Source organism: Pseudomonas sp. PA1(2017) (assembly GCF_001945375.1).
Taxonomy (GTDB): domain Bacteria; phylum Pseudomonadota; class Gammaproteobacteria; order Pseudomonadales; family Pseudomonadaceae; genus Aquipseudomonas.
Genome location: NZ_MSXU01000013.1, coordinates 111,100 through 168,266 on the forward strand (window position 1 = coordinate 111,100; position 57,167 = coordinate 168,266).

Here is a 57,167-nt window from a genome sequence, read left to right on the forward strand (position 1 = left end):
GCGCATACAAGACTTTGAACAGACTCTGAGACCAGGGCAAACAAAAAGGGCGCCGCTGGCGCCCTTCTTTCATTTATCCGAGCGCTGCTGCTCGCGCTGGGTGCGTTGCCACAAGGCCTCGGCACCTTCGAACGCGGTGCCGTCCTCCTCGCTCAACGCCTCGGGATCGAAACGCTGCACGCAGCCCTGGCCGATCACCCGGGGAGCCGTGGCCGTACCTGGTGCATCCGGTTCGTCGTCAGCCATGGCGATCAGCCCCGTGGGCGGCCTTGCTCATGCTGGGCGAATTCCTTCACCGCCAGCAGCACGTCGTGGCGGCTGATCTGACCGACCAGCTTGCCCCCTTCGACCACCGGGAAACGCCGGCGACGGCCTTTGAGAAAGCGCTCCGCCACTTCGATGATGTCCGCCTCGGGCGAGGTGGTTTCCACGTTGGTGGTCATGTACGAAGCGATGGTGCCGCCAGTGGCTTCGTAATAGGCGCCCTGCAGGATGCCCCGCAGACAGTCGCCCTCCGACAGCAGGCCAACCAGGCGCCCCTGGCCATCGACCACCGGCGCTCCGGAAATGCGATGCTCGAGCAATCGATTGATTGCAGTGAACAGATCGGTATCGGCATGAAAGGTCACCAGGTGACGAGTCATGTAATCACGCACTTTTACGGACTTGAGCATGAACGCGAACTCCTTGTTCGAGCATCGGGCCAGACGGCTCAGTCGAATACCACCGTCTTGTTGTTGTGCACCAGCACTCGGTCTTCCAAGTGATAGCGCAGACCACGGGAAAGCACCATCTTTTCCACGTCCTTGCCGAGACGCACCATCTCCTCGATGGACTCGCGGTGGCTGACGCGGACCACGTCCTGCTCGATGATCGGGCCGGCATCAAGCTCTTCGGTCACGTAGTGAGAGGTCGCGCCAATCAGCTTGACGCCGCGCAGCGAGGCTTGGTGGTAAGGCTTGGCGCCGACGAACGACGGCAGGAAGCTGTGGTGGATGTTGATCACGCGCTGCGCATAGTCCTGACACAATTTGGGCGGCAGAATCTGCATGTAGCGCGCCAGCACGATGACATCCGCCTGGTGCTCTTCGACCAGTCGCGCGACCTCGTCGAACGCCGGCTGCTTGTTCTGCGGATCCACCGGCACATGGATGAACGGAATGCCATGCCACTCGACCATGCTGCGCAGGTCATCGTGGTTGGAGATCACGCAGGGAATGTCGCAGTCGAGCTCGTTGCTGTGCCAACGGTGCAGCAGATCGGCCAGGCAGTGGGATTCGCGACTGGCCATCAGCACCACGCGTTTCTTTTGCGCCGAGTCGGTGATGCGCCACTCCATGGAGAATTCCCGGGCGATCGGCGAGAACGCCTGGTTGAAACCGTCCAGGTCGAAAGGCAACGAATCGGCACGAATTTCATGGCGCATGAAAAACCAGCCGCTCTGCGTGTCCGAATGATGGCTCGCTTCGGTGATCCAGCCGTTGTAGGTCGCCAGGAAGTTACTGACCTTGGCCACGATGCCGGTACGATCAGGGCAGGCGATTACCAGCCGAAAAGTGCGCATGAACAACTCCAGAGAATTAGCGAAGGCGCGCATTTTAGCCAGACTAACGAAAAACTGCAGTATCTCGTGCAGGCCTCCGCCCGCCACGCCATGGCCCCAGCCAGGCCCTGAAAAACAACTGGCTTAATTGACACAGCGGCCCGTGCTGTAACCGGTTAAATGGCCTTGTTTTTAAGTGGCAATTAAATCTGATGAATTGTTGCTGCCTCTGCAACTTCTGTTGTTCTAATGCGTCTGTTTACTACAAAGCGGTTTACTTAAAACCAGCCGCTGTCTACTATAAGCAACACTTGGTCACACCTCCCTTGCATTGTATTAAAGGTACGCACATGTCTCTGATCACCGAATACCGCAGCCTCGAAGAAAACATCAAAGAACTGCAAGAACGCCTGAAAAGCCTGTCGCAAGACGACAAGCTGAAAAAGGAACTGGAATTCGAAGGCAAACTGCGCACGCTGATGGGTGAATATCAGAAGTCGCTGCGCGACATTATCGCCCTGCTCGATCCTGAAGCCAAAGTTGGCAAGGCACCGCGCACTGCAGGTAAAGCAGCGGCAACCGGCAGCAAGCGTGCTCGCAAAGTTAAGCAGTACAAGAACCCGAACACCGGTGAAGTGATCGAAACCAAAGGCGGCAACCACAAGACCCTGAAAGAGTGGAAAGCCAAGTGGGGCGCCGACGTCGTCGAAGGCTGGGCTACCCTGCTGGGCTGATGCCAGACCGGGGCGGTGAGTCCATGAAGAACGCCAGCATTGCTGGCGTTTTTTATGGGCGTTTATTCAAGTCGATTCAATAGCGAGACTTCGCTGCCCCGCCACGAGACCAACACGTGGCGCTCGCTCTTATATCCCTTCGTTTTGTAATCCATATCGCTGACGCAACTGCTGCGCGTGCTCGATCCAGGCTTGCAATATCAGGCGCTGGCTATCTGTGGCCTGGTTCAAATAAGCCGCCATGTCCGCCTCGAAGCTCGCCAAGGTATTGGGCGCACCCAATTCGCTTTGGGTAAGACGCTGACGGCAGAAGGCGTGCCAGCGCTGTTGCTCTTCACTGTCGAGCGTCGTCGGGAAGTTGCGAGCCCGGTAACGAAACAGCAACTCGGGCAAACGCGCATCATCGAACGGCCAGGACTGAGCCATCAATTGCATCGGGTCACAATTGCGTACCTGCTCGCACAGTCGACGGTCACGGTCACCAATAAAGCCGTCGTATAACTGCTGCTCGGGATCGACGGTCGCTGCGAAACTTTCTTCTGCATAAACCTGCGGCAATTTGTCTCGCCATTGTTCCTGGCTGTCTGCCAGGCGCTGCGCTCGCGTCAGGAACTCGGCCTTGTCCAATTGCAGGCGCTGACAATCCTCCTCACGCAACACTCCGAGCGGCGCGACCACCGGGCAACGGTTGATATGGATGAGCTTGAGCGGCACCGGCAGCTCGTCGCCCAACTCATCGCGCCGGGTGTACAGGCGACGGCGCAAGGTGTCGGCATCCTCATTCAGCAAGGGCGCAGCATCGAGGTGCAGATCGCAAACGATCAGGGCATTACGGTTGCGCGGATGCCAAGCCAGCGGCAGCACGATCGCCAGGTAATGACGAGCCCCCGAAAAACGCCCGGACACATGCACCAGGGGTTGCAGCAGGCGGACCTGGTCGAGCACCTGTTGCTTGCTGCGCAACCCGTACAGGTAGTCGTAGAGTTTGGGCTGGCGCTCCCGGATCAGACGCGCCAGGGCGATGGTCGCGCGCACATCGGACAGCGCATCGTGGGCCTGGCCGTGGTCGATGCCATTGGCGGCGGTGAGCCGCTCGAGCTTGAGGCTGACGCCGTGTTCATCCTGCGGCCATTCGATGCCTTCGGGGCGCAGCGCATAAGCGGTGCGCACCATATCGATCAGGTCCCAACGGCTGTTGCCGCCCTGCCACTCGCGGGCATAGGGGTCGAAGAAGTTGCGGTACAGGCTATAGCGCGTCACCTCATCATCGAAACGCAGGCTGTTGTAGCCCACGCCACAGGTACCGGGCCTCACCAACTCGGCGTGCACGCGGGTCATGAACTCGGCTTCACCCAGGCCTTCGCGCGCCAGACGATCCGGGCCGATGCCGGTGATCATGCAGGCCGCCGGGTGCGGCAGGATGTCGTCGCTGGGCTGGCAGTACAGGTTGATCGGCGCGTCGATCTCGTTGAGCTGCTCATCGGTGCGGATACCGGCGACTTGCAGCGGCCGGTCACGGCGCGGGTCGATACCGGTGGTTTCGTAGTCGTACCAGAACAGGCTGGAAGGCACGGCGGACTCCTGTGGGGCACCTCTGAAAACGCAGCGATGGCAACGCAGATAGTTCTAGAGATGCCCTATTGCGAATGAGCGTCGCAGTCTAGGTGGGTTGCTGAGCGATCACAAACCACGACGGTGTCGCAAAAACTTGATGGCCGTCACGGGCTTCGCCATAGGCTGGCAAACGAGCCCTTGTTCGGGATTTGCTCCGCCATTAATATCAGGAAACAATCTTATTACCGCTCGCCAAGGATGAATCATGAGTGACGTCACTTCCAATCCCTATGCCGTTCCCACCAGCCAGTTGCAGGATGTACCCACTGGCGATCAGGCACCGAGTGTCGAACAGGCCCTGAGCCGCGGTTACGACTTCACCATTGGCGGCCTGCTCAGCGAAGCCTGGCAACTCACCAATGGCACCAAAGGCATCATCATCGGCGGTTTCCTGATCTTCTACGTGGCGATCCTGGTGGCCTCGTTCGTGGTCGGCGCCGTACTGGGCATCTTCAGCCTGTTCAGCGATAGCCTGGTACTGATCATCATCGGCCAGTTGCTGACCACCATCATCGCTTCCGCGGTGAGCTACCCGTTCTTCGCCGGCCTGAACATGGTCGGCATTCGCCGCGCCGCTGGCCAGCCGTTCAGCTTCAACGAAATTTTCAGCCACTTCGGTAGCCTGGTGCCACTGCTGATCGCCGCCGTACTGATGATGGTGCTGATCTATCTCGGCATGATCCTGCTGCTGATCCCCGGCATCTACCTGGCCGTGGCCTACATGTTGGCGATTCCGCTGATCGTCGAGCGCGGTCTGTCGCCCTGGCAGGCCATGGAAGCCTCGCGCAAGGCCATCACTCAGCACTGGTTCAAGGTCTTCGGCCTGTTCCTGCTGCTTGGTCTGATCGTCATCGTCAGCGCCATCCCGCTGGGCATCGGCCTGATCTGGAGCATCCCGCTGTTCGTGATGGCCATGGGTGTGCTGTACCGCACCATTTTCGGCGTTCTGCCCGTCGCTCGCTAATACAGCACCTGCAGCCTGGGCCGCGTTCGCGCGGCCTGGTTGCTTCCCGCCCCGCTGCTGGCTAGCATCGGGCTTTGCTCCGTACGACGTGACGATGCCGCCTTCCTCTTCTTCCACCGTTCCTCGATCTCAGCAGACGGTGCTGGACACGCGCTATCAGGTGGAAACCCCGGAAGGGATCGACCTCGCGCTGCGTCCCGCCGGCCTGGTGCCCCGCGCATTGGCCTTCACCATCGACCTGCTGATCCGCGGCGCCATCCTCGCCATCGTCTACCTGACGCTGGGCCTGTTCGGCCAGCTGGGCATGGGCCTGGCGACCATTGCGCTATTCCTGGTGACCTGGTGGTACATGGTGCTGTTCGAGGTGCTCAACCAGGGCCGCTCGCCGGGCAAGCAGCTGCTTGGCCTGCGCGTGGTGCATGACGACGGTACGCCGATCGGCTGGCCGGCATCGCTGACTCGCAACCTGCTGCGCTTCGTCGACCTGCTGCCGTTCGCCTACACCCTGGGCATCATCAGTTGCCTGAGCAGCCGCGGCTTCAAGCGTCTCGGCGACATCGCCGCCGGCACCTTGGTGGTCTATCGCGAGCACCCCATCGAACGGCCCAACCTGCCCGAGGCCGAGGCCCTGGCGGCGCCCTTCGTGCTGGATTTCGCCGAGCAGCGCGCCGTATTGGCCTTCGCCGAGCGTGGCGAAGGGCTGTCGACCGCACGCCGCGCCGAGCTGGCGGGCATTCTCGCCGAACCGCTGCAAGTCGACGCCAGCCAGGCGGAAGGCCGCATCAACGGCATTGCCCGCGGCTTGTTGGGCCCTACATGAAACAGAGCGTTTTCGAAAACCGTCATCAGCCCCAGTGGCAGGCCTTCGCCGAGCAGCTTACGCGCCTCGAGGCCGGTGGCCGTGACGCGGAAAAGAGCCGCACCTTCGCCGCCGAGTACCGCCGCCTCTGCCAGCATCTGGCGCTGGCCCGGGCGCGGGGTTACAGCAACCACCTGATCGAGGAATTGCAGCACCTGGCCCTGCGCGGCCACCAGCAGTTCTATCGGCATCGCAGCGCCATCGGCCCGCAGCTGATCGGCTTCGTGCTAGCCGGCTTCCCGCGTCTGGTGCGCGAAGAGTGGCGCCTGGTGAGCATCGCCAGCCTACTGTTCTTCGGCAGCCTGGCGCTGATGGGCAGCCTCGTCTACCTGTTTCCCGACCTGGTCTACAGCGTCATGGATCCGGCCCGCGTCAGCGAGATGGAGAGCATGTACGACCCCGACACCACGCGCCTGGGCCGCTTTGGCGAGCGTGACTCGGGCGATGACTGGATGATGTTCGGCTTCTACATCATGAACAACATCGGTATCGCCTTCCAGACCTTCGCCAGCGGCCTGCTGTTCGGCGTCGGCAGCCTGTTCTTCCTGCTGTTCAACGGGCTGATGATCGGCGCGGTGGCCGGCTATCTGACGCAACTCGGTTACAGCGAAACCTTCTGGTCGTTCGTGATCGGCCACGGCGCCTTCGAGCTGACCGCCATCGCCCTGGCGGGCGCATCGGGCCTCAAGCTCGGCTGGGCGCTGCTGGCCCCCGGTCGCCTGCCGCGCGGCGAGGCGCTGCGCCTGGCGGCGATCCGCGCCGTGCGACTGCTCGGCGGCGCCACGCTGTTCCTGCTGGTCGCCGCCTTCATCGAGGCCTACTGGTCGTCCATGACCTTCTCGACGCCCACGGTGAAGTACTGGGTCGGCGCGGGCCTCTGGGCCTTGGTGCTGGCTTACCTGGGCCTGGCAGGCCGGAGGCACCATGCGCCTGACTGATGCCAGCGTGGCGATCCGCCCGCGCACGCCCTGGGAAGCCATCGACCTCGGCGTATTGATGGCCCGCCAGAACCGCCGCCTGCTGATGGCCAGTTGGGCCGCAGTGACCCTGCCGCTCTTCGCGGTGCTCTGCGCGCTGCTCTGGCAGTACCCATCCTGGGTGATGTTCGTGTTCTGGTGGCTGAAGCCGGCCTACGAGCGGCTACCGCTGTACATCCTGTCGCGCTCGCTGTTCGGCGAAGCGCCGACGCTCAAGCAAGCGCTGAAGGCCTTTCCCGGCCTGCTCAAGCCGCAACTGCTGGCCAGCCTGACCTGGCGCCGCCTGAGCCCGACGCGCAGTTTCGATTTGCCGGTGCTGCAGCTCGAAGGCCTGAAAGGCAAGGCACGCACCCAGCGCCTCAACGTGCTGGCGCAACGCGATGCCGGCGCTGCCACCTGGCTGACCGTGGTCGGCATGCACCTGGAAACCGCCCTGTGGATCGGCCTCGGCAGCCTGGTCTACTTGCTCATTCCGACCCAGGTCTCAACCGAGTGGGACTGGCAAAGCCTGATCAATGGCGACACCAGCGACTGGCTGTGGCTGGAGCACTTATCCAATCTCGGTTATGCGTTGCTGCTGATTCTCTGGGGGCCGATCTACGTGGCCGGTGGCTTCAGCCTCTATCTCAACCGCCGTACCGCCTTGGAAGGCTGGGACATCGAACTGACCTTCCGGCGCCTGCGCCAGCGCCTGACCGGCGTGGCCTACGCCGTGCTGCTGGGCGTCGGCGTGCTGGTGCTGCAAGCCCCGACGCCAGCGTTCGCCGAACCGCTCGCCAGTTGCCCACTGCCCAGCGAAGACCCCAACGGCCCGGAAGCGGCGCGCATGCTTGCCCAGCCGCTGACCAGCCAGGCCTCGCGGGAAGCGGCGCTGCAAATTCTCGACGCGCCGCCGTTCGAGAACCGCGAAACCGTGACCCGCTGGCGCTTCGGTGAAGAAACCAAGAAAGACGAGCCCGAGCCGCCCGAGAACCTGCAGAAACTGCTCGACCTGATCGAGAACTGGGGCGCCCTGAAAGGTCTCGCGCTGTTCTTCGAAGCGGCCCTGTGGGCCCTGGTGATCGGCGTCATCGCCCTGGTGCTGTGGCGCTACCGCGAATGGCTCGGCACCTTCGTCAGCCGCGGGCGCTTCAAGCTTGCGCGCAAGAGCGAATCCCCCGATCAGCTGTTCGGCCTGGACGTGGTGCCGGAAAGCCTGCCGGACGACGTGGCCAGCAGCGCCGAACGACTCTGGTCACAAGACCCGCGCGCGGCCCTGGGCCTGCTCTACCGCGCACTGCTCAGCCGCCTGATCCACGATCACAAACTGCCGCTGAAAAGTTCCCATACCGAAGCCGAGGTGCTGCCGCTGGTCGATGGCCTCGACGACCCCGAGCTGAGCAACTTCAGCCAGACCCTCACGCGCCACTGGCAGAATCTCGCCTACGGCCATCGCCTGCCGCCGGCCGAGCTGTGCCCGGTGCTGTGCAATGACTGGCGGCGTCTGGTGGAACAAGGGGGCCGCCCATGAGCCGCGCCTTGCGTTTCAGCCTCGTCGCCGTGCTGGTGAGCGCCCTTGGCCTGCTCGGCAACTACCTGCTGCAGCGCGCCGAATCCTACGAGGAAGTGCTCACCCACGGCCCGTCGCCCGAAGCACGCGCCAATCCCTACTTGGCCGCCGAAGAGTTCCTGCGCAAGCAGGGGCTTGAGGTGACCCGCGCCGACAACCTGGCCGGCCTCGACAACCTGCCCAGTCGCGGCCACACCCTGCTGCTGCTCGCCAACCGCAGCAACCTGACGCCGCGACAGAACGAGCGTTTGCTGGAATGGACCGCCCGCGGCGGTCACCTGCTGTTCATCGCCGAACGCATGTGGGACGAGGAACAGGGCAAGAGTGGCGACGGGCTGCTCGACAAACTGAACGTGCAGCAGTACCCGGTCGAGCAGCTCGACGAGGAAGACGCCGAGCAGGAAGGCGACGGTGCTGCCGACGAACAGCCAAGCGAGCCGGCCAGCGAAGAGGATCAGCAAGAGCCGACGGACGCCTACCCGAACCTGACCAAGCTGTACCTGGAAAATGAGCAGGCACCGGCCTATGTCGGCTTCGATACCGACTTCCACCTCTATGACGCCGACAACCTGGCCCATGTCTGGGCCAACAGCGGCGAGGCCACGCACCTGCTGCAGATCTACCACGGCGACGGGCTGATCAGCATCGTCACCGATGCCTGGATCTGGCAGAACGCCAAGCTGGGCGATTACGACAACGCCTGGCTGCTCTGGTACCTCAGCCAGGACAGCGCCGTGACCCTGGTCTACAACGCCGACCGCGATGATCTGCTGACCCTGCTGCAACGCCACTTCAGCCCCGCGCTGCTGGCCCTCGGCCTGCTGCTGGTGCTGACGCTTTGGCACGTTGGTCAGCGCCGCGGGCCGCTGTTGCAGCCGCACCCGGCCAGCCGCCGGCAGCTGCAGGAGCACCTGCGCGCCGCCGCCGACTTCCTGTTGCGCCAGGGTGGCCAGCAACGCCTGCTGGGCAACCTGCAACAGGACATCCTGCGCCGCGCCCGCCGTCGCCACCCCGGTTTCGAGCGCCTTGCCGTGGCCGACCAGTGGCAGATACTCGGCCGCCTCAGCCGCCAGCCATCGACCATCATCAGCCAGGCCATGCGCCCACTGGGCCAGAAACGCCTTTCCGCCAGCGACTTCACCCGCCAGGTCGCCCACCTGCAAACACTCAGGAATGCCCTATGAGCGAAAATACGCCCGACCAGCCGAGCAGTCCGATCAGCGAGTCCGCCGCAGCGCCAGCCGCTGCCACGACCGCCAGCAACATCGCCCAGCAGCGCCAGCGTGCCAGCCAACTGGCCCAGGGCCTGCGCCAGGAACTGCAGAAGGCGGTGATCGGCCAGACCGCGGTGATCGACGACGTGCTCACCGCGCTCATCGCCGGCGGCCACGTGCTGCTCGAAGGCGTGCCCGGCCTCGGCAAGACCCTGCTGGTACGTGCCCTGGCCCGCTGCTTCGGCGGCGAGTTCGCCCGCATCCAGTTCACCCCCGACCTGATGCCCAGCGACATCACCGGCCACGCGGTGTACGACCTGCAGAGCGAGCAGTTCAAGCTGCGCAAGGGGCCGATCTTCACCAACCTGCTGCTCGCCGACGAGATCAACCGCGCGCCGGCCAAGACCCAGGCCGCGCTGCTCGAAGTCATGCAGGAGCGCCAGGTGACGCTGGAAGGCCGTCCACTGGCGGTGCCGCTGCCGTTCATGGTGCTGGCCACCCAGAACCCGATCGAGCAGGAAGGCACCTACCCGCTGCCTGAAGCCGAGCTCGATCGCTTCATGCTCAAGTTGCACATGGATTACCCCGAGCAGGACGAAGAGCTGAACATGGTGCGCCAGGTCACCCGCTCACCGAAGGCCGACATGCTCGACGTCACCCCGCTGCGCACCCTGCTGCAGGCCAAGGACGTGCTGATCATGCAGAAGATCGCCAGCGACCTGCCGCTCGACGATCAGGTGCTCGACTATGCCGTACGCCTGGCCCGCGCCACCCGCAGCTGGCCGGGCCTGGCCATCGGCGCCGGCCCACGTGCATCCATCGCCCTGGTGCGTGGCGCCCGTGCCCGTGCCCTGCTGCGCGGCGGCGATTTCGTGCTGCCCGACGACATCAAGGGCTGCGCCCTGGCCGTGTTGCGCCACCGTGTGCGCCTGTCGCCGGAGCTGGACATCGAAGGGCTGTCGGTCGACCAGGTTCTGCTGCAGTTGCTCGACCAGGTGCCTGCGCCTCGTCTATGACCGAATCCAACCGGGATAAAGCGGCATGAAGCCCTCTTCCACTCTGCTGCGTCTGCTGGTCGGATTGCTCGTGATCGCCATCGTGCTCGGCGCGCTGGACGCGCTTTCGGTGACGCTGCCCGAGCGCCTCACCACCCTGTGGTGGGGCCTGTTGCTGCTGCTCACCGGCGCAGCGCTGGTCGATGCCCTGCGCCTGTCCCGCATGCCCTCGCCGCGCCTGCAGCGCCAGCTGCCGGGCAACCTGCCGCTGGGCCGCTGGAGCGACGTGCGCCTGAGTGCCGAGCACGCCTACAAAAACGGCCTGCACATCGAGGTGTTCGATCACGCGCCTCAGGACATGGCTGTCGAGCACATGCCGCAACGGGTCGAACTGCGCGCTGGCGAGCACACCACCTTCACTTACCGGGTACGCCCGCTGGTACGCGGCCACTTCGTATTTGCGCGCTGCGAAGTCAGCCTGCCGAGCCCGCTGCGCCTGTGGCAATCGCGCCGCACCCTCGAGCTGCGCGACGAAACCCGCGTCTACCCGGACTTCGCCCGGTTGTACGGTGCCCAGTTGATGGCCGTGGACGACTGGGTCAGCCAGCTGGGCGTACGCCAGCGCCAGCGTCGCGGCCTGGGCCAGGAATTTCATCAGCTACGCGAATTCCGCGAAGGCGACACGCTACGCCAGATCGACTGGAAAGCCACTGCCCGCAAACGCACGCCGATCGCCCGCGAATACCAGGACGAGCGCGACCAGCAGATCCTCTTCCTGCTCGACTGCGGTCGGCGCATGCGCAGCCAGGACGGCGAGCTGTCGCACTTCGACCATGCCCTCAACGCCAGCCTGCTGCTGAGCTACGTGGCGCTGCGCCAGGGCGATGCGGTGGGGCTGATGACCTTTGCCAGCGAGCAGCGCCGCTACCTCCCGCCAGTCAAGGGCCAGGCCCAGGTCAACGTGCTGCTCAACGCCGTGTACGACCTGCAGAGCACCCAGCGCCCGGCCGACTACAGCGATGCGGTGGACGCCCTGCTCAAGCGCCAGAGCCGCCGCGCCCTGGTGGTGCTGATCACCAACCTGCGCGACGAGGACGACGAAGACCTGTTGGCCGCCGTCAAGCGCCTCGAACGTCGCCATCGGGTACTGATCGCCAGCCTTCGCGAAGACGTGCTCGACACCCTGCGCCACACTCAGGTGCAGGGCTACGAATCGGCGCTGAATTACTGCGGTGCGGTGGATTACCTCAATGCCCGCCACACCCTGCACGAGCGCCTGGCGGCCCATAACGTGCCAGTGCTCGATGCACGCCCGGGCGAGCTGGGCCCCGAGCTGGTCAACCGTTATCTGGCCTGGAAAAAGGCCGGCGTGCTGTAAGAGCCTGTTCATAATCGTTAAGCCCAGGTTCGGCGACTTTGGCGGCTAAGTGGAGTAGCGGCCGTTATCCGATCCATTGTGGGAGCTGCGACCTCGCGGCGAATCGCTCAGGCACCGCCGAAATAGGCAGTCAGGCTGCAATCGTTTCGCCCCGAGGTCGGGGCTCCCACAGGTTGGTTTGAGTGTCTGCTTCTGCCTTGTAGTTGCCGCTTCATGCGCAGATAAGACTTTGAACAGGCTCTAAAAGCCTGCTTACGATCCGCCCCGTGAAAGCTGGCTCCGGCCGGGCGCCCTCGCGCTGGCGTTACTTTGTAACAGCCTACTGCCCAGGCATGCGCCTTTCCCTATACTGCGCTCCCTTCTTCTAGCCTGTGGAGCTTGATCCCGTGAACTTCTCGTCCTGGACACCCAAGGAGCGTCTGATTTGCGCAGCGTTCTTCGCCGTGGCCATTGCTTGCCTGCTGTACGGTTTCGCCTCGGGCGTTGCGCCGATGAGCAGCGAGTTCTTTTCGATGTTCGCCGTGGTTTCGCTAATCATCGGCCTGGCCCTGACCCCACGCTTCATGCTGCAACCGCTGAGCGAGAGCCTCGGCACCAACCTGTCCACCCCGCTGCGCATCGCGCTCGGCTTCTTCTGCGCCTTCCAACTGGTCGCGGTCATCCGTGTGCTTGCAAGCTGAGCAGACTAAAGCGGCGTGACCGTCACCTGCACATCAGGGTCATGATGGCCGCCGCCGAGAATCACCCCGCGCAGGGGTGACACGTCCCCGAAATCACGTCCCCAGGCCAGGGTGATGTGCTCCAGTGCCGGCAGCAAGTTGTTGGTGGGGTCGAAATCCACCCAGCCGTTGTCCGGGCAATACACCGATACCCAGGCGTGGGAAGCATCGGCACCGACCAGCCGCGCCTGCCCCGGCGGTGGCTGGGTCAGCAGGTAGCCGCTGACGTAGCGGGCGGCGAGCCCCCGCGAGCGCAGACAGGCGAGCATCAGATGAGCGAAGTCCTGGCACACCCCGCGGCGCTGCTCGAGCACGCTCGCCAGCGGCGTCGCCACCAGGGTGGCGCTGGCGTCGAAGGTGAACTCGCCGTGGATCTTCTGCATCAGCGCCTGCACCGCTTCCAGCAGTGGGCGCTCGGCTGGGAAGCAGTCGGCCGCGAAGGCTTCGAAAGCCGGTTCCAGGCCCACGTAGGGCGAGGCGAATCGGTAGCGCAGCGCCTCCAGCGCCTCTGTAGCCCAGGCGCGTCGCTGGTAGCGCAGGGCCTGGCGTACGGTGGTCCAGGATGGCGAGCCGTGCAGGTCGACCGGACGGCGCGGCAGCACTTCGACGGTCAATTGCGCCCGTACGTGCAGAGCGTCGTGGGGCCGCTCGAAGGCCAGGCGGGTCAGCGGGTTACCGAACACATCGACGCCATCGTGACGCTGGCAGGGCTGCGGACCGACCTGCAGGTCGTGCATCAGGCAGCGCTGCCACGGACAGTCGCGCGGCCACAGATGCGCCAGCTGCTGGGCCAGGGAAACCGGCGCCGCATAGCGGTAATGGGTGTCGTGCAGCACCTGATAACGGCGACTCATGACGACTGGGTTCCCTGGCTGGCAGCCACGTGGGCGAAGAAGCGCAGGCTCAGTTGCTCGGAAACCGCTCCTGCGGCCTGGCCGATGGCATCGAGCAGCCCGACCAGTCCTTCGAGCACAGCACGAATGCCGCCGCTACCGAACAACGGGTTTTCCAGGCTGTGGAGATCGAGGGCGCTCAAGCGTCGCTCGAGCTGCGCGAGCTCGGGATTGGCCGGGATGTCGAAGCCCTGGGCGAGGCGTTTCAGGGCACGCAGCAGCAGGCGCAGCTGATACAGCACGGCGTGCGGGTTGCGCTCATCGAGCAGCAGCAGGTCGAGCACCGGAATCAGCTGCGCGCTGGCCATGTAGCGCGTGCGGTAAGTGATCGAGCTGTTGCCCAGCTCCAGCAGCCAATCCAGTGCCGAAGCGTCGTCGCTGGCGCCGATGCGCAGGAAGCCACCGATGCTGTCGCAGAGAAACTGCAGGCGCTCGATGCAGCGGCCGATCATCAGGAAGCGCCAGCCGTCATCGCGGGTCATGTCATCGAGGGCGAACCCGGACAGCGCAGCCAACGAGATCATCAGCCGATTGAGTACATCCAGTAGTTGCCCGAGGTCGCCTTCACGGCCCTCCAGGCGTTGCAGGTCGCGCTGCAACTCCACCATGGCCTGCCAGTTGGCCTGGGACAGCTTGCCGCGCACGCTGCCGGCCGTCCATTGCAGGCGCTGCAGGTTGACGCGCACGCTGGCCGGCCACTCGGTGCCGAGCAGCGCCTCACGCAGACGCGCCTCCACGCTGCCGTGAGCTTCATCGGGCAGGGTGCCGAGCTTTTCGGCGAGCTGGAACATCGCCTGCAGCGCACGCGGGTCGTCGTCGTCATCGACGTAGCGCGCCAGCATGATGCGCAACAGCCGCGCATTGTCCTCGCAGCGCTCGCTGTAGCGCCCGAACCAGAACAGGTTTTCCACCACCCGCGACGGGAGGTAGGGATCGCTGCGCACCAGATCGGCAGCGCCCAGGGCGCGCGTGCCCTGCCATTGCTCACTCGGCGCCTGGCGCTCGCCCAACACCCAGGTGTCCTTGCTGACGCCGCCGCGCTGCATCGACACCACCTCGGTATCGGCGGCCACGGCCACCCGGGTCAGGCCGCCAGGCATCACCCGATAGCCGTCGCCGCTGGCCACGGCGAACACGCGCATGCCGATGGTGCGCGGCTGCATGCCCTGCTCGCCGAGCCACACCGGCGCCTGGGACAGTTGCACGGGCGCCTGGGCCACATAGGCCTCGGGCTGCTGACGCAGGCGGCTGGCCAGTTGTTCGGCATCAGGGCTGCCGCCGTGCCCAGGCGTCAGACGCTGGGCCGCCGAACAGGGGCGAATCAGCCAGTTCGGCAGGTCTTCGAGCACCTGGGCCAGTACCGGCGCCTCCCCGCACCAGGCACTGGTAATGCCAGGCAACGACAGCGGCTCGCCGAGCCATCGCTCGCTGATCGCCGGCAGGAATGCACTCAAGCCCGGTGCCTCCAGCAGGCCGCAGCCCAGGGCATTGGCCATCAGCACGCGACCCTGGCGTACCACTTCCAGCAACCCGGGCACGCCGAGCGCCGAATCGCTGCGCAGCTCCAGGGGGTCGCAGAAATCGTCATCGAGGCGGCGCAGCACAGCATGCACCCGCTGCAACCCCGCGAGCGTCTTCAGGTAGAGCGTGGCGTCGCGCACGGTCAGGTCGCTGCCTTCCACCAGCGGGTAGCCGAGCTGACGCGCCAGGTACAGGTGCTCGAAGTAGCTCTCGTTGAAACGCCCGGCGGTCAGCACAACCACCAGCGGCGTGTCGTTGCCGGCCGGCGCCTGGCTGGTCAGGGTGTCCTGCAGAGTGCGAAAGAAACTGGCCAGGTGCTGCACGCCAAGATCGCGATACAGCTCGGGAAAGGCCCGCGAGATGATCTGCCGGTTTTCAAGGGCGAAACCGGCACCGGCCGGCGCCTGGGTGCGATCGGCAATCACCCGCCACTGGCCGTCCGCCGAGCGGGCCAGGTCCACCGCGTACAGATGCAGGTAAGTGCTGCCGGGCGGCTGCACACCCTGGCACGGCCACAGGAAGCTCTCATGGCCGAACACCAGTTCCGGCGGCAGCAACCCATCGGCGAGCAACTGCTGAGGGCCATAAAGGTCGGCCAGCACCTTGTCGAGCAGGCCCGCGCGCTGCGCCACGCCCGCAGCAATGGCCTGCCATTCGGCCGCCGGAATCAGATTGGGCAGCAGGTCCAGCTCCCAGGGCCGATCGGCGCCATCGGGATCGGCGTAGACGTTGTAGGTGACGCCGTTGGCCTGGATCTGCCGGGTGACCATGGCCTGACGCTGCTGCAACTGCGCGGGCGTATTGCGCCGCAGTTGGCTCAGCACGGGCCGCCAGTGCGCGCGCGGCTGCCCGTGGCGGTCGAGCAGTTCGTCATAGGCCGCCTCGTCAGGCAGGTAACAGGCAAGCAGATCAGGCATGAAGATTCCAGTGCAGTGCATCGATGGCGCGGCAACTTCTCGCGCCGTGAAAGCGTAGCCGCTGTGGGCGTCGATCGGCCAGCAAGATATGCGCCAGCGCACTGCCACGCCCCAGCGCCGCACGATGCCCCTTCGCCAGCGCCCTGCGCTTCCGTTACCATCGGCACATCCAGTAGCGAGACGCGGCATGTATATCTATCGATTGGTTCTGATTCTGGTAGTCGGCATCTACCTGTTCTCGCCTGCCATCATGGACTGGTGGATCGATCCCAACGGTGCCTGGTACCGCCCCTACATGCTGTGGCTGATCCTCATCGTGGTGACCTTCATCCTGCAGAGCCAGCGCGATGCCGACGAGCTCTGACCCGATGCGCCAGCCAAAACCCGCCGCCGCCCCTGACTCGCCGAGCCGTGAATGCCGATGAACTTTAGCCTCGGTGGGCTGATGCTGATCAGCGCCGCCTACCTGCTGGTGCTTTTCGCCGTCGCCTGGTGCGCCGACCGCGGCCTGATTCCGCGCCGCTTCATCCGTCACCCACTGACCTACACCCTGTCGTTGGGTGTGTACGCCAGCGCCTGGGCCTTCTATGGCAGTGTCGGCCTGGCCTATCAGTACGGCTACGGCTTCCTGGCCAGTTACCTGGGCGTGACCGGCGCCTTCCTGCTCGCCCCGGTGCTGCTCTACCCCATCCTGCGCATCACCCGCACCTATCAGTTGTCGTCGCTGGCCGACCTGTTCGCCTTCCGTTTCCGCAGTACCTGGGCCGGTGCGCTGAGCACCCTGTGCATGCTGATAGCCGTGCTGCCGCTGCTGGCCCTGCAGATCCAGGCGGTGACCGATGCCATCGGCATCCTCACCCGCGAGGCGGTGCAGCCACAGGTCGCCCTGGCGTTCTGCGGGCTGTTCATCCTGGTGACCATCCTGTTCGGCGCGCGTCACCTGGCCACCCGGGAAAAACACGAAGGCCTGGTGTTCGCCATCGCCTTCGAGTCGGTGGTCAAGCTGCTGGCCATGTGCGCCATCGGCCTTTACGCCCTGTATGCGGTATTCGACGGCCCCCGCGAGCTGGAGCAATGGCTGGTGCTCAACCAGGCTGCCCTGGCCAGCCTGCACACGCCCCTGCAGGAAGGCCCATGGCGCACCCTGCTGCTGGTGTTCTTCGCTTCGGCGATCGTCATGCCGCACATGTACCACATGACCTTTACCGAGAACCTCAACCCCCGCGCCCTGGTCAGCGCCAGTTGGGGCCTGCCACTGTTCCTGCTGCTGATGAGCCTGGCGGTGCCCCTGGTGCTGTGGGCCGGACTAAGGCTGGGCTCGACCACCAGCCCGGAATATTTCACCCTCGGCCTGGGCATCGCCGTGGACAGCCCAGCGCTCGCGCTGATCGCCTACATCGGCGGCCTTTCGGCTTCCAGCGGGCTGATCATCGTCACCACCCTGGCGCTGTCCGGCATGCTGCTCAACCACGTGGTGCTACCGCTCTATCAGCCGCCAGCCGAAGGCAACATATACCGCTGGCTGAAGTGGACGCGCCGCGCGCTGATCGTCGCCATCATTCTGGCCAGCTACGCCTTCTACAACCTGCTCGACGCCCAGCAGGACCTGGCCAACCTGGGCATCGTCTCCTTCGTCGCCACCCTGCAGTTCCTGCCTGGCGTGCTCTCGGTGCTGTACTGGCCGACCGCCAATCGCCGCGGTTTCATTGCAGGATTGCTGGCCGGTATCGCGGTGTGGGGCGTGAGCATGCTGCTGCCGCTGCTCGGCACGCTGCCGGGCCTGTACGTGCCGGTGCTGGATCTGGTCTACGTGCTCGATGACAGCAGCTGGCACCTGGCGGCCATCGCCTCGCTGGCCATCAACGTGCTGGTGTTCACCCTGGTCTCGGTATTCACCGACTCCAGCCCGGAGGAAGACAGCGCCGCCGAAGCCTGCGCAGTGGACAACGTACGCCGCCCGCAACGCCGCGAGCTGCTGGCCCTGTCACCCCAGGAATTCGCCGCCCAGCTGGCCAAGCCGCTGGGTGCCAAGACCGCCCAGCGCGAGGTCGAACAGGCCCTGCGCGACCTCCACCTGCCCTTCGACGAGAGCCGACCCTACGCGCTGCGCCGCCTGCGTGATCGCCTGGAGGCCAACCTGTCCGGCCTGATGGGCCCCAGCGTGGCCCAGGACATCATCGAATCCTTCCTGCCCTACAAATCCGGCAGCGAAGGCTACGTGACCGAGGACATCCACTTCATCGAGAGCCGCCTGGAGGATTACCACTCGCGCCTCACCGGCCTCGCCGCCGAGCTCGATGCCCTGCGCCGCTACCACCGCCAGACCCTGCAGGAGTTGCCCATGGGCGTCTGTTCGCTGGCCAAGGATCACGAGATCCTGATGTGGAACAAGGCCATGGAAGAACTCACCGAGATTCCCGCCCAGCGCATCGTCGGCTCGCGCCTGTCGACCCTCGCCGAGCCGTGGCGGGAGTTGCTGCAGAGTTTCACCGAGATTCCCGACGAGCACCTGCACAAACAGCGCCTGGCCCTCGACGGCCAGACCCGCTGGCTGAACCTGCACAAGGCGGCCATCGACGAGCCTCTGGCGCCCGGTAACAGCGGGCTGGTCCTGCTGGTCGAGGATCTCACCGATACGCAGATGCTCGAAGACAAGCTGGTGCACTCCGAGCGCCTGGCCAGCATCGGCCGCCTGGCCGCAGGGGTGGCCCACGAAATCGGCAACCCGATCACCGGCATCGCCTGCCTGGCGCAGAACCTGCGCGAGGAACGCGAGGGCGATCCTGAACTGACCGAGATCAGCGGGCAGATCCTCGAACAGACCAAGCGGGTCACGCGCATCGTTCACTCACTGATGAACTTCGCCCACTCCGGTAACCACCAGCAGGCGGACGAACCGGTGTGCCTGGCCGAAGTCGCCCAGGAAGCCATCGGCCTGCTGGCCCTCAACCGGCGCAGCGTCGACGTGCAGTTCTTCAACCTGTGCGACCCCGCACACCGCGCCGGAGGCGACCCCCAGCGCCTGGCCCAGGTGCTCATCAACCTGCTCAGCAATGCCCGCGACGCCTCGCCCGAAGGCGGCGCGATCCGCGTGCGCAGCGAAGCGTCGGAACACACCGTCGACCTGATCGTCGAGGACGAAGGCAGCGGTATTCCCAAAGGTGTGATGGACCGACTGTTCGAACCGTTCTTTACCACCAAGGACCCCGGAAAAGGAACCGGACTCGGCCTCGCGCTGGTCTATTCCATCGTGGAAGAGCATTATGGCCAGATAACAATCGACAGCCCGATCGACCCCGAGCAGCAACGTGGCACCCGTATCCGGGTGACGCTGCCGCGGCACATCGAGGCAATGCCACTGGCGAACTAAATTCCGAAGAACCGCATTCCCGGGGATGCGCGTGGCCCATCTTGGCCGCAGCACCGGGAAGCAGGTTCCGAGACCGTCGAGAGAATTCGTTTAAATGCCTCATATCCTGATCGTCGAAGACGAAACCATCATCCGCTCCGCCCTGCGTCGCCTACTCGAACGCAACCAGTACCAGGTCAGCGAAGCCGGTTCGGTACAGGAAGCCCAGGAACGTTTCGATATTCCCGGCTTCGATCTGGTGGTCAGTGACCTGCGCCTGCCTGGCGCACCGGGCACCGAACTGATCAAGCTGGCCCAGGGCGCGCCGGTGCTGATCATGACCAGCTATGCGAGCCTGCGCTCGGCGGTCGACTCGATGAAAATGGGCGCCGTCGACTACATCGCCAAGCCCTTCGACCACGACGAAATGCTCCAGGCCGTAGCGCGCATCCTGCGTGATCGCGAAGCGCGCAGCCAGGCCGCCGGCGCACCTGCCGCGGCACGCAGCGCTGACAAGGGCGACAAGGCGGCCACCGGAGAGATCGGCATCATCGGCTCCAGCCCGGCCATGCTGGAGCTGTACAGCAAGATCCGCAAAGTGGCGCCCACCGACTCCAACGTGCTGGTGCAGGGCGAGTCCGGCACCGGCAAGGAGCTGGTCGCCCGCGCCCTGCACAACCTGTCCAAGCGTGCCAAGGCGCCGCTGATTTCGGTCAACTGTGCGGCAATTCCGGAAACCCTGATCGAGTCCGAGCTATTCGGCCACGAGAAAGGCGCCTTCACTGGGGCCAGCGCCAGCCGCGCCGGCCTGGTGGAAGCGGCCGACGGCGGCACCCTGTTTCTCGACGAAATCGGCGAGCTGCCCCTGGAAGCCCAGGCGCGCCTGCTGCGCGTGCTGCAGGAGGGTGAGATCCGCCGGGTCGGCTCGGTGCAATCGCAAAAGGTCGATGTGCGCCTGATCGCCGCGACCCACCGTGACCTGAAAACCCTTTCGAAGACCGGCCAGTTCCGTGAAGACCTTTACTACCGCCTGCACGTCATCGCCCTGAAGCTGCCGCCGTTGCGCGAGCGCGGCGCCGACGTGCTGGAGATCGCCCGCGCCTTCCTGGCCCGCCAGTCGGCACGCATGGGCCGCACCGACCTGCACTTCGGCCCGGACGCCGAGCAGGCCATCCATCATTACAGCTGGCCAGGTAACGTGCGTGAACTGGAGAACGCCATCGAGCGTTCGGTGATCCTCTGCGACGGCAGCACCATCAACGCCGACCTGCTAGGTATCGACATCGAGCTGGAGGATCTGGACGAAGACGTGTTCATGGGCCTGGCAACGCAGAGCGCCGCAGTGAATGCGACCAGCCAGGACCCCAGCGAAGACCTGTCACTGGAAGACTACTTCCAGCACTTCGTACTCGAGCATCAGGACCATATGACCGAGACCGAGCTGGCCCGCAAGCTGGGCATCAGCCGCAAATGCCTGTGGGAACGCCGTCAGCGCCTGGGCATTCCGCGCCGCAAATCGGGCGCCGCCAGCGAATAGAGCACCGCGCGGCGCTCTAGAGTGGGTGTTACCGCCGATCATGACAACACGTAACAAAGCCGGGGTTTACGGTAACGGAATCCCGGCTTTTTTCTGCCCGGGGAAATGACAAAAATCTTAAGATATTGATTTTAAAGGAAAAATAAAAACTGGCACGCTGAATGCTTTATCTCTGGCACAACAACAATAACAAGCATGACCCACGATAATAAAAATAAGACGTAACGACTTCAGCACAATAAGAACAAGATCGCAGAAGGCGCAGCTAACTGATTATTTTGGAGAGGATCGCCTCTCGGCTCCACAGCCAGACAGATAACAACAATAAATGTCGACGGGCATCACCCCTGGGTGAGGTCTCGGGCCTGAGGTAGCGTCAGCATCCAAAATAATCCGTTCGCTCTTGCTCCCACTCGGGAGGTACTCCGGACTCGATCCGGAACAGGCACCCCAACAAGAACAACAGCCTGCATAACAAGAACGACGTAACGCACTACTTGAGGGGAGCTTCGGCTCCCCTTGTCGTTTCCCGCCCCGGCCTGCCCCGCCACCCTGCTTACGCCTCTGAGCCACCTGATGCTAGAATCCGCGCTATTTCTGCGCCTTTCCTTTATTCTGGCCGCTCAATTCGTCATACAGTGCCCTCCATGCTGAAAAAGCTGTTCAAGTCCTTTCGCTCGCCGCTGCGCCGTGCGCACCAGCCTCACAGCACACCGCACGTGCTGAACACCAACCAGCACCCGATCCAGCGCGGGCAGATCAGCCGTCACGCCATCAGCGTGGTCGAGCGCCTGCAGAACGCCGGCTACGAGGCTTATCTGGTTGGCGGCTGCGTGCGCGACCTGCTGCTGGGCATCGAGCCCAAGGATTTCGACGTCGCCACCAGCGCCACGCCGGAGCAGGTGCGGGCCGAGTTCCGCAATGCCCGGGTGATCGGTCGCCGCTTCAAGCTGGTGCATGTGCACTTCGGCCGCGAGATCATCGAAACCGCCACCTTCCGCGCCAACCACCCGGAAGGCGACGAGCCGGAAAACAGCAACCAGTCCTCGCGCAACGAGAGCGGCCGCATCCTGCGCGACAACGTGTACGGCACCCTGGAAGACGACGCCCAGCGCCGCGACTTCACCATCAATGCGCTTTACTACGATCCGGTTTCCGAGCGGATTCTCGACTACGCCAACGGCATGCACGACATCCGTAACAATCTGGTGCGGCTGATCGGCAACCCGACCCAGCGCTATCAGGAAGACCCGGTGCGCATGCTGCGCGCCGTGCGTTTCGCCGCCAAGCTGGACTTCGACATCGAGAAGCACAGCGCCGACCCGATCCACGACCTGGCGCACCTGCTGGGTGGCATCCCGGCCGCGCGTCTGTTCGATGAAGTGCTCAAGCTGTTCCTCAGCGGCTACGCCATCTACACCTACGATCTGCTGGTCGATTACGGCCTGTTCGGCCAACTGTTCCCGGCCAGTGCCGCGGCGCTGCGCCAGAACCCGGAATACACCGACACGCTGATTCGCAACGCTCTGGACAACACCGACCTGCGCATCCATCAGGGCAAGCCGGTGACTCCGGCCTTCCTGTTCGCTGCCCTGCTCTGGCCCGCTCTACCTGCGCGGGTGATCCGCCTGCAGGAGCGTGGCATGCCGGCCATCCCGGCCATGCAGGAAGCCGCCCACGAGCTGATCGCCGAGCAGTGCCAGCGCATTGCCGTACCGAAACGTTTCACGTTGCCTATCCGCGAGATCTGGGACATGCAGGAACGCCTGCCACGGCGCAGCGGCAAGCGCGCCGACCTGCTGCTGGAAAACCCGCGCTTTCGAGCCGGTTACGACTTCCTGCTGCTGCGCGAAAGCGCCGGCGAGGAAACCGGCGGCCTGGGCGACTGGTGGACCGAGTATCAGGACGCCAGTGACAGCGACCGCCGGGTGATGATCCGCAACCTGTCCAGCAAGGACGAGCCCGGCAGCGCGCCGCGCAAACGTCGTCGCAGCAGTGGCGCCAAGCGCAAGCGCGCACCTCAGAACGGCGGCGCCAGCGAGTAAGTGATGGAACGCGTCTATATCGGCCTGGGCAGCAACCTGGCCGACCCCGCCGAACAACTGCGCCAGGCACTGGTGGCACTCGAGCAGTTGCCGCACACGCGCCTGGCCGCAACGTCCTCTTTCTACGCCAGCGACTCGCTGTTGCCCGGCCAGCCCCGTTACACCAATGCCGTCGCGGCGCTGGATACCGGGTTGCAACCGCTGCAGCTACTCGACGCGCTACAGGCCATCGAGCTGGATCAGGGCCGTGAACGCGGCGAGCGCTGGGGGCCGCGCACCCTGGATCTGGACATCGTGCTGTTCGGCCAAAGGCTGATCGACGAGCCGCGTCTGCGCGTGCCGCACTACCACATGCATGCCCGCGCGTTCGTGCTCTATCCCCTGGCGGAGATCGCCAGCGAAGACTTGCAGTTGCCCGACGGCCGCCCGCTGAGCGAGCTACTGGCAGCCTGTCCATTCGAGGGCCTGGAGCGCCTGCTGCCCTGATACGCCGAGCACCCGGCCAGCGGTAACGGCGTAACAGCGCGGTAACACATTCGATTGACTTGCGCCCCTGCCATCGGGACTATAGCCACCCATCGCCCCTGTTGGGGCCACATTGAAGCAGCGTCGCTGCCCCTTCGATGCCAACGTGAACCTGCTCCACGAGAGCCTGCCCGAACAGGCCCGCACAGGTTCCGAGTGAGGATACCTTCATGCCTGATGTAACCCTGACCACCCTTCGAGCGCTCAAGCAAAAGGGTGAGAAAATCACCATGCTGACCTGTTACGACGCCACCTTCGCCGATGCCTGCTGCAAGGCCGGCGTCGAAGTGCTGCTGGTCGGTGATTCGCTGGGCATGGTGCTGCAAGGGCACGACAGCACCCTGCCGGTGAGCATGGCCGATTGCGTCTACCACACGGCCAGCGTCAAGCGCGGCAACGCCGGTGCACTGATCGTCGCCGACCTGCCATTCATGGCCAACGCCACCCTGGAACAGACCCTGCACAACTCGGGCCTGCTGATGCAGGCCGGCGCTCACATGGTCAAGGTCGAAGGCGCCGCGTGGCTGGCCGAGTCGATCACCAAACTGGCTGAACGTGGCGTGCCGGTGTGCGCGCACATGGGCCTGACCCCCCAGGCGGTGAACATCCTTGGTGGCTACAAGGTGCAGGGCCGTGAGCACAACCAGGCACGCCAGATGGTCGCCGATGCCATCGCCCTGGAGCAGGCCGGCGCCGCCATGCTGCTGCTCGAATGCGTGCCGAGCGACCTGGCTGGCGAGATCAGTCGTGCGGTCAAGGTGCCGGTGATCGGCATCGGCGCCGGCCCGCAAACCGACGGCCAGGTACTGGTGCTGCACGACATGCTCGGTCTTTCACTGAGCGGCCGGGTGGCCAAGTTCGTGAAGAACTTCATGAACGGCCAAGCGAGCATCCAGGACGCCCTCGCCGCCTACGTCAACGAGGTCAAGGCGGTCAGCTTCCCGGCTGCCGAGCACGGATTCTCCGCATGAACACCGTCAAGACCGTGCGCGAGCTGCGCGCCGCCGTGGCCCAGGCCCGCCAGGAAGGCAAGCAGATCGGCCTGGTGCCGACCATGGGCAACCTGCACGCCGGCCACGCCGCCCTGGTGGAAAAAGCCGCCCAGCGCGCCGATTTCGTGGTCGCCAGCATCTTCGTCAACCCGATGCAGTTCGGCCCGGCCGAGGATCTCGACAAGTACCCGCGCACCCTGCAGGCCGACCAGCAGCGCCTGATCGACGCAGGCTGCCACCTGCTGTTTCATCCTGACGTCGAGGAGATGTACCCCGGCGGCATGGGCGAGCAGACGCGCGTCAGCGTGCCCGGCGTTTCCGAAGGCCTGTGCGGCGCCAGTCGCCCGGGGCACTTCGAAGGCGTGGCCACGGTGGTCACCAAGCTGTTCAATATGGTGCAGCCGGATCTGGCGGTGTTCGGCCAGAAAGACTTCCAGCAACTGGCGGTGATCCGCACGATGGTGCGCGACCTGAACATGCCGATCCAGATCATCGGCGAGCCGACGGTACGCGCCGAAAGCGGCCTGGCGCTTTCCTCGCGCAACGGCTACCTCAGCGACGAGCAGCGCGATGTCGCCAGCGTGCTCTATCGCTCGCTCAAGCACATCGCCGGGGCCATCCAGGGCGGCGAGCGCGAGCTACCCGAACTGCTTGCCGACGCCCAGCGTCAGCACGCCGCTGCAGGCCTGCGCGCCGATTACCTGGAAGTGCGCGAAGCCCAGAGCCTGCGCGCGGTCAGCCCTGGCGACCGCGAGCTGGTGGTGCTGGTGGCGGCCTACCTGGGTAACACCCGGCTGATCGACAACCTGAGTTTCACCTTGGATCAGGGCTACTGAAATCCCTCTGCACGCGTACACTGAAAAGCCCGGACGATCTGCCGGGCTTTTTAATGCCTGAATCACCGCCAACCGAAGCCTCAACAAGGAAGCCCCATGGCGTACCACCGTCAGCCGCTCGATGTTCTCGCTCTTCCCACCTGGCAGGCGCTGCAACAGCACCGCCAGGCCATGCAGCACTTCAGCATGCGCGATGCCTTCGCTGGCAATGCGCGGCGTTTCGAGCAGTTCTCGCTGAGCAGTTGCGGGCTGTTTCTCGACTATTCGAAAAACCTCGCCAGCGACGAGACCATCGCCCTGCTGATGGCCCTGGCCCGTGAAGTCGGCCTGGAGCAGTCGATCCGCGCCATGTTCGACGGCGAGAAACTCAACGCCTCGGAAGGCCGCCCCGCGCTGCACACCGCACTGCGCCGGCCATTGGGCGACAAGGTGCTGGTCGATGGTGTGGACGTGATGCCCCAGGTGCAGCGCGTACTGCAGCAGATGACCGAACTGGTCGGGCGCATTCACAGCGGCCTGTGGCGCGGTTTCACCGAAAAACCGATCACCGACGTGGTGAATATCGGCATCGGCGGCTCCTTCCTCGGCCCACAGCTGGTCTCCGAGGCGCTGCTGCCGTTCGCCCAGCGCGGCGTGCGCTGCCATTACCTGGCCAATATCGACGGTAGCGAATTCCATGAGCTGTCGGCCAAGTTGCAGGCCGAAACCACCCTGTTCATCGTTTCGTCGAAATCCTTCGTCCCCTGGAAACCCTCAAGAATGCCCAGGCCGCGCGCGGCTGGTACCTGGCCCAGGGCGGTTCGGAAGCTGAGCTGTACCGGCACTTCATCGCCGTGTCGAGCAACCGCGAGGCGGCGGTGAGTTTCGGCATCCGTGAGGAAAACATCTTCCCGATGTGGGACTGGGTCGGCGGGCGTTATTCGCTGTGGTCGGCCATCGGCTTGCCGATCGCCCTGTCCATCGGCATGTCCAACTTCAAAGAGCTGCTGGCCGGCGCCTACAGCATGGACATGCACTTCAAGACCGCGCCGTTCGAGCAGAACATGCCGGTGCTGATGGCCTTGCTGGGCATCTGGTACGGCAATTTCTGGGACGCTCAAAGCCAGGCGATCCTGCCGTACGACCATTATCTGCGCAACATCACCAAGCACCTGCAGCAGCTGGACATGGAATCCAACGGCAAGAGCGTGCGCCAGGACGGCAGCCCGGTCAGCGGCGCCACCGGCCCGGTGATCTGGGGCGGCGTGGGCTGTAACGGCCAGCACGCCTATCATCAGTTGCTGCACCAGGGCACCCAGCTGATCCCGGCGGATTTCATCGTGCCGGTGGTCAGCTTCAACCCGGTCGCCGATCACCACCAGTGGCTGTACGCCAATTGCCTGTCGCAGAGCCAGGCACTGATGCTCGGCAAGTCCCGCGAGGAAGCGCAAGCCGAGCTACGCGCCAAGGGCATGGGCGAGGACGACGTGCAGCGCCTGGCGCCGCACAAGGTGATTCCCGGCAACCGGCCGAGCAACACCCTGGTGCTGGAGCGCATCAGCCCGCGCCGCCTCGGCGCACTGGTGGCGCTGTATGAGCACAAGGTGTTCGCCCAGAGCGCCATCTGGGGCATCAACGCCTTCGACCAGTGGGGTGTGGAACTCGGCAAGGAACTCGGCAAGGGCGTCTACTCGCGCATGGTCGGTAGCGAGCCGAGCGCCGCGGAAGACGGCTCGACCCAGGGCCTGATCAACTACTTCCGCGGGCGCCACCGCGGTTGACCAGGATTGCAGGCGCCCGGCGACGGGCGCCTGCAATGCGTTGCGCCCTCGCCCTAAAACTTGGCTGCTACCCTTAGTGTCGATTGGGTGTCTCTAAAAACGTTGGCGAGGCAGTCAGCGCAAGGCAAAAACAGGCGAAAAAGCGGAGTGTACGAGCTGTACATGAGCATTTTGATTGGACTCGCATCCGAGCCTGTTTTTAACGCCGCGCTGACAACGCAGGTAGTTTTTAGAGGCGCCCATGCGGATATAACAACAAAGGGTACCCGCCATGTCTCTCCCTCACCGCTACCCCGTCAGCGACACCGCCCGCCAGCGTACGCACCTCGACGACGCCGCCTACCAACGCCTCTACCGCCAGTCGGTCGACGACCCGCAGACCTTCTGGGGTGAGCAGGCCAAGGCTTTTCTCGACTGGTTCAAACCCTGGAACGAAGTCTGCAGTGGCAGCCTGAGCAAGGGTGACATCCGCTGGTTTTCCGGCGGCCAGCTGAACATCAGCCACAACTGCATCGACCGCCACCTGGCCAAGCGCGGCGATCAGGTCGCGCTGATCTGGGAAGGCGACGATCCGAAGGATTCGGCCTCCATCACCTACAAGCAGCTGCACGAGCAGGTCTGCCGCCTGGCCAACGTGCTCAAGAAGCGCGGCGTCAAGAAAGGCGACCGGGTGTGCATCTACATGCCGATGGTGCCTGAAGCGGCCTACGCCATGCTCGCCTGCACGCGCATCGGCGCCGTGCATTCGGTGGTATTCGGCGGCTTCTCGCCGGACGCTCTGCGCGACCGCATTCTCGACGCCGACTGCCGTACGGTGATCACCGCCGATGAAGCGGTACGCGGCGGCAAGCTGATCCCGCTCAAGAGCAACGTCGACAAGGCCATGGCGAGCTGCCCCAACGTGTCCACCGTGCTGGTGGTGAAGCGCACCGGAAACGCAGTCGGCTGGGATGAAAAGCGCGACCTCTGGTACGGCGAGGCCGTGCAGCAGGTAGACGCCGACTGCCCCGCCGAGCCGATGGACGCCGAGGATCCGCTGTTCATCCTCTACACCTCGGGCAGCACCGGCAAACCCAAGGGCGTGCTGCACAGTACCGCCGGCTACCTGTTGCAGGCAGCGATGACCCACAAGTACGTGTTCGACTACCACGACGGTGACATCTACTGGTGCACTGCCGATGTCGGCTGGGTCACCGGGCACAGCTACATCGTCTACGGCCCGCTGGCCAACGGCGCCACCAGCCTGATCTTCGAGGGTGTGCCCAACTACCCGGATACCTCGCGCTTCTGGCAGGTGATCGACAAGCATCAGGTGAACATTTTCTACACCGCGCCGACCGCCCTGCGCGCACTGATGCGTGAAGGCGAAGCGCCAGTGAAGAAAACCTCGCGCAGCAGCCTGCGCCTGCTCGGCAGCGTCGGCGAGCCAATCAACCCGGAGGCCTGGGAGTGGTACTTCAAGGTGGTCGGCGAACAGCGCTGCCCCATCGTCGACACCTGGTGGCAGACCGAAACCGGCGCCATCATGATCACCCCGCTGCCCGGTGCCACCGATCTCAAGCCGGGCTCGGCGACGCGGCCGTTCTTCGGCGTGCAGCCGGTATTGCTCGACGAACAGGGCAAGGAGATCGACGGCCCGGGCGCCGGCGTGCTGGCGATCAAGGCCAGCTGGCCGAGCCAGATCCGCAGCGTGTACGGCGACCACCAGCGCATGCTGGAAACCTACTTCACCGCCTACCCCGGCTACTACTTCAGCGGTGACGGCGCGCGCCGCGACGAGGATGGCTACTGGTGGATAACCGGGCGCATCGACGATGTGATCAACGTCTCCGGCCACCGCATCGGTACCGCCGAGGTGGAAAGCGCCCTGGTGCTGCACGACGCCGTGGCCGAGGCCGCCGTGGTCGGTTACCCCCATGACGTCAAAGGCCAGGGCATCTACGCCTTCGTCACCACCATGAACGGCGTGGAGCCGAGCGATGAACTGAAGAAAGACTTGCTCAGCCTGGTCGGCAAGGAAATCGGCAGCTTCGCCAAGCCGGAGCTGATCCAGTGGGCGCCGGGCCTGCCGAAGACCCGCTCGGGCAAGATCATGCGCCGCATCTTGCGCAAGATCGCCTGCAACGAGCTGGACACCCTGGGCGACACCTCGACCCTGGCCGATCCGGCGGTGGTCGACAGCCTGATCGAGCAGCGCCTCAACAGCTGACGCCTGCCCCATGGCCCCACACAGACGGGGCCATGGGGTCTCTTGCCTTGGGCCGGGCAAGCGCCGAAACTGCGCGGCATGGAAAGCCTACGTCGTCAGATCGAAAAACAGGTGCACAGCCTTACCGGCGCGTCCTTGGGCGTGCTCGACCTCGATCAGCCGCGCTTCGATGCCGGTCTGTTCGGCCCCGAATCGATGGTCTGGAAGGTCCACGCCGACTTCACTTCGATGATGGTTGGCGGCATCTCCGCCCTGCTCCTGCAGATGCTCCACCCGCTGGCCCTGGCCGGTGTGTGGGACCACTCCACCTTCCGCCAGGACATGATCGGCCGGCTGCGCCGCACCAGCCTGTTCGTTGCCGGCACCACCTACGGCGGCCGGCACGACGCCGAGCAACTGATCGACAAGGTGCGGCGCATCCACCTGCAGGTGGTTGGCCAGGCGCCGGACGGTCGGCCCTATGCCGCGTACGATCCCGATCTGCTGACCTGGGTGCACGTTTCCGAAGTCAGCCAGTTTCTGGCCGGCTACCTGCGCTATGTGGACCCGCAGCTGCCGGTCGCCGAGCAGAATCGCTACTACCGCGAGGTGGCGCTGATCGCCGAACGCCTGGGCGCCCAGAACGTACCCAAGTCCAGCCAGGACATCGACGATTATCTGCAGCGCATGCGCCCGCAGCTGCTGTGCGATGAGCGCACTCGCGAAGTGGTTCGGCTGCTGTATGCCGCGCCGGTGCCCAACATTCTGGCCAAGCCCTTTGGCAGCCTGATGATGCAGGCCGGCGTCGACCTGCTGCCGGACTGGGCCAGCGAGCTGCTCGGCGAACACCAGGCTGCCTGGCGCCGCCCGGTGATCCGCGCCAGCGTCAGACGCACCGCCAAGCTGCTGCGCTGGGCGGTGGTCAACAGCGCGGCGCAGCGGGCCGCCCGGCGCGTAGCACCCTGACCTCAGGCATCGACCGTGATCCGGCAGCCGGCGCTTTTTTGCTAAACTGCCGGCCCTCCCTTTTCCGAGACACCGCGCGTGCCTTCTCTTGACCAGGCGCTGCGCGCCGCCCTCGCTGCCCGCGAAAACCTGCTCCACGACCTGCACACCCAGGGCACCGATTGCTATCGACTATTCCACGGCAGCCAGGAAGGCGCCGGCGGCCTGACCGTCGACCGCTATGGCCCGCAACTGATGGTGCAGAGCTTTCACCAGACGCTCGGCCGCGACGAGTTGCTGGCCCTGCACGCGCTCGTCGACGAATTCCTTGGACTGCAGACGGCGCTGGTCTACAACGACCGCTCCAAGGGCAACTCGCGCGTCGACCGCAGTGACCCGGTCTACGTCGCCGAAGACGCGGCGCTGGTCGACCTGGTCGGCCAGGAATGGGGCCTCAACTACCGGGTGCGCGGCCGCCACGCCGGGCAGGACCCACTGTTGTTTCTCGACCTGCGCAACGCCCGTGGCTGGGTGCAGCGCCACAGCGCGGGCAAGAGCGTGCTCAACCTGTTCGCCTACACCTGTGGCGTAGGCCTGAATGCCGCCGCAGGCGGTGCGCGCGACGTGGTGAACCTCGACTTCGCCGAAGGCAACCTGGCGGTCGGCCGCGAAAATGGCGCGCTCAACCCGGCTCTGCCGGCCATGCAGTTCGTGCAATCGGATTACTTCCCGGCGATCCGGCAGTGGGCCGGGCTGCCCATCGCCGCGCGCCGTGGCCAGAAGCTGCCGAGCTACCCGCGCCTGGAACAACGCCAGTTCGACCTGGTGTTTCTCGACCCGCCCGCCTGGGCCAAGAGCGCCTTCGGCACCGTCGACCTGCTGCGCGATTACCAGAGCCTGCTCAAGCCCGCGATTCTCGCCACGGCCGAGGACGGTACCCTGGTGTGCTGCAACAACCTGGCGAAAGTGCCCATGGACGATTGGCGCGAACAGGTGCTTCGCTGCGCCAGCAAGCTAGGCCGCCCGGTGCGCGAGCACGAGCAGCTGCCGCCAGCGGCAGACTTTCCCTCTAACGATGGCAATCCTCCGCTAAAGACCCTGGTTCTGCATTTCTGACAGGCCCGCCCCCCTTCCCGCGGAACCTAGGCTCCATGCCATAATCCAAGGCACTCCCGCCAGGAAGATGAAGCGAAACCATGCCCAAAGGATTGCGCCGCGCCGCCACTGCCCTGTTGATCGCCGTGGGGCTGTATAGCCTGATCGGCTTCCTGATCCTGCCCGGTGTTGCCCTGCGCATCGCCAATCAGCAACTGGAGAACTATGCCACCCAGCCGGCGCGGCTGGATCGCCTGCAGCTCAACCCCTTCACCCTGGAACTCAAATTGTGGGGCCTGCACCTGGGTGAGCCCGGCAAGGAACAGGTGGCCTTCGAACACCTGGCGGTCGACCTGCAGCTGGACAGCCTGTGGAGCGGCGCCCTGCACCTGGCGAACGTCAGCCTGGTCAAGCCGCACACCGAGGTGCGCTTCGACAAGGACGGCACCCTCAACCTGGCGCAGTTGTTCAAGCTGCCGCCCAGCGAGCCCAAGCCCGATGAGCCGAGCGAGCCGTTCCCGCTGCGCATCGACCGTATCGAACTGCTGGGCGGCAACCTGCGCTTTCAGGACCTGCGCCCGCAGGATGCGATCGACATCCACTACGACGACCTGAACCTCGAGCTGCACAACCTCAGCACCCTGCCCGACGACAACGCCGACATGACCCTCGTGGCCACCGGCCCGGCTGGCGGGCGCATCGACTGGAGCGGCGAGCTGAGCCTCAGCCCGTTCAGCTCCAGCGGCACCCTGAAGATCACCGACGAGCCGATACAGGCATTCTGGCCGTACGTACGCAATGCCGTGCCGCTGGTGCTCGAACAGGGCGTGGTCAACCTCAGCACCGACTATCGGCTGGACCTGCGCAAGGGCACCGAGCTGACCCTCAGCAACGCACGCATCAAAGCCGCACCGTTCGCCATGAAAACGCCGGACGGCAAGCCACTGGTCAAGCTGCAATCGCTGGAGGTCAGCGAAACCTCGCTGGATCTGGCCAAGCAGCAGGTGGTCATCGGCAAGGTTCGCGGGCAAACGCTGGAAGCCTGGGCGAGTCGTGAAAAGGATGGCGAGCTGGACTGGCAGAAGCTGTTCGCCGGCGAGCCACGGCCAGCGCCAGCGCAGGCACCAACGGACGACGGCAAACGACCGAGTGCCGGCGAAAGCGACAGCCAAGCCCAGCCGGCCACCAAGCAGCCGGCCAAGCCCTGGCAGGTGCAGGTCAAGGACGTGCAACTGCGCGACTACCACGCTCACCTGGTGGACCGCGTGCCGGACGAGGAAGTGGCCGTCGAACTTGGCCCGCTCGATCTGGACATGCAGAACTTCGACAGCCTGGGCACCTCGCCCTTCACGCTCAAACTGGATACCGGGGTCGGCAAACAGGGCAAGCTGCAGGCCGAGGGCCAGGTGCAACTGAGCCCGACTACCGCCAGCCTGAAGGTCGCCACCCGCAATATCGACATGCGCACGGCCCAGGCTTATATCAGCCCCTTCGTGCACCTGGAGCTGCGCAGCGGCCTGTTGAGCAGCGACCTCGACGTCGCCCTCACCGGCACCGAACCACTGGCGCTGCGCGTACAGGGCAAGGCGCAAGTGACCCAGCTGCATACTCTCGACACCCTCAAGGAACGCGACCTGCTGCGCTGGAAGCAGCTGGATCTGGGTGGCATCGACTACCGCCATGGCGAGCGCCTGGACATCGAGCGGGTGGACCTGGAACAGCCCTACGCGCGCTTCATCATCAACGAAGACCTGACCACCAACGTCAACGAACTGATCATCAAGCAACCAGCCGGCAATGCCTCGCAGGCGAAGGCGTCTGCAGATGCCTCTGCGGACAAGCCACTGGCGATCCGCATTGGCGAGGTCAGCCTGAAAGATGGCTCGGCCAACTTCGCCGATTTCAGCCTCCGGCCCAACTTCGCCACCGCCGTGCAGCAGCTCAACGGCCGCATCGGCACCCTAGACAGCACCGCCAACAAGGCCGCACCGGTGAACATCACCGGCAAGGTGGATCGCTACGCGCCGGTCAGCATCAAGGGCAGCCTGACGCCGTTCGACCCGCTGCAAAGCCTGGACATCGCCACCCAGTTCCGCCAGGTCGAGCTGACCACTCTGACGCCCTACTCCGGCAAATTCGCCGGCTACCGCATCCGCAAGGGCCGCCTGAACCTGGATCTGCACTACCGCATCAACGACGGCAAGCTCAACGCCGAGAACAAGGTGCTGGTCGAGCAATTGCAGCTGGGCGAGAAGGTCGACAGCCCAGACGCCGTCGACCTGCCGATCCGCCTGGCCGTGGCCCTGCTCAAGGATACCCAGGGGCGCATCTCCCTGGAACTGCCGCTGCAGGGCAACCTCAACGACCCGCAGTTCAGCGTCATGCCGATCGTCTGGCAGACCCTGCGCAACCTGGTGCTGCGCACCGCCCAGGCGCCGTTCAAGTTCATTGGCGGGCTGGTCAGCGGCGGCAGCGACATGGACCTGAGTACCGTGCTGTTCGCCCCCGGTAGCGCCGAGCTGGACGGCCAGGCGCGCCAAGCCCTGGACACCCTGGCCAGCGCCCTGCGGGAGCGCCCGGCCCTGCGCCTGGAAATCGAAGGCGCCGCCGCCCAGAGCAGCGATGGCCCGCTGCTCGCCGAACGGCGGTTGGAGCGCGAGTATCAGAACTACCTGTACCGCATCATGCAGCGCCGCGGTGACCAGGTGCCAGCCAACGCCGAGGCGCTGGTGGTGCCGGATGACGAAAAAGCCCCGCTGCTCGAAGGCATCTATCGCGCGCGTCTCAAGCAGCAGCCACCGGCCGAATGGGCCACACTGGACGATGAGGAGCGCACCGCCAAACTGCACGCGGCGGTGCTCGCCTCCTGGAGCGACAGCCGCGGCCTGCAGCGCCTACTGGCGCAGCAGCGCGCGGCGGCGATCAAGGATTATCTGGTGGACCACGACAAACTGGCGGACGAGCGCATCTATCTACTCGACGTCAACCTCGGCCAGGCCGAACCCGATGGCCGCGTGGCCACTCCCCTACACTTGGGCAGCGAGTGATAAGCATGAAACGACTGGGCCTGTTGCTGGCGCTTTGCGCCAGCCCGCTGCTAAGCCAAGCCGACACGTTGCGCTGCGGCAGCAAGCTGGTGAACCTTGGTGATCGCACCTTCGAAGTGATGCAGAAATGCGGCGAGCCAGCGTTCCGCGACCCCGTCGGCTACACGGTCGGCCCTTACAACCGGCGCGAAACCAGTATCGAGGAATGGGCTTACGAGCCCAGCAACGGCATGTTCACCATCCTGACTTTCGAGGGCAATCGGCTAACGCGCATCGAGCGCAAGCGCCGGCAATGACCATGATCAAGACACTGATTTCCTGCGCCCTGCTGGTGCTGCTGGCTGGCACCGCCAATGCCGCGACCTGGCGCTGCGGCAGCGCGATCGCCAGCACTGGCGATACCACCGCCGAAGTACAGGCCAAATGCGGCGAGCCGAACAACCGCGACTTCGTCGGCTACAAAGACCAGACCGACCGCTACGGCTTCACCCATGAAGTGCAGGTCGAGGAATGGAACTACGGCCCACGCAACGGCATGAGCTACTTCCTGCGCTTCGAAGGCAATCGCCTGCAGCGGATCGACAGCAAGCGCGGCGATTAGTCTGCTGTTCTGATCAGCGAGGCGATGACAGGAGGTCGCCGCCGGAGAATTCCTGGAACCGGTTCAAAGTCCTTGAGCCCAGGTTCGTCGATTTTGGCAGCTAAGCGTGGCGGGAGCGGCCGTTATCCGATCCATTGTGTGCCGCGACCTCGCGGCGAATCGCTCAGGCACCGCCGAAATAGGCAGTCAGGCTGCAATCGTTTCGCCCCGAGGTCGGGGCTCCCACAGGTTGGTTTGAGTGTCTGCTCCTGCCTTATAGCAGCCTGTTTCATATCGCCTGAGAAGATCCTGATCAGGTTCTTAACCGCGAGCAGCGTTGACTGCCGCGATATAGGCCTCGGCATTGCGCTGATCCTGAATCAGGGCGACGAAGTCGTTGCCGTCGGCGTCCTTGGCCTCGAGGTCATAACCGGCCTCGATGAAGAAACCCAGGAAACGCTCGAAGTCGTGATCACGCAGGCCGCGGTAGGCTTTCACCAGTTTGTGCAGCGACGGCGGCGTGGCATCGGCCGGTTCCACGGCGAGAAACAGTTTGATCTGCTCATCGCTGATGTCGTCGCCAATCACCTGCTTCTTGTCTTTGCGCATCGCTCACTCCAGCTAACCACTTCACGGGGCCGGCAGTGTAACTCCGGCGCTGCACGCACTCAACGAAGGGCGCAGCCGGCGCCTGTAGCATCCACCCCGTGCAAGCGGTACGCGACCTAAGTCAACACCCAGGCTCCAATCGTCGCTCTATACTGGCGGCATTCCTTCCAGGAAGCGCCGCCATGCCCACCCTGTTCGCCGCCTGCCGCCAGAGCCTGCGTAGTGGCTATTCCTGGGCCAGCCTGCGCGGCGACCTGGCCGCCGGCCTCACGGTGGGCATCATCGCCATTCCCCTGGCCATGGCCCTGGCGATCGCCGTTGGCGTGGCGCCGCAACACGGCCTGTACACGGTGCTGGTCGCCGCCCCACTGATCGCCCTGTGCGGCGGTTCACGCTTCAACATTTCCGGCCCCACGGCGGCTTTCGTGGTGATTCTGCTGCCGATCACCCAGCAGTTCGGTATCGGCGGGCTGTTGCTGTGTACGGTGATGGCCGGTTTGATCCTGATCGCCCTGGGCCTGCTCAAAGCCGGAAGGCTGATCGAGTTCGTGCCTTACCCGGTCACCCTGGGCTTCACGGCCGGCATCGGCATCGTCATCGCTACCCTGCAACTCAAGGATCTGCTCGGCCTGCAACTGGCTGGGCAGCCGAGTCACTACGTGCAACAGATTCAGATGCTCTGGCAAGCCCTTCCCGGCATCCAGCCCGGCGATACCCTGGTGGCGCTGGCCTGCCTCGGCGTGTTGCTGCTGTGGCCGCGGCTGGTGCCGCGGGTGCCCGGGCACCTGGTGGCGCTGACGGTGGGCGCAATACTGGGCCTGGCACTGGAGCGCGGTGGCTTGCCGGTGGCGACGCTGGGCGAGCGCTTCAGCTACAGCGTCGATGGCATCAGTTACCCGGGCATTCCGCCGTTTCTGCCGAGCTTCGCCTGGCCCTGGCAACTGCCAGGCGCCGATGGCCAGCCACTGGTGCTGTCGTTCGAACTGATCCGCCAGTTACTGGCGCCGGCCTTTGCCATCGCCATGCTCGGCGCCATCGAGTCACTGCTTTGCGCAGTAGTGGCCGATGGCATGACCGGCAGCAAGCACGACCCCAACGCCGAATTGCTCGGCCAGGGTATCGGCAACCTGATGGCGCCGCTGTTCGGCGGCATCACCGCCACCGCGGCCATCGCCCGCAGCGCCACCAACGTGAGGGCCGGCGCCCGCTCACCACTGGCCGCGATCATCCATGCCGGCGTGGTGCTGGCGGCGATCCTGTTTCTCGCCCCGCTGTTCAGCTACCTGCCGATGGCAGCGCTGGCCGCTCTGCTGCTGATGGTGGCGTGGAACATGAGCGAAGCCCATCACGTAGCCCATACCCTGCGCATCGCGCCGCGCAGCGACGTGCTGGTGCTGCTCACCTGCCTGCTGCTGACGGTGCTGTTCGACATGGTGCTGGCGGTGGGCGTCGGCCTGCTGCTGGCCGCCGGACTGTTCATCAAGCGCATGAGCGAACTGACCGATGCCAGGCGCCTGCCGCGCAACGGCCATCAGGCCCTGAGCGACCTGCCCGAGCACGTGCTGGCCCTGGCCATCCGCGGACCGCTGTTCTTTGGCGCGGCGCAGCGTACCCTGGAAGCGCTGCGCCGGCTCGACCCGCATATCCGCGTGGTGATTCTGGATGTCAGCGCAGTGCCGATGCTCGACATGACCGCCCTCGCCGCCCTGCACAGCACCGTGCTCGAGTACCGCAAGCAGGGCATCGCCCTGATCGTCAGCGGCGCGTCACCGTCATTGCGCCTGAAGCTGCGTCGGGCCGGCCTGCAACGCACCCACGGGCGCCTCAGCTACGCTCGTGATCTGCACCAGGCGCGAGCGATCTGCGAAAGCTGGCCAAGCGAAGCCTGAATCGCGTGGCAGTTGGCCGTGGGGCTTGGAAGCCATTCACGATCTTTCGGCTCGATTCAAGCGCTTTGCCTGCAAAGTGGCGGGAGCGGTCGTTATCCGATCCACTGTGGGAGCCGCGACCTCGCGGCGAATTGGTCAGGCACCGCCTGATAGGCAGTCAAACTGCAATCGTTTCGCCCCGAGGTCGGGGCTCCCACAGGTTGGTTTGAGCGGCCGCTATTACCTTGTAGCCGTCTCTTCATGTCGCCAAAAAGATCGTGAGCGGGTTCTCAGAGCCCCTTGACCGCGAAGATGCCCGGGGCGTTGCGCCAGTAGCCCTTGTAGTCCATGCCGTAACCGAAGATGTAGCGGTCGATGCACGGCAGGCCGACGTAATCGGCTTTCAGGTCCGGGCGCGCCTTGCGGTCGTGATCCTTGTCGATCAGCACCGCAGTGTGCACGTTGGCGGCACCGGCGTGGTGACAGAAATCGATGATTGCGCCCAGGGTGTGCCCTTCGTCGAGGATGTCATCGATGATCAGCACGTCGCGGTCGATGAACGACACTTCCGGCTTGGCCTTCCAGAACAGCTCGCCGCCGCTGGTCTGGTTGCGGTAGCGGCTGGCGTGCAGGTAGCTGGCTTCCAGGGGAAAGTCGAGCTGGGTCAACAGCTTGCCGGAGAAGATCAGCCCGCCGTTCATCACGCAGAACACCACTGGGTTGCGCTCGGCCAAATCGGCGTTGATGGCGGCGGCGACGCGGGTGATGGCCGCTTCCACGTCGGCTTCGCTGTACAGGCAATCGGCTTCGGCCATGACCTGGCGGATGTGGGCGAGATCGGCAGACATATCGTGTCCTCGTAGGCGGGCCGGCGTGGCGCCGCATGGGTGGCCCCGGCGCAGGAGCTGAACACCGGGTCAGAAAAAAGCCGGCAACGTTACGCATCCGCCCGACGAGGCGCAAGCACCGCCATCGACACGCGACAGGTGGCATAACCGTTGCTCGATGATTATAAAAAGTTCCACATCCGCAGCGCCAAATTGCAACGCAATGCTTTAATCTAGCGTGTTTTTTGCCCATTTTTGCCGGAGACCCTGCAATGCCCGTCCTCGAGATCCGCCACCCGCTGATTCGCCACAAGATCGGCCTCATGCGCCGCGCGGATATCAGTACCAAGAACTTCCGCGAGCTGGCCCAGGAAGTGGGCGCCCTGCTCACTTATGAGGCGACCAAGGATCTACGCCTGGAAAGCTATGAAATCGAAGGCTGGGCCGGCCCCGTGCAAGTCGAGAAGATCTCCGGCAAGAAGATCACCGTGGTGCCGATCCTGCGCGCCGGCATCGGTATGCTCGACGGCGTGCTCAGCCTGATTCCGGGCGCCAAGGTCAGCGCCGTCGGCGTGGCCCGCAACGAGGAAACCCTGCAGGCGCACACCTATCTGGAAAAACTGGTACCGGAAATCAACGAGCGCCTGGCGATGATCATCGACCCGATGCTCGCCACCGGCAGCTCCATGGTCGCCACCATCGACCTGCTGAAGAAAGCAGGCTGCAAGGAAATCCGCGCCATGGTGCTGGTCGCCGCGCCCGAAGGCATCAAGGCGGTTAACGAGGCGCACCCCGACGTGCAGATCTACACCGCGTCCATCGACCAGTGCCTCAACGAGCACGGCTATATCATCCCGGGGCTGGGTGATGCCGGCGACAAGATCTTCGGCACCAAGCAGAAGGACGCCTGATCGATGCGCGACGAATTCAACGACCCGTTGTGGCGGCAGGTGCTGTCCGGCGCGCAGATGCTCTTCGTAGCCTTTGGCGCGCTGGTGCTGATGCCGCTGATCACCGGCCTGGATCCCAACGTGGCGCTGTTTACCGCGGGCCTGGGCACCATCCTGTTCCAGATCGTCACCGGCCGCCAGGTACCGGTGTTCCTGGCCTCGAGCTTCGCGTTCATCACCCCGATCATTCTCGCCAAGGGCCAGTTCGGCCTGGCGGAAACCATGGGCGGCGTGGTCGCGGCGGGCTTCGTCTACACCTTTCTCGGCCTGGCCGTGAAGATCAAGGGCACCGGTTTCATCGACCGTCTGCTGCCGCCGGTGGTGATCGGCCCGGTGATCATTTCCATCGGCCTGGCCATGGCGCCGATCGCCGCCAACATGGCCATGGGCAAGGCCGGTGACGGCAGCGTGCTGCTGCCCTACAGCACGGCGATGTGGATCTCCATGCCGACCCTGCTGACCACGCTGATCGTCGCCGTGTTCGGCCGTGGCATCTTCCGCCTGGTACCGATCATCTCCGGCATCCTGATGGGCTTCGCCCTGTCGATCTATTTCGGCGCCCTGGACCTGAGCCACGTGGCCGACGCGCCCTGGCTGGCGGTACCGGCGTTCACCGCGCCGGCGTTCAACTGGCAGGCGATCCTGTTCATCGTACCGGTGGCCCTGGCGCCGGCCATCGAACACATCGGCGGGGTGATCGCCGTAGGCAGCGTGACCGGCAAGAACTACCTGAAGAAGCCGGGCCTGCATCGCACCCTGTTCGGCGACGGCCTGGCCACCTCGGCAGCCGGCCTGTTCGGCGGCCCGCCCAATACCACCTACGCCGAAGTCACCGGCGCGGTGATGCTGACCAAGGCCTACAACCCGAAGATCATGACCTGGGCGGCGATCTTCGCCATTACCCTGGCGTTCATCGGCAAGTTCGGCGCGATCCTGCAGAGCATTCCGGTGCCGGTGATGGGCGGCATCCTGTGCCTGCTGTTCGGCTCCATCGCCGCGGTGGGCATGAACACCTTGATCCGCCACAGCGTCGACCTCAGCGAAGCGCGCAACCTGGTGATCGTCTCGGTCACCCTGGTTTTCGGCATCGGCGGCGTGCTGATCGGCACCGGCGACGGCCCGGATGACTTCGGCCTCAAGGGCATCGCCCTGTGCGCCATCGTCGCCATCGCCCTGAACCTGATCCTGCCCGGCAATGACGGCTGGAAGAAGAAAAGTGCCGACGAAGCGCCCGATATCTGAGAAAGAAAAATGCCCGGTTCTAACCGGGCATTTTTTTACAAGCTCTGCGGGGCTCGCTCGCAGAGCCGCTTGAGCGCCGCCACCCAGCTCGGGTGATCGTTCAGGCAAGGCACCAACTCGAGGCTTTCGCCGCCCGCTTCCTGGAACTGCTCGCGGCCACGGTCACCAATTTCCTCCAGGGTCTCGATGCAATCGGCCACGAACGCCGGGCACATGACCAGCAGCTTCTTCACGCCCTGGGCGGCCAGTTCATCGAGACGCGCCTCGGTATAGGGCTCGATCCACTTGTCCTTGCCAAGCCGCGACTGGAACGACACCGACCACTGCTCCGGGCGCAGGCCCATGCGCGTCGCGAAGGCTTCGGCGCTGCGCATGCACTGGGCGCGGTAGCAGGTGGCGAGCACCTCGGGCGACGCCGTGCGACAACAGTCGGGCCCGCGCAGGCAGTGGCCGGTCGGGTCGAGCTTGCGCAAGTGGCGCTCCGGCAAACCGTGGAAGCTCAACAGCAGGTGATCGAAATCCTTTTCCAGATACGGTCGGGCGCTGTCGGCCAGAGCCTCGATGTAATCCGGGTCCTGGAAGAACGGCGGCAGAATCGAGAAGCGGATCGGCAGCTTGCGCTCGCGCACCACGCGCTTGGCCTCTTCGATCACCGTGGTGGTGGTGCTGTCGGCGAACTGCGGGTACAGCGGCGCCAGGGTGACCTGGGTGATGCCCTGCCCGGCCAGGCGGGTCAACACGGTATCCAGTGACGGCTCGCCGTAACGCATGGCCAGTTCCACCGGCCCATGGGTCCACTGGCTCTTCATCGCTTCCTGCAGGCGTTTGCTGAGCACGATCAGCGGCGAGCCCTCCGGCCACCAGATCGAGGCATAGGCGTGGGCCGACTGCGCCGGCCGACGGATCAGGATCAGCGAAACCAGCAGGCGTCGCAGTGGCCAGGGCAGGTCGACCACGTAGGGGTCCATCAGGAACTGATTGAGATAACTGCGTACATCGGCGACTTCGGTGGACGCCGGCGAGCCGAGGTTGACCAGAAGTAAGGCGTGATCGGTCATGCAATATCCCTTGAAGGTGCCACGATCAGGACCCACCCGGATCGCGAACAGGTGTTAATGAAGACTCAACAGGTCGACCAGCGCCACATCCAGGCGGGTGAAGCGGAACTCGAAACCCGCCTCCTGCGCCCTGACCGGCAGCGCATGCTGACCACCAAGCAGCAACAGCGACATTTCCCCCAGGCCGGCCCGCAGGGCAAATGCGGGCAGCACTATGAGGGTCGGCCGGTGCACGGCGTGGCCCAGCTCCTTGACGAATTCGGCGTTGCGCACCGGATGCAGCGAGCAGGCATTATAAGGACCGCGCGCCTGCTCATGCTGCAAGAGAAAATCAATCAGGGCGATTTGGTCAGCGATGTGAATCCATGGCATCCACTGGCGTCCGCTGCCGATGCGCCCACCAAGGCCGAAACGAAATGGCGTGGCCATGCGCTTGAGCATGCCACCTTCCTTGGCCAGCACCAGGCCGGTGCGCAGCAGCACCACGCGGATGCCCAGCGCCTCGGCCTGCTGGGCACTCTCCTCCCAGGCGATACACAGCTGGGCAGCGAAATCGGCGCCGGGCTTGGCCTGCTCGTCGATGATGTGCTCACCAGCGGCGCCATACCAGCCGACTGCCGAACCGGACAACAGCACCGCTGGTTTCTGCTCGCGGCCCTGCAGCCAGGTCACCAGGCGCTCGGTAAGCCCGATACGGCTCTCCCACAGCAGTTGCTTGCGTGCCTTACTCCAGGGCCGGTCAGCGATGGGCGCGCCGGCCAGGTTGACCACCGCATCGAGGGGCTCGTCACCGATGTCCTCGAGGCGTGCCACGCCCCGCACGGCGGTGCCGCACAGCACCGGCACCTGCTCGGGTCGCCGGCTCCACACGGTCAGCTGATGGCCCTGTGCAGCCCACTGGTGGCAGAGCGCCTGGCCGATCAGGCCAGTGCCGCCGGTGATCAGAATATGCATGGCAGACTCCTCGTTATGCTGTGTCTAAGAACCTGTTCACGATCTCGCGAGCTAGAGCCATACAAGGCAAAAACAGGCGAGGAAGCGGAGTTTACGAGCTGTAAATGAGCATTCCGAGCCTGTTTTTAACGCAGTAGGGCCGACGCGCAGCAGATCGTGAGTAGGTTCTGAATGTTCGACACGTGTCGGTCAACCTTGCTCAAGAACAATCCGCGCCTCGCCCCGCAGCCGACACAAACGGGGGAAACTATTGCCGTGCGCGCCTATTCTGAAGAATAGATGCCCTGGCTGCAGATACTGCCGGCGCCCATGCATGGACTGTACATTGTCTGGGCAGTGTTCGAGGCGTAGCCTGAGGCCCAGCGAGTCGACGACAGGCAGTCACGGCGACTCGACAGCAGGTGAGGTAAACATGACCAGCACAGCCCCCATCGCCATCATTGGCACCGGTATCGCCGGCCTGTCCGCTGCCGAAGCGCTCCACGCCGCCGGTTTCCCCGTACAACTGTTCGACAAGAGCCGTGGCAGCGGCGGCCGCATGGCCAGCAAACGCAGCGACGCTGGCGCGCTGGATCTCGGCGCCCAGTATTTCACTGCCCGGGACCGGCGCTTCGCCGCCACCGTGGCCCAGTGGCAAGCCCGTGGTTGGGTCGAGCAATGGACGCCCAGCCTTTATCAATATGCCAATGGCGTGCTCAGCCCGTCGGCCGACGAGCAGGTGCGCTGGGTCGGCAACCCGCGTATGAGCGCCATCACCCGCGCCATGCTCGGCGCCTTGCCGGTGAAGTTTTCCTGCCGCATCACCGAGGTGTTCCGCGGCGAGCAGCATTGGCATCTGCTCGATGCCGACGGCGAAAGCCACGGCCCGTTCGCCCAGGTGATCATCGCCACGCCCGCACCGCAGGCCAGCGCGCTCCTGGCCACGGCACCGAAGCTGGCAGGTACCGTAGCGGGCGTCAGCATGGAGCCGACCTGGGCGGTCGCCCTGGCGTTCAAAGAGGCATTGAACACGCCGCTCGAAGGCTGCTTCGTGCAGGACGAGGTACTCGACTGGACCGCGCGCAACCGCAGCAAGCCTGGCCGCGACGCTACTCTGGACACTTGGGTGCTACACGCCAGCAGCAGTTGGAGCCGCCAGCATCTGGACCTGCCCAAGGAGCAGGTGATCGAGCAACTGCATGGTGCCTTCGCGGAGATGATCGGCTGCGCCGTGCCCGCCCCCGTGTTTAGCCTGGCCCATCGCTGGCTGTATGCGCGCCCGTCCGGTGCCCATCAGCTGGGCGCCTTGGCCGACGCCGACCTGGGCCTCTACGTGTGCGGCGACTGGTGCCTGTCCGGCCGTGTAGAAGGCGCCTGGCTGAGCGGCCAGGAAGCGGCCCGCAAACTGATCGCCCATAACCAATGAACGGCGCGAGACACCGGCTGACGCCGCGCAAATTGCTGCTGTCGAAGTGGACCGCCGCCAGGCCGCAGAACCGCGAAAAGCACTTTCTGGTTACCGAGCTGTTCTGCGATGAAGAAGGCACCGTGCTGCAAGTAGAGTTGCAGGCGGTGCTCAGCAAGCGCTCCCAGCGCCTGGACTGGCGTCAGCTACAGAATGCCGAGCAATGGCTGATGGGATGGCGTTGAACCTGCCGGCGGCGAACGGCTCTATGACTATGACCCTGTACACGAAATTTGACTTGTACAAGATCAGGCTTAAGATGAAATAAACCTGTACATACACAAATTTTTGTACAAGTTCATTTTTAAGGTGTGCCATGCTCCTCAGCCCGCTCCACCGCAGAAAACCCACGCTCGGCGTCAGCGCCTGCCTGCTGGGGGCCGAAGTTCGCTACAACGGCGGGCACAAGGCATCCAGATTGTGCCTGGATCAACTGAGCGAGTACTTCGACTTCGTGCCCTACTGCCCCGAGGTCGCCATCGGCCTGGGCACGCCGCGCGAACCGATTCGCCTGGTGGGCGACCCTGCCGCGCCCCGCGCCATCGGTACCGTTCACCCCGATCAGGATCACACCGACGCCCTGGCAGCCTACGCCGAACAGGTCGCGGCCGAGCTGCCGGCCATCAGCGGCTACATCGTCATGCAGCAGTCGCCGTCGTGCGGGCTGGAGCGGGTCAAGGTCTATCAAGACAATGGCCATCCCAGCGAGCCGAAGGGCCGTGGCATCTTCACCCGGGTGCTCGCCGAACGGCACCCTAACCTGCCGATCGAGGAAGAAGGCCGGCTCAACGACCCGGTGCTGCGCGAGAACTTCCTGACCCGCGTGTTCACCTATTCGCAGTGGCAGGTACTGTGCGAATCGGGGCTTACCCGCGGCAAGTTGATCGAATTCCACGCCCGCCACAAGTACCTGCTGATGGCCACCGACCCGCTGCGCTACAAGCGCCTGGGGCGGCTGCTGAGCGATCTCTCCGCGCAAGATCTCGACGAGCTGGCAACCCGCTACATCGCCGAACTGATGACCGCACTCAAGCGCTGCGCCACCCGTGGTACCCACAGCAACGTGCTGCAGCACCTCAGCGGCTACCTCAAGGGCGCCCTCAGCGCTGAAGAAAAGCAGGAAATGCAGCAGTTGATCAGCCAGTATCGAAAGGGCATCGTTCCGCTGGTGGTGCCGCTGACCCTGCTCAAGCACCATTTTCGCCTGCACCCTGATCGCTATATCGCCCAGCAGGTCTACCTGCAACCGCACCCGGAAAACCTCAGCCTGCGAAACGCGCTATGAGCCGGTCGACCTCCAGCGAGCCGGGCGCCAGCACCACGCAGGACCTGGTCGCCGCCGGCTACCGGCCGATTCGCGACGTGGCCAGCATCACCGGCGTCAATCCGGTGACCCTGCGGGCCTGGGAGCGCCGCTATGGGCTGATCGTGCCGCACCGCACCGCCAAGGGCCACCGCCTGTATTCCCCGGAACAGGTGCAGACCATCCAGACCGTACTCGGCTGGCTGAACCGCGGGGTCTCCGTCGGCCAGGTGAAAAGCCTGCTGCGCGCTGACCAACCGCTGCCCGCCGAACAGGCTTCGCAGTGGCAGGAAAAGCGCGACCGCCTGTGTGATGCCATCCACACCTTGGACGAGCGACAGCTGGACGAACGCTTCAACGCCGAACTCGCGCTCTATCCGGTGCAGATCCTTTGCCAGCACCTTCTGCTGCCGCTCCTGGTGACCCTCGAAGCACGCTGGCCTCAATTGCCCGGCGCGGCTACCGAGCGCCTGTTCCTGCACAGCTGGCTGCGCAGCAAGCTTGGCGCGCGGGTCTACCACGACAACCGCCAGCATCAGGGCCAGCCGCTGATGCTGATCAACCTGTGCCAGTCGCCGATGTCGCCGCAGCTGTGGCTGTGCGCCTGGCTGATCGGCACCGCTGGCTGCCCGGTGGACGCCTTCGACGGGCCGATGCCCCTCGATGAGCTGCCCCTGGCCATCCGTCGCCGTCGCCCGCGCGCCTTGTTGCTGTTCTGCGAGGCCGACTCCAACACCAGCGCCCAATCCACGCTGCAGCAGTGGCTGGGCGACCATGGCGTGCCCTGTGTGCTGATCGGCATCGAGGATCAGCAGGAGGCCGAACAACTGGTCACCCGCGCGCCCGCTTCGGCGGATGTCACCGTGGCCGCCGACCCGCTGGCGGCACTGCAATACCTCGCAGATCGTCATCTGCTCGAATAGGACGTCCCATGCTGCAACTGAGGTGGTTTCGAACCGATCTGCGTGTCACCGACAACACCGCTCTGGCCGCCGCCATGCAGGCCGGGCCGACGGTTGCGGTATTCCTGCTCAGCCCTGACCAGTGGCAACGACACGACGATGCGCCGTGCAAGGTGGATTTCTGGCTGCGCAACCTGGCTGAATTGAGCCGCGAGCTGCGGCACCTCAACGTGCCGCTGCTGGTTCGCGAAGCGGATGACTGGAGCACGGCGCCCAAGGTGCTCGGCAAGCTGGCCCAGGAACTGGGCGCTGCAGCCGTGCACGTGAACGAGGAATACGGGGTCAATGAAAGCCGTCGCGACCAAGCCGTTGGGGCGGCGCTGGACGAGTTGGGGATCAACTTTCACAGCCATCTCGACCGCCTGCTGTTCAAACCGGGCAGCGTACTGACCCGCACCGGCACCTACTTCAAGGTCTATAGCCAGTTTCGTGGCGTCTGTTATCAACGTCTGCACACGACCCTGCCCACCCTGATGGCGCTGCCAAAGGCGCAGGGCAAGCTGGAGATCGCGGCCGACAAGCTGCCCGATCAGGTCAAGGGTTTCGAGGCGCCCAGCCAGACGCTACGCGATGCCTGGCCTGCCGGTGAACAGGCCGCCCGCGAACGCCTGCAGCGCTTCGCCGACGAGTGGATCGAGGATTACCACGACAACCGCGACTTCCCCATCCGCCCCGGCACCAGCCAACTGTCAGCCTACCTGGCGACTGGCGTGTTGTCGCCCCGCCAGTGCCTGCACGCAGCGCTGAACGCCAACAGCGGCGAGTTCGAAAGCGGCAGCCAGGGCGCCGTCACCTGGATCAACGAGCTGATCTGGCGCGAGTTCTACGCCCACATTCTGGTCGGCTACCCGCACGTCTCCATGAGCCGTGCCTTCCGCCCGGAAACCGAAGCACTGCCCTGGCGCAACGCCGGCAAGGATCTGCAGGCCTGGCAGGAAGGCCGCACCGGTATTCCGATCATCGACGCAGCCATGCGCCAGTTGCTGGAAACCGGCTGGATGCACAACCGCCTGCGCATGGTGGTGGCGATGTTCCTGACCAAGAACCTGCTGATCGACTGGCGCGAAGGTGAGCGCTTCTTCATGCGCCACCTGATCGATGGCGACCTGGCCGCCAACAACGGCGGCTGGCAGTGGAGCGCCTCGACAGGCACCGACTCGGTGCCCTATTTCCGTATCTTCAACCCGATCAGCCAGTCGCAGCGCTTCGACCCGGACGGTCGCTTCATCCGCCGATGGCTGCCCGAACTGGCCTCGCTGAGTGACAAGGCGATTCACGACCCGCACGCCGGCAGCAAGAGCCAAGCCAGCCTGTTTGGCGGCGGTGTGGATTATCCCAAACCGATCGTCGACCTGCGTGCCAGTCGCCAGCGCGCGCTGGATGCCTTCAAGAACCTGCCTTCGGCCGGCGAGGCGTCATGAGCGCGTTCAGCCGGCGCATCTGGCTGACCGGGGCTAGCAGTGGCATCGGCCACGCCCTGGCCGAGCGCCTGCTGAACGATGGCCATCGTCTTGCCCTGAGCGCTCGTCGCGAGGAGCCCTTGCAGGCGCTGGCCGAGCGCTTTCCCGGCCGGGTGCTGGTGCTGCCGGGCGACCTGGGTGAAGCCAGCGAGGTGGACGCCATCGCCGCCCAACTTACCGAACGGTGGGGCGCGCTGGACTGCGCGATACTCAATGCCGGCGTCTACGAACATGTCGACGCCAGCAACTTCGGGGCCGACGCCCTGGCGCGGGTGATGCGCGGCAACCTGTTCTCGGCCAGCCACTGCATGGTCGCGGCCCTGCCGCTGCTGCGCCGTGGCCAGTCGCCGCACCTGGTTGGCGTCGCCAGCGCGGTCACCTATCTGCCGCTGCCGGGCGCGGGTGCCTTCGGCGCCTCCAAAGCGGCGCTGCGCTACCTGCTCGAATCCCTGCGGGTGGATCTCGCCCAGGAAGGCATCGCCGTTACCGTGGTCACGCCGGGCTTCGTCGACACGGCGCAGTCGGAAAGCAGCGGCTTCTCCACCCCCATGCGCTGGTCCGCGCACAAGGCCGCCCGACATATCGCCAAGCGGCTCGATGCCCGGCCACTGGAAATCGCCTTTCCAGGTCCGTTCATCGCTGCACTCGGCCTGCTGGGAAGGCTACCCGCTCGCCTGCAACTGGCCCTGGGCAGGCGCCTGGTCCGTGGCGAGCGGGACATGTCCTGACACGCCCCAGGGTTGCGCCGGCATTACCCGCCCAGGCACCATCGGCGCCCTTTGTCTGCCGCCACCGGATGCCGCCCTGTGTCTAGAAACCTCCTCAACGCCCTGCTGTTCATCGCTGGCTGGCTTGCCTGCCTGCTTGGCGGCGGCCTGTGGCTGTGGGGCGTAGCGACGGCACTGCTGGCGCACCTGATCTGGATCGGTAACTGGCAGCGCGAAGGCAAACTGCTGATGAGCGCCTTGTTGTTCGGCAGCGCGGTGGAGAGTTTTCTGCTGCAGCTTGGGATGTTCGACTTCGGCGAGCCGCGCCAGTTGATTCCGCTGCGGCAGGCGCTCATCTGGCTGCTGATCGGCACCACCCTGTGCCATTGCCTGGCCTGGACGGCTCGCCCCTGGTGGCGCGCCAGCCTGCTCGGCGCCACACTGGCGCTGCTCACCTACAGCGCCAGCCTGTGGCTTGGCCTGGTTCGCCTGCCCTACGGCAATGCCGCCACCCTGGCGCTACTTGCGGCAATCTGGGCAGCCATGCTGCCGCTGCTGCAAGGCTTTGCCAGGCTGTATACCGACCGGCCGGCTTGAAATCCCTCGGTGGTGAGCCCGCCTGGCGTAGACTAGGCGGATGAGTAACGCGCTCCATATTCCCCACACCCAGCTCGCCGACGATGCCCCCGTCACGTGCAGCACCTGTGCAGCCTGCTGCTGCCAGCTGGAAGTGATGCTGATCACCGATACCGGTGTGCCCGAACGTTTCATCGACAGCGACGAATGGGGCGCAGAGGTGATGCGCCGCCTCGACGACGGCTGGTGCGCCGCGCTGGATCGCGACACCATGCGCTGTACCATTTATGAAGTACGGCCATTGATTTGTCGCGAGTTCGAAATGGGCGCGCCCGAATGCCTGGAAGAGCGCCGCGGCCTCGACACGATATATCGCTAAGTACACTTATACATACATGAAGCCATGCATAAAAAAACCGGGCCAACGCCCGGTTCTTTTGATGCGCCTAACTTAGAAGTTGAGGCGATAGTGTAGCGAGTAAGCTTCGACGCCATCGTTGGGCTGCTTGATACCGGCGTTGGAATAGTGGATCGCACGGATACCCACTTCATGCCCACCGGCGAAACGCAGGCCAGCACCGATGCGGTCTTCGAACTGGAACGACGAACCCAGATCGTTGGACTCCAGGCGCGTGCTGGAGAATGCCGCGACCCCGATACCAGCTTCCAGATAGGGTTTGACGGTCTGCCCGGCGAATTCGTAAACGAATACCGGTGCGAACGAAACGCTGTGATTGGTGGCGGTATCGTCGCCCTGCCAGTAGGTGTAACCGGCATCCCAGTAGCCACCGAGATGACCGACGCTGCTTTCGAACCAGCGGCTGTTGAAATCGAACTGTGCACCAAGGCGATAAACCATGGTGGAATCACCAGACTGACCCACGGAAAAGGTCAGCCCCGTTGCCTGAGCGGCTGTAACCGATCCAAGAGACAACGCAACTGCAGCGGCCAAGCCCATCAGCTTCTTCATTGGAGCATCCTTGTAGAGGAACTTATTAGTTTTTTAAGTGCGGCATTGTGAAACTCATCGTTACAGACTTTAGACAAGTTCCGGTGGTTCTAGAAATATTTAATAGCGTATGGCCGATTAAATATTCTCGACCAATGAATTCACCTGCTCGGCACTGCCCCACAGCTGCGGTAATACACCTTGCATGGCCAATGGCTCACCGCTGCACCAGAACCCATCGGCACCACGCGGCCCGGCAGCCAGCAAATCGCGACTGGCCAGCAGCCGTTGCAGCTGCCGGGCGACCGCCGCGCCGGTGTCGATCAGGCTGATCGACGAATCCAGCCACTGTTCGAGCAGCGGCCGCAGGAAGGGATAGTGAGTGCAACCGAGAATAAGCGTGTCGCAACCCTCGGCCAGCAACGGCTCGACGTAACCGCGCAGCAGCGCGTGCAGGGCCGGATCGTTCAGATCTCCGGCCTCGATCAGCTCGACCAGCCCCGGGCAAGGCTGCGTGACCACCCGCACATCGCTGGCGAACTGATCGAGCAAGGCGGCGAAGCGCGCACTCTTCAGCGTACCGGTGGTGGCCAGCACGCCGACCACGCCGGAGCGCGTCGCTGCCGCTGCTGGTTTCACCGCCGGCTCCATGGCCACGATCGGCAGTTGCGGATACAGCATGCGCAGTTCGCCGACCCCCGCCACCGTCGCGGTGTTGCACGCCAGCACCAGCGCCTTGGCGCCGCGCGCGAGTAGAAAGGCAGCGATGACCCGACAGCGCTCGCGAATGTACTCGGGGCTTTTTTCCCCATAAGGCACGTGGCCGCTGTCGGCCACGTAGAACAGCCGTTCATCGGGGAGCAAGGCGCGAATTTCCCGCAGTACCGTGAGCCCGCCAACGCCGGAATCGAACACTCCGATCGGCGCGTCACGCATCGGCGGCACTCCCGCATACGGCGCAAGCCGGGTCGCGCCTTACCCGCAGCTCACGGAAGCGCGAGCCGAAGGCGTCGATCAACAGCAAGCGGCCGACCAGGGGCTCGCCGAAGCCGGCAAGCAGCTTCAGCGCTTCCAGCGCCTGCAGGCTGCCGACTAGGCCGACCAGCGGCCCGACCACGCCGGCTTCGCTGCAGGTCAGCTCGGCTTCGCTGCCATGGCCGTACAGGCAGTGGTAGCAGGGGCTGTCTTCGCGGCGCGGATCGAATACCGACAACTGGCCTTCCAAGCGGATCGCCGCGCCACTGACCAGCGGCCTACGCGCAGCCACGCAAGCAGCGTTGACGGCTTCGCGGGTGGTGAAGTTGTCCGAGCAGTCGAGCACCAGGTCGACCGTCGCCACGGCAGCGGCCAAAGAATCGGCATCCAGGGCCTGACGATGGGCGCGCAGCGTGACCTGGGGGTTGAGTGCGCCGAGTCGCGCCAGTGCCGAGTCGACCTTGCTCTGACCGATGCTCGCGGTGTCGTGGGCGACCTGGCGCTGCAGGTTGCTGAGATCGACGCTGTCGAAGTCCGCCAGGTGCAGCTCGCCCACACCGGCCGCCGCCAAGTACAGGGCCACGGGCGAGCCTAGGCCACCAAGGCCGACGATCAGCACGCGGCTGCTCTTGAGGCGCAGTTGGCCGTCTACATCGATCTGCGAGAGCAGAATCTGCCGGCTGTAACGCAGCAGTTCCTCGTCGCTCAGGTGTTCATTCATGTGGCCACCGCCCCAGGCTGATGCGCTCATGATCGGCGAGATCAAGGCGGCTGTGAACCTCGACGAAGCCGCGCCGGCTCAACAATTCGCGCACCGACTCGGCCTGATCGAAACCGTGTTCGAGCAGCAGCCAGCCGGGCGCGGCCAGATACGCCGGCGCCTGATCGATGATCAGGCGGATATCGTCCAGCCCGTCGACGCCGGAGACCAGCGCACTACTCGGCTCGAACCGCACGTCGCCTTCGCCCAGGTGATGATCGTCGCTGGCGATATAGGGCGGGTTGCTGACGATCAGCCCATAGCGTTCGCCAGCCAGCGCCGCGAACCAGTGGCTCGGGCGGAACGAAGCATTCGCCAGGCCCAGCCGGGCGCGATTTCCGTCGGCCAGCGCCACGGCTTCATCCACCCGGTCGACGCCGGTGACCTGCCAGACCGGCCGTTCGCTGGCCAACGCCAGGGCGATGGCGCCGGTGCCGGTGCCCAGGTCGAGCACCCTGGCCGGGCCACCGGGCAGCAGCGCCAGCGAGGTTTCCACCAGCAGCTCGGTGTCCGGGCGCGGGATCAGGGTGTGGGGCGCGACGTCCAGATCCAGGCTCCAGAACCCCTGACGACCGAGGATATAGGCGACCGGCTCACCGTTACGTCGACGCGCCAGGCTGGCGTTGAATGCATCGGCGGCTACGCCTTCCACCTCATGGTCGGCCCAGGTGCGCAGGTAACTGCGCGATTTGCCCAGGGCGTGGGCCAGCAGCAGCTCGGCGTCCAGGCGTGGCGTGGGCGAGTCGGGCAGCGCGACGCTATTGAGCAGGGATTCGATAGTGGCCATGGCTAGCTTCCTGGACGGTCGGGGCGCTGGCAGCGTGGGTGGATGAGAAGCGGGCAGCGACGTGCCCCGCTCCACCCAACGTTCCGATCAATCGCTCAACGCGGCCAGTTGATCGGCCTGGTACTCGGCGAGCAGCGGCTCGATCACCGCATCGACGCCGCCGGCGATCACTTCACCCAGGGAATACAGGGTCAGGTTGATGCGGTGGTCGGTCACTCGCCCTTGCGGAAAGTTGTAGGTGCGAATGCGCTCGGAGCGATCACCCGAGCCGACCAGCAGCTTGCGGGTGTCGGAGATTTCCTTGTGGGCTGCCGCGTCCTGCTGATCCTTGAGCTTGGCCGCCAGCCAGGCCATGGCCTTGGCGCGGTTCTTGTGCTGGGAGCGCTCTTCCTGGCACTCGACCACGGTGCCGGTGGGAATGTGGGTGATGCGAATCGCCGAGTCGGTGGTGTTGACGTGCTGACCGCCGGCGCCGGAGCTGCGGTAGGTGTCGACACGCAAGTCTGCCGGATTGATCTCGATGGCCATCTGCTCGTCCGGCTCGGGCAACACCGCGACGGTGCACGCCGAGGTGTGGATACGGCCTTGGGACTCGGTTTCCGGCACGCGCTGCACACGATGTGCGCCGGACTCGAACTTGAGCTTGCCGAACACGTTGTCACCCTCGACCCGGGCGATCACTTCCTTGAAGCCGCCGTGCTCGCCTTCGTTGGCCGACAGCACCTCGACGCGCCAGCCCTGCTTCTCGGCGTAACGCGAATACATGCGAAACAGATCGCCAGCGAAGATCGCCGCCTCGTCGCCACCGGTACCGGCGCGCACTTCGAGGAACACGTTGCGTCCGTCGTTGGGGTCCTTGGGCAGCAGCATGCGTTGCAGGCTGTCTTCTAGCTCGGAGAGGCGCGCACGGGCGGTGTCGACTTCCTCCTCGGCCATTTCGCGCATGTCGGGGTCGCTGTCCTTGAGCAGCGCCAGGGCGCCCTCGAGATCGGCCTGCACCTTGCGAAACTCGCGAAACGCCACGATCACCGGCTCGATCTCGGCGTATTCCTTGGAGTAAGCGCGGAACTGGGTCTGGTTGGTGATCACCTCGGCGTCGCCGAGCAGCGCCGTGACCTCTTCGAAGCGGTCCTGCAGCAGGTCGAGTTTGTTGATCAGCGAAGCTTTCATTGCATGCCTTCTATTTATTGACCAAGCCGGACGACGCGCCTTCGTCGAGGGCGAACAGCTCCTGAGCCACGCCCAGCGCATCGATGCGCCCGGTGGCGGAGAATTTCTTCAGTTGCACGCTGGGCGCGTGCAGCAGCTTATTGGTCAGGCCCCGGGCCAGCTGGGCCAGTACGTCTTCGGCGGCGGCGCCATTGGCGAGCATGCGCTGGGCTCGAGCCAGTTCGTCGTCGCGCAGGCGCTCGGCCTGCTGGCGATAAGCGCGGAGCACATCGACGGCGGCCAGCTCGCGTAGGCGCGCCATGAAATCGTCGGTGCCGGCGGCGACCAGTTCCTCGGCGGCCTGGGCCGCGCCCTGGCGACTCTTGAGGTTTTCGGCGATGACTTCGTGCAGGTCATCGACGGTATAAAGGTACACGTCATCCAGCTCGCCGACCTGAGGCTCGATGTCACGCGGCACGGCGATGTCGACCATGAAGATCGGCTTGTGCTTGCGCTGCTTGAGGGCGCTTTCCACCGCGCCCTTGCCGAGGATCGGCAGCTGGCTGGCGGTGGAGCTGATGACGATATCGCTGTGCACCAGCTCCTGGGGAATGTCGGACAGCAGCACGGCGTGGGCACCGAACTGCTCGGCCAGGCTGCTCGCACGCTCCAGGGTGCGGTTGGCGACCACGATGCGCTTGATGCCTTGGTCGTGCAGGTGGCGGGCCACCAGGCTGATGGTCTCGCCGGCGCCGATCAGCAGTGCCTGGCTGCGGTGCAGGTCGGCGAAGATCTGCTTGGCCAGGCTGACGGCGGCAAAGGCCACCGACACCGGGTTCTCGCCGATGGCGGTATCGGTGCGCACGGTCTTGGCGGTGCTGAAAGTGGCCTGAAACAGGCGCCCCAGCAGCGGGCCGAGGGTGCCGGCCTCGCGGGCCACGGCGAAAGCCGATTTCATCTGACCAAGAATCTGTGGCTCGCCGAGCACCATGGAATCGAGGCCGGAGGCCACGCGCATCATGTGACGAACGGCCGCATCGTCTTCGTGAATATAAGCGCAGGCACGCAGCTCTTCGACGCTCACATGGTGGTAATCGGCCAGCCAGCCGAGTACCGCCTCGACGCCTGGGCCGTCCTGTTCGAGGTACAGCTCGCTGCGGTTGCAGGTCGACAGGATCGCCGCTTCGCGGCTCGGCGTATCACGGCAAAGCAGCTGCAACGCCTCTACGAGCTGCTCTGGAGTAAAAGCCACGCGCTCGCGAACATCCACCGAAGCGGTCTTGTGGTTGATACCGAGGGCGATAAAGGCCATGCACGTCGCTGACAGGGGGTTGGAAGCCGACAATTGTCCTACTTCGGCCGGTGCAGGACAACCATCGCACCGTGCATCGCGCCGATAGCCATGACCGATGACCAACGATGAGAACGACTTTTCCGGCACCACGAGCGTGCGCCTGGATTGGATGCAACCCACCCGGGCTTCGGCAGTCCAACCCCACATCGCCAGGACACACGGGCTGCCCCATGGGCTTGCCCAACGGCTTGTGTCATGATGGCCAAAACCGCAGGTTAGTCGCATTTCCTCTTATGAATAGACCCATCGCGTTGCTCACCGCCCTGGCCTTGCTGGGTGGTTGTCAGACTTTTGCGCCGTCCACACCGGACGGTAGCGTTCCCGTTGAGGAACCGGGCACCGAGGCAACCGCCAAGGCGCCGGAAACCTACGGCTCGTTCAGCCAGGAAACGCTGCTGGCGCTGCTGACCGCCGAGCTGGCCGGCCAGCGCAACCGCTTCGACATCGCCCTGAGCAACTACGTGCAGCAGGCCAATGCGACCCAGGATGCCGGCGTCGCCGAGCGCGGCTTCCGTATCGCCGAATACCTGGGCGCCGAGCAGGAAGCCCTGGAGACCTCACTGGTCTGGGCCAAGAACGCACCCGATGAGGTCGATGCCCAGCGCGCCGCCGCCGTGCAGCTGGCTCGCGCCGGCCGCTACGACGAAGCCATGACCTACATGGAGCGCGTGCGCCAGCGCCAAGGCAACACCCATTTCGATTTCCTCGCGCTGTCTGCCGCGGAAACCGACCCCGACACTCGTGCCGGCCTACTGCAAAGCTTCGACCGCCTGCTCGGCAAGTACCCGAACGACGGCCAGTTGCTGTTCGGCAAGGCACTGTTGCTGCAGCAGGACGGCCGCGCCGAGGAAGCCCTCAAACTGCTGGAGACCAGCGAAGCCAAGCAGGACCAGTCCGCCCCGCTGCTGCTGCGAGCGCGCCTGCTGCAAAGCCTCGGCCGCGGTGAAGAAGCACTCCCGCTGCTCAAAAAGGGTATGGAACGCAACCCGAGCGACAAACGCCTGCGCCTGACCTACGCCCGGCAACTGGTCGAGCTGGGCCGCATGGACGAAGCCCGCGGCGAGTTCTCATCGCTGCTGCAGCAATTCCCCGAAGATGACGACCTGCGTTTTTCCCTGGCCTTGGTATGCCTGGAGGCCGAAGCCTGGCGCGAAGCCATCGTCTACCTGGAAGAACTGATCCAGCGCGACGCCCATGTGGATCCCGCCCAGTACAACCTCGGTCGCGCTCACGAAGCCCTGGGTGAAGTGGACGAAGCGCTGCTCGCCTACTCGATGGTCGGCGGCGGCACCGACTACCTGCCCGCCCAGGCACGCATGACCGATCTGCTGGTCGCCAATGGCCGCGGCGCCGAGGCCTCCCGGCATCTGGCCGAAGCTCGTGACAGCGAGCCGGACTACGCCCTGCAGCTTTATCTGATCGAAGCCGAGTCGTTGTCCAAGCAAAGCAAGCCCGACCAAGCCTGGGATCTCATCCAGCAGGCGCTCAAGCAGTACCCGGGTGACATCAACCTGCTTTACACCCGCGCCATGCTGGCCGAACCGCGCGGCGACCTGAAGCAGTTGGAGCGCGATTTGCGCCTGATCCTCGAGCGCGAGCCGGACAACGCCATGGCCCTCAACGCCCTGGGTTACACCCTGGTCGACCGCACCGATCGCCATCAGGAAGGCCTGGAGCTGATCCAGAAAGCCCATGACATCAATCCGGAAGACCCGGCCATCCTCGACAGCCTGGGCTGGGCCAACTATCGCCTCGGCAACCTGGCCGACGCGGAGAAGTGGCTGCGCCAGGCATTCGAACGCTTCCCGGACCACGAAGTTGCCGCCCACCTGGGTGAAGCGCTGTGGGCCCAGGGCAAACAGCGCGAAGCCCGCAAGGTTTGGCGCGACGCTCTGAAAGAACAACCCGAGAGTGAAATTCTGCGCAGCACCGTGCAGCGCCTGACCGGATCGGAGAAACCCTGATGTCGCTTCGCCCCCTTCTCGTACTCGCCCTGGTCACCCTGCTGGCTGGCTGTTCCGGCCTGTCCACCCGCGAGGCGCTGGAACAGGGCCTTGGCGACCCGGCTCGCTGGCAGGCGCACAAGCAACAGATCAGCACCCTCGATGGCTGGCAGATCAACGGCAAGGTCGGCATCCGCGCCCCGCGTGACTCGGGCAGCGGCACGCTGTTCTGGCTGCAGCGCCAGGATTACGCCGATATCCGCCTCTCCGGCCCGCTCGGCCGCGGCGCGGCGCGCCTGACCGGTCGCCCTGGCAAGGTCGAGCTGGAGGTCGCCAACCAGGGGCGCTACCAGGCCGAATCCCCGGAAGAGTTGCTGCAGCAAAGACTGGGCCTCAACCTGCCCGTCTCGCATCTGCTGTGGTGGATTCGCGGACTGCCTGCACCGGACAGCAAGAGCCGCATCACCCTGGATGCCGACAGCCGCCTGGCGCAATTGAGCCAGGATGGCTGGGA

At 64.8% G+C, this 57,167-nt stretch carries 51 protein-coding genes and 1 pseudogene (1 of these 52 running past the window's edge); 36 read left to right on the top strand and 16 right to left on the bottom strand.

Annotated features, from left to right (window positions below; all coding sequences use genetic code 11):
• Positions 1 to 69: 69 nt before the first annotated feature.
• The 3 genes from BVH01_RS24700 to purU are packed head-to-tail and all read right to left on the bottom strand — an operon-like array spanning position 70 to position 1,564.
• Positions 70 to 246, bottom strand: coding sequence for a hypothetical protein (locus tag BVH01_RS24700; RefSeq protein ID WP_168172925.1), 177 nt, complete (start codon positions 244 to 246; stop codon positions 70 to 72).
• 5 nt (positions 247 to 251) lie between these two features.
• Complete coding sequence (locus BVH01_RS18855) at positions 252 to 674, bottom strand: CBS domain-containing protein (RefSeq protein WP_075931776.1); 423 nt, start codon at positions 672 to 674, stop codon at positions 252 to 254.
• A 38-nt stretch (positions 675 to 712) separates the two neighbouring features.
• Complete coding sequence (gene purU, locus BVH01_RS18860) at positions 713 to 1,564, bottom strand: formyltetrahydrofolate deformylase (protein WP_075931777.1); 852 nt, start codon at positions 1,562 to 1,564, stop codon at positions 713 to 715.
• Positions 1,565 to 1,893: 329 nt separating this feature from the next.
• On the opposite strand from purU, the gene mvaT reads away from it, so the two are divergent.
• Positions 1,894 to 2,277, top strand: coding sequence for a histone-like nucleoid-structuring protein MvaT (gene mvaT, locus BVH01_RS18865; protein ID WP_075931778.1), 384 nt, complete (start codon positions 1,894 to 1,896; stop codon positions 2,275 to 2,277).
• A gap of 129 nt (positions 2,278 to 2,406) precedes the next feature.
• Here mvaT and sbcB read toward each other — a convergent pair whose 3' ends face one another.
• Entirely contained in the window at positions 2,407 to 3,849 is a 1,443-nt protein-coding gene (gene sbcB / locus BVH01_RS18870) for an exodeoxyribonuclease I (protein WP_075931779.1), read from the bottom strand.
• A 247-nt stretch (positions 3,850 to 4,096) separates the two neighbouring features.
• Between sbcB and BVH01_RS18875 the strand changes: the two genes are divergently transcribed.
• The 8 genes from BVH01_RS18875 to BVH01_RS18910 all read left to right on the top strand — a co-directional run bounded on the left by BVH01_RS18875 (position 4,097) and on the right by BVH01_RS18910 (position 12,507).
• The gene (locus tag BVH01_RS18875) at positions 4,097 to 4,855 is read left to right on the top strand and encodes a hypothetical protein (protein WP_075931780.1); all 759 of its coding nucleotides are present in this window, start codon (positions 4,097 to 4,099) and stop codon (positions 4,853 to 4,855) included.
• A 94-nt stretch (positions 4,856 to 4,949) separates the two neighbouring features.
• Positions 4,950 to 5,675 carry an RDD family protein gene (locus BVH01_RS18880; protein ID WP_075931781.1) on the top strand — a complete coding sequence of 242 codons (726 nt, stop codon included), beginning with the start codon at positions 4,950 to 4,952 and terminating at the stop codon, positions 5,673 to 5,675.
• On the top strand, positions 5,672 to 6,652 hold the full coding sequence (locus BVH01_RS18885) for a stage II sporulation protein M (protein WP_075931782.1): 981 nt from the start codon (positions 5,672 to 5,674) through the stop codon (positions 6,650 to 6,652). Before BVH01_RS18880 ends, BVH01_RS18885 begins: the two co-directional genes overlap by 4 nt.
• Positions 6,639 to 8,201 carry a DUF4129 domain-containing protein gene (locus BVH01_RS18890; protein WP_075931783.1) on the top strand — a complete coding sequence of 521 codons (1,563 nt, stop codon included), beginning with the start codon at positions 6,639 to 6,641 and terminating at the stop codon, positions 8,199 to 8,201. The genes BVH01_RS18885 and BVH01_RS18890 overlap by 14 nt, the downstream gene beginning before the upstream one ends.
• Entirely contained in the window at positions 8,198 to 9,424 is a 1,227-nt protein-coding gene (locus BVH01_RS18895) for a DUF4350 domain-containing protein (RefSeq protein WP_075931784.1), read from the top strand. Before BVH01_RS18890 ends, BVH01_RS18895 begins: the two co-directional genes overlap by 4 nt.
• On the top strand, positions 9,421 to 10,470 hold the full coding sequence (locus tag BVH01_RS18900) for a MoxR family ATPase (protein WP_075931785.1): 1,050 nt from the start codon (positions 9,421 to 9,423) through the stop codon (positions 10,468 to 10,470). Before BVH01_RS18895 ends, BVH01_RS18900 begins: the two co-directional genes overlap by 4 nt.
• 25 nt (positions 10,471 to 10,495) lie before the next feature.
• On the top strand, positions 10,496 to 11,827 hold the full coding sequence (locus BVH01_RS18905) for a DUF58 domain-containing protein (protein ID WP_075931786.1): 1,332 nt from the start codon (positions 10,496 to 10,498) through the stop codon (positions 11,825 to 11,827).
• A 386-nt stretch (positions 11,828 to 12,213) separates the two neighbouring features.
• Positions 12,214 to 12,507, top strand: coding sequence for a hypothetical protein (locus tag BVH01_RS18910; protein ID WP_075931787.1), 294 nt, complete (start codon positions 12,214 to 12,216; stop codon positions 12,505 to 12,507).
• A 5-nt stretch (positions 12,508 to 12,512) separates the two neighbouring features.
• Here the strand turns inward: BVH01_RS18910 and BVH01_RS18915 are convergent, their stop codons facing one another.
• Together BVH01_RS18915 and BVH01_RS18920 are read right to left on the bottom strand one after the other, a co-directional pair.
• A complete protein-coding gene (locus BVH01_RS18915) occupies positions 12,513 to 13,400 on the bottom strand; it encodes a transglutaminase family protein (protein ID WP_075931788.1) in 888 nt (295 codons plus the stop codon).
• Complete coding sequence (locus BVH01_RS18920; RefSeq protein ID WP_075931789.1) at positions 13,397 to 15,877, bottom strand: circularly permuted type 2 ATP-grasp protein; 2,481 nt, start codon at positions 15,875 to 15,877, stop codon at positions 13,397 to 13,399. The genes BVH01_RS18915 and BVH01_RS18920 overlap by 4 nt, the downstream gene beginning before the upstream one ends.
• Before the next feature lie 187 nt (positions 15,878 to 16,064).
• On the opposite strand from BVH01_RS18920, the gene BVH01_RS24525 reads away from it, so the two are divergent.
• The 14 genes and pseudogenes from BVH01_RS24525 to BVH01_RS18985 all read left to right on the top strand — a co-directional run bounded on the left by BVH01_RS24525 (position 16,065) and on the right by BVH01_RS18985 (position 34,797).
• Positions 16,065 to 16,241, top strand: coding sequence for a hypothetical protein (locus BVH01_RS24525; protein ID WP_042556252.1), 177 nt, complete (start codon positions 16,065 to 16,067; stop codon positions 16,239 to 16,241).
• 51 nt (positions 16,242 to 16,292) lie between these two features.
• A complete protein-coding gene (locus tag BVH01_RS18925; RefSeq protein ID WP_168172917.1) occupies positions 16,293 to 19,247 on the top strand; it encodes a sensor histidine kinase in 2,955 nt (984 codons plus the stop codon).
• Positions 19,248 to 19,341: 94 nt separating this feature from the next.
• Positions 19,342 to 20,763, top strand: a complete 1,422-nt coding sequence (locus BVH01_RS18930; protein ID WP_075931790.1) for a sigma-54 dependent transcriptional regulator — start codon at positions 19,342 to 19,344, stop codon at positions 20,761 to 20,763.
• Between the two features lie 647 nt (positions 20,764 to 21,410).
• Positions 21,411 to 22,808: a polynucleotide adenylyltransferase PcnB gene (locus BVH01_RS18935; protein ID WP_075931791.1), complete on the top strand. Its 1,398-nt coding sequence runs from the start codon at positions 21,411 to 21,413 to the stop codon at positions 22,806 to 22,808.
• A gap of 3 nt (positions 22,809 to 22,811) precedes the next feature.
• Complete coding sequence (folK, locus tag BVH01_RS18940; protein WP_075931792.1) at positions 22,812 to 23,294, top strand: 2-amino-4-hydroxy-6-hydroxymethyldihydropteridine diphosphokinase; 483 nt, start codon at positions 22,812 to 22,814, stop codon at positions 23,292 to 23,294.
• A 209-nt stretch (positions 23,295 to 23,503) separates the two neighbouring features.
• On the top strand, positions 23,504 to 24,304 hold the full coding sequence (gene panB, locus BVH01_RS18945; protein WP_075931793.1) for a 3-methyl-2-oxobutanoate hydroxymethyltransferase: 801 nt from the start codon (positions 23,504 to 23,506) through the stop codon (positions 24,302 to 24,304).
• A complete protein-coding gene (gene panC / locus BVH01_RS18950) occupies positions 24,301 to 25,161 on the top strand; it encodes a pantoate--beta-alanine ligase (RefSeq protein WP_075931794.1) in 861 nt (286 codons plus the stop codon). The genes panB and panC overlap by 4 nt, the downstream gene beginning before the upstream one ends.
• Before the next feature lie 96 nt (positions 25,162 to 25,257).
• Positions 25,258 to 26,921 (top strand): annotated as a pseudogene (gene pgi / locus BVH01_RS18955) (glucose-6-phosphate isomerase).
• A gap of 271 nt (positions 26,922 to 27,192) precedes the next feature.
• Positions 27,193 to 29,130, top strand: coding sequence for an acetate--CoA ligase (gene acs / locus BVH01_RS18960; RefSeq protein WP_075931795.1), 1,938 nt, complete (start codon positions 27,193 to 27,195; stop codon positions 29,128 to 29,130).
• 78 nt (positions 29,131 to 29,208) lie between these two features.
• Positions 29,209 to 30,075 (top strand): oxygenase MpaB family protein, encoded by an 867-nt coding sequence (locus BVH01_RS18965; RefSeq protein ID WP_075931796.1) that lies wholly within the window; start codon positions 29,209 to 29,211, stop codon positions 30,073 to 30,075.
• Positions 30,076 to 30,153: 78 nt separating this feature from the next.
• Positions 30,154 to 31,170, top strand: a complete 1,017-nt coding sequence (locus BVH01_RS18970; protein ID WP_075931797.1) for a class I SAM-dependent rRNA methyltransferase — start codon at positions 30,154 to 30,156, stop codon at positions 31,168 to 31,170.
• Between the two features lie 80 nt (positions 31,171 to 31,250).
• Positions 31,251 to 34,196 carry a DUF748 domain-containing protein gene (locus tag BVH01_RS18975; protein ID WP_075931798.1) on the top strand — a complete coding sequence of 982 codons (2,946 nt, stop codon included), beginning with the start codon at positions 31,251 to 31,253 and terminating at the stop codon, positions 34,194 to 34,196.
• Between the two features lie 5 nt (positions 34,197 to 34,201).
• Positions 34,202 to 34,492: a DUF2845 domain-containing protein gene (locus tag BVH01_RS18980; RefSeq protein ID WP_075931799.1), complete on the top strand. Its 291-nt coding sequence runs from the start codon at positions 34,202 to 34,204 to the stop codon at positions 34,490 to 34,492.
• Between the two features lie 2 nt (positions 34,493 to 34,494).
• On the top strand, positions 34,495 to 34,797 hold the full coding sequence (locus BVH01_RS18985; protein ID WP_256562805.1) for a DUF2845 domain-containing protein: 303 nt from the start codon (positions 34,495 to 34,497) through the stop codon (positions 34,795 to 34,797).
• Positions 34,798 to 35,097: 300 nt separating this feature from the next.
• On the opposite strand, the gene BVH01_RS18990 is transcribed toward BVH01_RS18985, so the two are convergent.
• Positions 35,098 to 35,385 carry a PA4642 family protein gene (locus tag BVH01_RS18990; RefSeq protein ID WP_075931801.1) on the bottom strand — a complete coding sequence of 96 codons (288 nt, stop codon included), beginning with the start codon at positions 35,383 to 35,385 and terminating at the stop codon, positions 35,098 to 35,100.
• Positions 35,386 to 35,567: 182 nt separating this feature from the next.
• Between BVH01_RS18990 and dauA the strand changes: the two genes are divergently transcribed.
• Positions 35,568 to 37,274, top strand: a complete 1,707-nt coding sequence (dauA, locus tag BVH01_RS18995) for a C4-dicarboxylic acid transporter DauA (RefSeq protein ID WP_075931802.1) — start codon at positions 35,568 to 35,570, stop codon at positions 37,272 to 37,274.
• 269 nt (positions 37,275 to 37,543) lie between these two features.
• Here dauA and BVH01_RS19000 read toward each other — a convergent pair whose 3' ends face one another.
• Positions 37,544 to 38,101 (bottom strand): hypoxanthine-guanine phosphoribosyltransferase, encoded by a 558-nt coding sequence (locus BVH01_RS19000; RefSeq protein WP_075931803.1) that lies wholly within the window; start codon positions 38,099 to 38,101, stop codon positions 37,544 to 37,546.
• Positions 38,102 to 38,352: 251 nt separating this feature from the next.
• Here BVH01_RS19000 and upp point away from each other — a divergent pair, with 251 nt between their 5' ends.
• Together upp and BVH01_RS19010 are read left to right on the top strand one after the other, a co-directional pair.
• The gene (gene upp, locus BVH01_RS19005; RefSeq protein ID WP_075931804.1) at positions 38,353 to 38,991 is read left to right on the top strand and encodes a uracil phosphoribosyltransferase; all 639 of its coding nucleotides are present in this window, start codon (positions 38,353 to 38,355) and stop codon (positions 38,989 to 38,991) included.
• Positions 38,992 to 38,994: 3 nt separating this feature from the next.
• Positions 38,995 to 40,272, top strand: a complete 1,278-nt coding sequence (locus BVH01_RS19010) for a uracil-xanthine permease family protein (RefSeq protein ID WP_075931805.1) — start codon at positions 38,995 to 38,997, stop codon at positions 40,270 to 40,272.
• A 35-nt stretch (positions 40,273 to 40,307) separates the two neighbouring features.
• Here the strand turns inward: BVH01_RS19010 and hemH are convergent, their stop codons facing one another.
• The gene (gene hemH, locus BVH01_RS19015) at positions 40,308 to 41,330 is read right to left on the bottom strand and encodes a ferrochelatase (protein ID WP_075931806.1); all 1,023 of its coding nucleotides are present in this window, start codon (positions 41,328 to 41,330) and stop codon (positions 40,308 to 40,310) included.
• Between the two features lie 54 nt (positions 41,331 to 41,384).
• A complete protein-coding gene (locus BVH01_RS19020) occupies positions 41,385 to 42,284 on the bottom strand; it encodes a TIGR01777 family oxidoreductase (protein WP_075931807.1) in 900 nt (299 codons plus the stop codon).
• A 412-nt stretch (positions 42,285 to 42,696) separates the two neighbouring features.
• On the opposite strand from BVH01_RS19020, the gene BVH01_RS19025 reads away from it, so the two are divergent.
• The 8 genes from BVH01_RS19025 to BVH01_RS19060 all read left to right on the top strand — a co-directional run bounded on the left by BVH01_RS19025 (position 42,697) and on the right by BVH01_RS19060 (position 49,115).
• A complete protein-coding gene (locus tag BVH01_RS19025; protein WP_075931808.1) occupies positions 42,697 to 43,689 on the top strand; it encodes an NAD(P)/FAD-dependent oxidoreductase in 993 nt (330 codons plus the stop codon).
• Positions 43,686 to 43,913 (top strand): TIGR02450 family Trp-rich protein, encoded by a 228-nt coding sequence (locus BVH01_RS19030; protein WP_075931809.1) that lies wholly within the window; start codon positions 43,686 to 43,688, stop codon positions 43,911 to 43,913. Before BVH01_RS19025 ends, BVH01_RS19030 begins: the two co-directional genes overlap by 4 nt.
• 131 nt (positions 43,914 to 44,044) lie before the next feature.
• Entirely contained in the window at positions 44,045 to 45,013 is a 969-nt protein-coding gene (locus BVH01_RS19035; protein WP_075931810.1) for a DUF523 and DUF1722 domain-containing protein, read from the top strand.
• A complete protein-coding gene (locus BVH01_RS19040) occupies positions 45,010 to 45,954 on the top strand; it encodes a MerR family transcriptional regulator (protein ID WP_075931811.1) in 945 nt (314 codons plus the stop codon). The genes BVH01_RS19035 and BVH01_RS19040 overlap by 4 nt, the downstream gene beginning before the upstream one ends.
• Positions 45,955 to 45,965: 11 nt before the next feature.
• Entirely contained in the window at positions 45,966 to 47,414 is a 1,449-nt protein-coding gene (gene phrB / locus BVH01_RS19045; protein WP_075931861.1) for a deoxyribodipyrimidine photo-lyase, read from the top strand.
• Positions 47,411 to 48,181: an SDR family oxidoreductase gene (locus BVH01_RS19050; protein WP_075931812.1), complete on the top strand. Its 771-nt coding sequence runs from the start codon at positions 47,411 to 47,413 to the stop codon at positions 48,179 to 48,181. Before phrB ends, BVH01_RS19050 begins: the two co-directional genes overlap by 4 nt.
• A 78-nt stretch (positions 48,182 to 48,259) precedes the next feature.
• Complete coding sequence (locus BVH01_RS19055; RefSeq protein ID WP_075931813.1) at positions 48,260 to 48,757, top strand: DUF2878 domain-containing protein; 498 nt, start codon at positions 48,260 to 48,262, stop codon at positions 48,755 to 48,757.
• Between the two features lie 40 nt (positions 48,758 to 48,797).
• Positions 48,798 to 49,115, top strand: a complete 318-nt coding sequence (locus BVH01_RS19060; RefSeq protein WP_075931814.1) for a YkgJ family cysteine cluster protein — start codon at positions 48,798 to 48,800, stop codon at positions 49,113 to 49,115.
• 72 nt (positions 49,116 to 49,187) lie between these two features.
• Here BVH01_RS19060 and BVH01_RS19065 read toward each other — a convergent pair whose 3' ends face one another.
• The 6 genes from BVH01_RS19065 to hemA form a co-directional block, all read right to left on the bottom strand.
• A complete protein-coding gene (locus BVH01_RS19065) occupies positions 49,188 to 49,706 on the bottom strand; it encodes an acyloxyacyl hydrolase (protein WP_075931815.1) in 519 nt (172 codons plus the stop codon).
• A gap of 117 nt (positions 49,707 to 49,823) precedes the next feature.
• Entirely contained in the window at positions 49,824 to 50,621 is a 798-nt protein-coding gene (murI, locus tag BVH01_RS19070; RefSeq protein ID WP_075931816.1) for a glutamate racemase, read from the bottom strand.
• Positions 50,614 to 51,381, bottom strand: a complete 768-nt coding sequence (locus tag BVH01_RS19075) for a molybdopterin-synthase adenylyltransferase MoeB (protein WP_075931817.1) — start codon at positions 51,379 to 51,381, stop codon at positions 50,614 to 50,616. Before BVH01_RS19075 ends, murI begins: the two co-directional genes overlap by 8 nt.
• On the bottom strand, positions 51,374 to 52,207 hold the full coding sequence (gene prmC / locus BVH01_RS19080) for a peptide chain release factor N(5)-glutamine methyltransferase (protein WP_075931818.1): 834 nt from the start codon (positions 52,205 to 52,207) through the stop codon (positions 51,374 to 51,376). Before prmC ends, BVH01_RS19075 begins: the two co-directional genes overlap by 8 nt.
• Before the next feature lie 87 nt (positions 52,208 to 52,294).
• A complete protein-coding gene (prfA, locus tag BVH01_RS19085) occupies positions 52,295 to 53,377 on the bottom strand; it encodes a peptide chain release factor 1 (RefSeq protein ID WP_075931819.1) in 1,083 nt (360 codons plus the stop codon).
• A 10-nt stretch (positions 53,378 to 53,387) separates the two neighbouring features.
• Positions 53,388 to 54,668, bottom strand: coding sequence for a glutamyl-tRNA reductase (gene hemA / locus BVH01_RS19090; protein WP_075931820.1), 1,281 nt, complete (start codon positions 54,666 to 54,668; stop codon positions 53,388 to 53,390).
• 275 nt (positions 54,669 to 54,943) lie between these two features.
• Between hemA and BVH01_RS19095 the strand changes: the two genes are divergently transcribed.
• Together BVH01_RS19095 and lolB are read left to right on the top strand one after the other, a co-directional pair.
• Entirely contained in the window at positions 54,944 to 56,674 is a 1,731-nt protein-coding gene (locus tag BVH01_RS19095; protein WP_075931821.1) for a lipopolysaccharide assembly protein LapB, read from the top strand.
• Positions 56,674 to 57,167, top strand: partial view of a lipoprotein insertase outer membrane protein LolB gene (gene lolB / locus BVH01_RS19100; protein ID WP_075931822.1) — the 5' portion only. Its footprint extends 127 nt past the window's final position; only the first 494 of its 621 coding nucleotides appear in the window; the start codon lies at positions 56,674 to 56,676; its stop codon lies beyond the right edge, outside the window. Before BVH01_RS19095 ends, lolB begins: the two co-directional genes overlap by 1 nt.

Bases quoted from the DNA above. Each gene is read 5' to 3' on its own strand.
- BVH01_RS24700 (WP_168172925.1), bottom strand. From the start codon at position 246: ATGGCTGACGACGAACCGGATGCACCAGGTACGGCCACGGCTCCCCGG.
- BVH01_RS18855 (WP_075931776.1), bottom strand. From the start codon at position 674: ATGCTCAAGTCCGTAAAAGTGCGTGATTACATGACTCGTCACCTGGTG.
- purU (WP_075931777.1), bottom strand. From the start codon at position 1,564: ATGCGCACTTTTCGGCTGGTAATCGCCTGCCCTGATCGTACCGGCATC.
- mvaT (WP_075931778.1), top strand. From the start codon at position 1,894: ATGTCTCTGATCACCGAATACCGCAGCCTCGAAGAAAACATCAAAGAA.
- BVH01_RS18875 (WP_075931780.1), top strand. From the start codon at position 4,097: ATGAGTGACGTCACTTCCAATCCCTATGCCGTTCCCACCAGCCAGTTG.
- BVH01_RS18880 (WP_075931781.1), top strand. From the start codon at position 4,950: ATGCCGCCTTCCTCTTCTTCCACCGTTCCTCGATCTCAGCAGACGGTG.
- BVH01_RS18885 (WP_075931782.1), top strand. From the start codon at position 5,672: ATGAAACAGAGCGTTTTCGAAAACCGTCATCAGCCCCAGTGGCAGGCC.
- BVH01_RS18890 (WP_075931783.1), top strand. From the start codon at position 6,639: ATGCGCCTGACTGATGCCAGCGTGGCGATCCGCCCGCGCACGCCCTGG.
- BVH01_RS18895 (WP_075931784.1), top strand. From the start codon at position 8,198: ATGAGCCGCGCCTTGCGTTTCAGCCTCGTCGCCGTGCTGGTGAGCGCC.
- BVH01_RS18900 (WP_075931785.1), top strand. From the start codon at position 9,421: ATGAGCGAAAATACGCCCGACCAGCCGAGCAGTCCGATCAGCGAGTCC.
- BVH01_RS18905 (WP_075931786.1), top strand. From the start codon at position 10,496: ATGAAGCCCTCTTCCACTCTGCTGCGTCTGCTGGTCGGATTGCTCGTG.
- BVH01_RS18915 (WP_075931788.1), bottom strand. From the start codon at position 13,400: ATGAGTCGCCGTTATCAGGTGCTGCACGACACCCATTACCGCTATGCG.
- BVH01_RS18920 (WP_075931789.1), bottom strand. From the start codon at position 15,877: ATGCCTGATCTGCTTGCCTGTTACCTGCCTGACGAGGCGGCCTATGAC.
- BVH01_RS24525 (WP_042556252.1), top strand. From the start codon at position 16,065: ATGTATATCTATCGATTGGTTCTGATTCTGGTAGTCGGCATCTACCTG.
- BVH01_RS18925 (WP_168172917.1), top strand. From the start codon at position 16,293: ATGCCGATGAACTTTAGCCTCGGTGGGCTGATGCTGATCAGCGCCGCC.
- BVH01_RS18930 (WP_075931790.1), top strand. From the start codon at position 19,342: ATGCCTCATATCCTGATCGTCGAAGACGAAACCATCATCCGCTCCGCC.
- BVH01_RS18935 (WP_075931791.1), top strand. From the start codon at position 21,411: ATGCTGAAAAAGCTGTTCAAGTCCTTTCGCTCGCCGCTGCGCCGTGCG.
- folK (WP_075931792.1), top strand. From the start codon at position 22,812: ATGGAACGCGTCTATATCGGCCTGGGCAGCAACCTGGCCGACCCCGCC.
- panB (WP_075931793.1), top strand. From the start codon at position 23,504: ATGCCTGATGTAACCCTGACCACCCTTCGAGCGCTCAAGCAAAAGGGT.
- panC (WP_075931794.1), top strand. From the start codon at position 24,301: ATGAACACCGTCAAGACCGTGCGCGAGCTGCGCGCCGCCGTGGCCCAG.
- acs (WP_075931795.1), top strand. From the start codon at position 27,193: ATGTCTCTCCCTCACCGCTACCCCGTCAGCGACACCGCCCGCCAGCGT.
- BVH01_RS18965 (WP_075931796.1), top strand. From the start codon at position 29,209: ATGGAAAGCCTACGTCGTCAGATCGAAAAACAGGTGCACAGCCTTACC.
- BVH01_RS18975 (WP_075931798.1), top strand. From the start codon at position 31,251: ATGCCCAAAGGATTGCGCCGCGCCGCCACTGCCCTGTTGATCGCCGTG.
- BVH01_RS18980 (WP_075931799.1), top strand. From the start codon at position 34,202: ATGAAACGACTGGGCCTGTTGCTGGCGCTTTGCGCCAGCCCGCTGCTA.
- BVH01_RS18985 (WP_256562805.1), top strand. From the start codon at position 34,495: ATGATCAAGACACTGATTTCCTGCGCCCTGCTGGTGCTGCTGGCTGGC.
- BVH01_RS18990 (WP_075931801.1), bottom strand. From the start codon at position 35,385: ATGCGCAAAGACAAGAAGCAGGTGATTGGCGACGACATCAGCGATGAG.
- dauA (WP_075931802.1), top strand. From the start codon at position 35,568: ATGCCCACCCTGTTCGCCGCCTGCCGCCAGAGCCTGCGTAGTGGCTAT.
- BVH01_RS19000 (WP_075931803.1), bottom strand. From the start codon at position 38,101: ATGTCTGCCGATCTCGCCCACATCCGCCAGGTCATGGCCGAAGCCGAT.
- upp (WP_075931804.1), top strand. From the start codon at position 38,353: ATGCCCGTCCTCGAGATCCGCCACCCGCTGATTCGCCACAAGATCGGC.
- BVH01_RS19010 (WP_075931805.1), top strand. From the start codon at position 38,995: ATGCGCGACGAATTCAACGACCCGTTGTGGCGGCAGGTGCTGTCCGGC.
- hemH (WP_075931806.1), bottom strand. From the start codon at position 41,330: ATGACCGATCACGCCTTACTTCTGGTCAACCTCGGCTCGCCGGCGTCC.
- BVH01_RS19020 (WP_075931807.1), bottom strand. From the start codon at position 42,284: ATGCATATTCTGATCACCGGCGGCACTGGCCTGATCGGCCAGGCGCTC.
- BVH01_RS19025 (WP_075931808.1), top strand. From the start codon at position 42,697: ATGACCAGCACAGCCCCCATCGCCATCATTGGCACCGGTATCGCCGGC.
- BVH01_RS19030 (WP_075931809.1), top strand. From the start codon at position 43,686: ATGAACGGCGCGAGACACCGGCTGACGCCGCGCAAATTGCTGCTGTCG.
- BVH01_RS19035 (WP_075931810.1), top strand. From the start codon at position 44,045: ATGCTCCTCAGCCCGCTCCACCGCAGAAAACCCACGCTCGGCGTCAGC.
- BVH01_RS19040 (WP_075931811.1), top strand. From the start codon at position 45,010: ATGAGCCGGTCGACCTCCAGCGAGCCGGGCGCCAGCACCACGCAGGAC.
- BVH01_RS19050 (WP_075931812.1), top strand. From the start codon at position 47,411: ATGAGCGCGTTCAGCCGGCGCATCTGGCTGACCGGGGCTAGCAGTGGC.
- BVH01_RS19060 (WP_075931814.1), top strand. From the start codon at position 48,798: ATGAGTAACGCGCTCCATATTCCCCACACCCAGCTCGCCGACGATGCC.
- BVH01_RS19065 (WP_075931815.1), bottom strand. From the start codon at position 49,706: ATGAAGAAGCTGATGGGCTTGGCCGCTGCAGTTGCGTTGTCTCTTGGA.
- murI (WP_075931816.1), bottom strand. From the start codon at position 50,621: ATGCGTGACGCGCCGATCGGAGTGTTCGATTCCGGCGTTGGCGGGCTC.
- BVH01_RS19075 (WP_075931817.1), bottom strand. From the start codon at position 51,381: ATGAATGAACACCTGAGCGACGAGGAACTGCTGCGTTACAGCCGGCAG.
- prmC (WP_075931818.1), bottom strand. From the start codon at position 52,207: ATGGCCACTATCGAATCCCTGCTCAATAGCGTCGCGCTGCCCGACTCG.
- prfA (WP_075931819.1), bottom strand. From the start codon at position 53,377: ATGAAAGCTTCGCTGATCAACAAACTCGACCTGCTGCAGGACCGCTTC.
- hemA (WP_075931820.1), bottom strand. From the start codon at position 54,668: ATGGCCTTTATCGCCCTCGGTATCAACCACAAGACCGCTTCGGTGGAT.
- BVH01_RS19095 (WP_075931821.1), top strand. From the start codon at position 54,944: ATGAATAGACCCATCGCGTTGCTCACCGCCCTGGCCTTGCTGGGTGGT.